This window comes from Provencibacterium massiliense, from assembly GCF_900169495.1.
Lineage (GTDB): Bacteria > Bacillota > Clostridia > Oscillospirales > Ruminococcaceae > Harryflintia > Harryflintia acetispora.
This window is the reverse complement of sequence record NZ_FWCH01000011.1, coordinates 1-57,671: the sequence shown is the minus strand read 5'-3', so window position 1 is coordinate 57,671 and position 57,671 is coordinate 1. Positions and strand designations below refer to the sequence as shown.

The 57,671-nt window shown below is 53.2% G+C and carries 43 protein-coding genes, 6 tRNA genes, 3 rRNA genes and 1 other annotated feature; of the genes, 13 read left to right on the top strand and 39 right to left on the bottom strand.

Annotated features, from left to right (window positions below):
• Positions 1 to 105 precede the first annotated feature (105 nt).
• Together spoIIID and B5477_RS03970 are read left to right on the top strand one after the other, a co-directional pair.
• Positions 106 to 360, top strand: a complete 255-nt coding sequence (spoIIID, locus tag B5477_RS03975) for a sporulation transcriptional regulator SpoIIID (protein ID WP_079698516.1) — start codon at positions 106 to 108, stop codon at positions 358 to 360.
• Between the two features lie 136 nt (positions 361 to 496).
• Positions 497 to 2,746: a vitamin B12-dependent ribonucleotide reductase gene (locus B5477_RS03970; RefSeq protein WP_079698515.1), complete on the top strand. Its 2,250-nt coding sequence runs from the start codon at positions 497 to 499 to the stop codon at positions 2,744 to 2,746.
• Between the two features lie 116 nt (positions 2,747 to 2,862).
• Here the strand turns inward: B5477_RS03970 and B5477_RS03965 are convergent, their stop codons facing one another.
• The 5 genes from B5477_RS03965 to B5477_RS03945 are packed head-to-tail and all read right to left on the bottom strand — an operon-like array spanning position 2,863 to position 8,977.
• On the bottom strand, positions 2,863 to 4,146 hold the full coding sequence (locus B5477_RS03965) for a GT99 family glycosyltransferase N-terminal domain-containing protein (RefSeq protein ID WP_143533535.1): 1,284 nt from the start codon (positions 4,144 to 4,146) through the stop codon (positions 2,863 to 2,865).
• Between the two features lie 16 nt (positions 4,147 to 4,162).
• Positions 4,163 to 6,091: a rhamnan synthesis F family protein gene (locus B5477_RS03960; RefSeq protein WP_079698513.1), complete on the bottom strand. Its 1,929-nt coding sequence runs from the start codon at positions 6,089 to 6,091 to the stop codon at positions 4,163 to 4,165.
• Between the two features lie 58 nt (positions 6,092 to 6,149).
• Positions 6,150 to 6,626 (bottom strand): KdsC family phosphatase, encoded by a 477-nt coding sequence (locus B5477_RS03955; protein WP_079698512.1) that lies wholly within the window; start codon positions 6,624 to 6,626, stop codon positions 6,150 to 6,152.
• A 14-nt stretch (positions 6,627 to 6,640) separates the two neighbouring features.
• Positions 6,641 to 8,230: an aldolase catalytic domain-containing protein gene (locus tag B5477_RS03950; protein WP_079698511.1), complete on the bottom strand. Its 1,590-nt coding sequence runs from the start codon at positions 8,228 to 8,230 to the stop codon at positions 6,641 to 6,643.
• Entirely contained in the window at positions 8,231 to 8,977 is a 747-nt protein-coding gene (locus B5477_RS03945) for a 3-deoxy-manno-octulosonate cytidylyltransferase (RefSeq protein WP_079698510.1), read from the bottom strand.
• Positions 8,978 to 9,205: 228 nt separating this feature from the next.
• Here B5477_RS03945 and B5477_RS03940 point away from each other — a divergent pair, with 228 nt between their 5' ends.
• Together B5477_RS03940 and B5477_RS03935 are read left to right on the top strand one after the other, a co-directional pair.
• Positions 9,206 to 10,060, top strand: a complete 855-nt coding sequence (locus B5477_RS03940) for a tyrosine-type recombinase/integrase (RefSeq protein WP_242942117.1) — start codon at positions 9,206 to 9,208, stop codon at positions 10,058 to 10,060.
• A 242-nt stretch (positions 10,061 to 10,302) separates the two neighbouring features.
• Positions 10,303 to 14,745, top strand: a complete 4,443-nt coding sequence (locus B5477_RS03935; RefSeq protein WP_079698509.1) for a rhamnan synthesis F family protein — start codon at positions 10,303 to 10,305, stop codon at positions 14,743 to 14,745.
• 130 nt (positions 14,746 to 14,875) lie between these two features.
• Here the strand turns inward: B5477_RS03935 and B5477_RS03930 are convergent.
• The 18 genes from B5477_RS03930 to B5477_RS03845 all read right to left on the bottom strand — a co-directional run bounded on the left by B5477_RS03930 (position 14,876) and on the right by B5477_RS03845 (position 31,026).
• A tRNA-Thr gene (locus B5477_RS03930) sits at positions 14,876 to 14,951 on the bottom strand.
• Between the two features lie 6 nt (positions 14,952 to 14,957).
• Positions 14,958 to 15,033, bottom strand: a tRNA-Trp gene (locus tag B5477_RS03925).
• A gap of 9 nt (positions 15,034 to 15,042) precedes the next feature.
• Positions 15,043 to 15,119 (bottom strand) — tRNA-Ile (locus B5477_RS03920).
• Between the two features lie 87 nt (positions 15,120 to 15,206).
• Positions 15,207 to 15,282 (bottom strand) — tRNA-Asn (locus tag B5477_RS03915).
• 57 nt (positions 15,283 to 15,339) lie between these two features.
• Positions 15,340 to 15,456, bottom strand: a 5S ribosomal RNA gene (gene rrf, locus B5477_RS03910).
• A gap of 184 nt (positions 15,457 to 15,640) precedes the next feature.
• A 23S ribosomal RNA gene (locus B5477_RS03905) occupies positions 15,641 to 18,480 on the bottom strand.
• Between the two features lie 392 nt (positions 18,481 to 18,872).
• Positions 18,873 to 18,949 (bottom strand) — tRNA-Ile (locus tag B5477_RS03900).
• Between the two features lie 129 nt (positions 18,950 to 19,078).
• Positions 19,079 to 19,154, bottom strand: a tRNA-Ala gene (locus B5477_RS03895).
• 220 nt (positions 19,155 to 19,374) lie between these two features.
• Positions 19,375 to 20,888, bottom strand: a 16S ribosomal RNA gene (locus B5477_RS03890).
• The 16S, 23S and 5S rRNA genes sit together here with 6 tRNA genes alongside, the layout of an rRNA operon.
• A 798-nt stretch (positions 20,889 to 21,686) precedes the next feature.
• Positions 21,687 to 22,514, bottom strand: a complete 828-nt coding sequence (locus B5477_RS03885) for an energy-coupling factor transporter transmembrane component T family protein (RefSeq protein ID WP_079698508.1) — start codon at positions 22,512 to 22,514, stop codon at positions 21,687 to 21,689.
• Positions 22,511 to 24,217, bottom strand: coding sequence for an ABC transporter ATP-binding protein (locus B5477_RS03880; protein WP_079698507.1), 1,707 nt, complete (start codon positions 24,215 to 24,217; stop codon positions 22,511 to 22,513). The genes B5477_RS03885 and B5477_RS03880 overlap by 4 nt, the downstream gene beginning before the upstream one ends.
• A gap of 115 nt (positions 24,218 to 24,332) precedes the next feature.
• The gene (locus B5477_RS03875) at positions 24,333 to 24,884 is read right to left on the bottom strand and encodes an ECF-type riboflavin transporter substrate-binding protein (protein WP_079698506.1); all 552 of its coding nucleotides are present in this window, start codon (positions 24,882 to 24,884) and stop codon (positions 24,333 to 24,335) included.
• 174 nt (positions 24,885 to 25,058) lie between these two features.
• Positions 25,059 to 25,916, bottom strand: a complete 858-nt coding sequence (locus B5477_RS03870; RefSeq protein ID WP_079698504.1) for an SAM hydrolase/SAM-dependent halogenase family protein — start codon at positions 25,914 to 25,916, stop codon at positions 25,059 to 25,061.
• 244 nt (positions 25,917 to 26,160) lie between these two features.
• Entirely contained in the window at positions 26,161 to 27,678 is a 1,518-nt protein-coding gene (gene gpmI / locus B5477_RS03865) for a 2,3-bisphosphoglycerate-independent phosphoglycerate mutase (protein ID WP_079698503.1), read from the bottom strand.
• A gap of 29 nt (positions 27,679 to 27,707) precedes the next feature.
• Entirely contained in the window at positions 27,708 to 28,475 is a 768-nt protein-coding gene (gene tpiA, locus B5477_RS03860; RefSeq protein WP_079698502.1) for a triose-phosphate isomerase, read from the bottom strand.
• 34 nt (positions 28,476 to 28,509) lie between these two features.
• Complete coding sequence (locus B5477_RS03855; RefSeq protein ID WP_079698501.1) at positions 28,510 to 29,049, bottom strand: hypothetical protein; 540 nt, start codon at positions 29,047 to 29,049, stop codon at positions 28,510 to 28,512.
• A 93-nt stretch (positions 29,050 to 29,142) separates the two neighbouring features.
• Positions 29,143 to 30,333, bottom strand: coding sequence for a phosphoglycerate kinase (locus B5477_RS03850; protein ID WP_079698499.1), 1,191 nt, complete (start codon positions 30,331 to 30,333; stop codon positions 29,143 to 29,145).
• A gap of 192 nt (positions 30,334 to 30,525) precedes the next feature.
• The gene (locus B5477_RS03845) at positions 30,526 to 31,026 is read right to left on the bottom strand and encodes a hypothetical protein (protein ID WP_132084759.1); all 501 of its coding nucleotides are present in this window, start codon (positions 31,024 to 31,026) and stop codon (positions 30,526 to 30,528) included.
• A 173-nt stretch (positions 31,027 to 31,199) separates the two neighbouring features.
• Between B5477_RS03845 and B5477_RS03840 the strand changes: the two genes are divergently transcribed.
• Complete coding sequence (locus B5477_RS03840) at positions 31,200 to 31,511, top strand: helix-turn-helix domain-containing protein (RefSeq protein ID WP_079698496.1); 312 nt, start codon at positions 31,200 to 31,202, stop codon at positions 31,509 to 31,511.
• A 972-nt stretch (positions 31,512 to 32,483) separates the two neighbouring features.
• Here B5477_RS03840 and carB read toward each other — a convergent pair.
• The 6 genes from carB to B5477_RS03805 form a co-directional block, all read right to left on the bottom strand.
• Complete coding sequence (carB, locus tag B5477_RS03830) at positions 32,484 to 35,678, bottom strand: carbamoyl-phosphate synthase large subunit (protein ID WP_079698494.1); 3,195 nt, start codon at positions 35,676 to 35,678, stop codon at positions 32,484 to 32,486.
• Between the two features lies 1 nt (position 35,679).
• A complete protein-coding gene (locus tag B5477_RS03825; protein ID WP_079698493.1) occupies positions 35,680 to 36,768 on the bottom strand; it encodes a carbamoyl phosphate synthase small subunit in 1,089 nt (362 codons plus the stop codon).
• 101 nt (positions 36,769 to 36,869) lie between these two features.
• Positions 36,870 to 37,799 carry an orotidine-5'-phosphate decarboxylase gene (gene pyrF / locus B5477_RS03820; protein WP_079698492.1) on the bottom strand — a complete coding sequence of 310 codons (930 nt, stop codon included), beginning with the start codon at positions 37,797 to 37,799 and terminating at the stop codon, positions 36,870 to 36,872.
• An 18-nt stretch (positions 37,800 to 37,817) separates the two neighbouring features.
• Positions 37,818 to 39,092 carry a dihydroorotase gene (locus B5477_RS03815; RefSeq protein WP_079698491.1) on the bottom strand — a complete coding sequence of 425 codons (1,275 nt, stop codon included), beginning with the start codon at positions 39,090 to 39,092 and terminating at the stop codon, positions 37,818 to 37,820.
• Between the two features lie 43 nt (positions 39,093 to 39,135).
• A complete protein-coding gene (pyrR, locus tag B5477_RS03810; RefSeq protein WP_132084754.1) occupies positions 39,136 to 39,678 on the bottom strand; it encodes a bifunctional pyr operon transcriptional regulator/uracil phosphoribosyltransferase PyrR in 543 nt (180 codons plus the stop codon).
• A gap of 273 nt (positions 39,679 to 39,951) precedes the next feature.
• Positions 39,952 to 40,899, bottom strand: a complete 948-nt coding sequence (locus B5477_RS03805) for a DMT family transporter (RefSeq protein WP_159448916.1) — start codon at positions 40,897 to 40,899, stop codon at positions 39,952 to 39,954.
• A 152-nt stretch (positions 40,900 to 41,051) separates the two neighbouring features.
• On the opposite strand from B5477_RS03805, the gene B5477_RS03800 reads away from it, so the two are divergent.
• The 6 genes from B5477_RS03800 to B5477_RS03775 all read left to right on the top strand — a co-directional run bounded on the left by B5477_RS03800 (position 41,052) and on the right by B5477_RS03775 (position 47,200).
• A complete protein-coding gene (locus B5477_RS03800; RefSeq protein ID WP_079698489.1) occupies positions 41,052 to 41,951 on the top strand; it encodes a LysR family transcriptional regulator in 900 nt (299 codons plus the stop codon).
• Between the two features lie 231 nt (positions 41,952 to 42,182).
• Complete coding sequence (locus B5477_RS03795; protein ID WP_079698696.1) at positions 42,183 to 42,428, top strand: DUF6061 family protein; 246 nt, start codon at positions 42,183 to 42,185, stop codon at positions 42,426 to 42,428.
• Complete coding sequence (locus B5477_RS03790; RefSeq protein WP_143533533.1) at positions 42,425 to 44,365, top strand: DUF262 domain-containing protein; 1,941 nt, start codon at positions 42,425 to 42,427, stop codon at positions 44,363 to 44,365. Before B5477_RS03795 ends, B5477_RS03790 begins: the two co-directional genes overlap by 4 nt.
• A 37-nt stretch (positions 44,366 to 44,402) precedes the next feature.
• Positions 44,403 to 44,759 (top strand): plasmid mobilization protein, encoded by a 357-nt coding sequence (locus tag B5477_RS03785; protein WP_020224487.1) that lies wholly within the window; start codon positions 44,403 to 44,405, stop codon positions 44,757 to 44,759.
• Positions 44,760 to 45,071: 312 nt separating this feature from the next.
• Complete coding sequence (locus tag B5477_RS03780) at positions 45,072 to 45,464, top strand: hypothetical protein (protein ID WP_079698487.1); 393 nt, start codon at positions 45,072 to 45,074, stop codon at positions 45,462 to 45,464.
• The gene (locus tag B5477_RS03775) at positions 45,461 to 47,200 is read left to right on the top strand and encodes a recombinase family protein (protein ID WP_079698486.1); all 1,740 of its coding nucleotides are present in this window, start codon (positions 45,461 to 45,463) and stop codon (positions 47,198 to 47,200) included. Before B5477_RS03780 ends, B5477_RS03775 begins: the two co-directional genes overlap by 4 nt.
• A 167-nt stretch (positions 47,201 to 47,367) precedes the next feature.
• Here B5477_RS03775 and B5477_RS03770 read toward each other — a convergent pair whose 3' ends face one another.
• Positions 47,368 to 48,489: an ABC transporter ATP-binding protein gene (locus tag B5477_RS03770; RefSeq protein ID WP_079698485.1), complete on the bottom strand. Its 1,122-nt coding sequence runs from the start codon at positions 48,487 to 48,489 to the stop codon at positions 47,368 to 47,370.
• A 201-nt stretch (positions 48,490 to 48,690) separates the two neighbouring features.
• Positions 48,691 to 49,434: a pseudouridine synthase gene (locus B5477_RS03765; protein WP_242942116.1), complete on the bottom strand. Its 744-nt coding sequence runs from the start codon at positions 49,432 to 49,434 to the stop codon at positions 48,691 to 48,693.
• Positions 49,435 to 49,705: 271 nt separating this feature from the next.
• Between B5477_RS03765 and B5477_RS03760 the strand changes: the two genes are divergently transcribed.
• Together B5477_RS03760 and B5477_RS03755 are read left to right on the top strand one after the other, a co-directional pair.
• Positions 49,706 to 51,016: an Ig-like domain-containing protein gene (locus B5477_RS03760; protein ID WP_079698484.1), complete on the top strand. Its 1,311-nt coding sequence runs from the start codon at positions 49,706 to 49,708 to the stop codon at positions 51,014 to 51,016.
• A 247-nt stretch (positions 51,017 to 51,263) separates the two neighbouring features.
• Positions 51,264 to 52,733, top strand: a complete 1,470-nt coding sequence (locus B5477_RS03755) for a hypothetical protein (RefSeq protein WP_079698483.1) — start codon at positions 51,264 to 51,266, stop codon at positions 52,731 to 52,733.
• Between the two features lie 60 nt (positions 52,734 to 52,793).
• Here B5477_RS03755 and rplL read toward each other — a convergent pair whose 3' ends face one another.
• The 8 genes from rplL to B5477_RS15000 form a co-directional block, all read right to left on the bottom strand.
• Positions 52,794 to 53,177 (bottom strand): 50S ribosomal protein L7/L12, encoded by a 384-nt coding sequence (rplL, locus tag B5477_RS03750; protein WP_079698482.1) that lies wholly within the window; start codon positions 53,175 to 53,177, stop codon positions 52,794 to 52,796.
• Positions 53,178 to 53,227: 50 nt separating this feature from the next.
• Positions 53,228 to 53,761, bottom strand: coding sequence for a 50S ribosomal protein L10 (rplJ, locus tag B5477_RS03745; protein WP_079698481.1), 534 nt, complete (start codon positions 53,759 to 53,761; stop codon positions 53,228 to 53,230).
• Between the two features lie 55 nt (positions 53,762 to 53,816).
• Positions 53,817 to 53,967, bottom strand: a sequence feature (ribosomal protein L10 leader region).
• A gap of 34 nt (positions 53,968 to 54,001) precedes the next feature.
• Entirely contained in the window at positions 54,002 to 54,697 is a 696-nt protein-coding gene (gene rplA / locus B5477_RS03740; protein ID WP_079698480.1) for a 50S ribosomal protein L1, read from the bottom strand.
• A gap of 58 nt (positions 54,698 to 54,755) precedes the next feature.
• Positions 54,756 to 55,181, bottom strand: a complete 426-nt coding sequence (gene rplK / locus B5477_RS03735; RefSeq protein WP_079698479.1) for a 50S ribosomal protein L11 — start codon at positions 55,179 to 55,181, stop codon at positions 54,756 to 54,758.
• Between the two features lie 180 nt (positions 55,182 to 55,361).
• Complete coding sequence (nusG, locus tag B5477_RS03730; protein ID WP_079698478.1) at positions 55,362 to 55,883, bottom strand: transcription termination/antitermination protein NusG; 522 nt, start codon at positions 55,881 to 55,883, stop codon at positions 55,362 to 55,364.
• Between the two features lie 18 nt (positions 55,884 to 55,901).
• The gene (gene secE / locus B5477_RS03725; protein ID WP_079698477.1) at positions 55,902 to 56,126 is read right to left on the bottom strand and encodes a preprotein translocase subunit SecE; all 225 of its coding nucleotides are present in this window, start codon (positions 56,124 to 56,126) and stop codon (positions 55,902 to 55,904) included.
• Between the two features lie 14 nt (positions 56,127 to 56,140).
• The gene (rpmG, locus tag B5477_RS03720) at positions 56,141 to 56,290 is read right to left on the bottom strand and encodes a 50S ribosomal protein L33 (protein ID WP_079698476.1); all 150 of its coding nucleotides are present in this window, start codon (positions 56,288 to 56,290) and stop codon (positions 56,141 to 56,143) included.
• Positions 56,291 to 56,604: 314 nt separating this feature from the next.
• A partial coding sequence (locus B5477_RS15000) for a hypothetical protein (RefSeq protein ID WP_159448915.1) occupies positions 56,605 to 57,671 on the bottom strand: 1,067 nt, incomplete at its 5' end.

Sequence of the window (57,671 nt, the reverse complement as noted above, 5' to 3'; positions counted from 1 at the left end):
ATTGCAAACCTTCCGTTGTTGCGTTTCTTTGTGAAAATTAGCGCCTAAACCCGCCCTCCCCCGCATATACATGTCTTAGACTACGTTGCAGGGAGGGTTTTCATCTTGAAAGGATTGCCCGAGGAAAGAGCGGTTATGCTCGCGGAATATATCATCAAAAACAACGCGACCGTACGGGATGCGGCCAGCGTATTCCACGTTTCCAAAAGTACCGTACATAAGGATGTCACCGAGCGGCTCGCACAGATCAATTCCGGACTCTATCTCAACGTCAAACGGGTGCTCGAGCAAAACAAGCTGGAGAGGCACATCCGCGGGGGCCTGGCCACCAAAAACAAATATGCGGCCATGAAAATCTAGTGAAAAGACGATTTGTATAAGTCTATTGATATTATACAAATCGTCTTTTATTCTGTCTTGCACTGCTATAGCCGCCGTGATACAATATATAGTGTTCAAAAAAGAAGGATCAACAAGATAAAGGGGTAAAGGGATAATGAAAATTTCCAAAAACGCGCTTACCGTGCTGGAAAAGCGCTATTTCATCAAGGACGAGGACGGCAAGCCCATCGAGGACCTGGAGGGGATGTTCCACCGGGTCGCCGGGGCGATCGCCAAGGCGGACAAGTCCTTTAACAGGAAGGCCGACGTCTCTAAGACCGAACAGCGCTTTTATGAGATGATGACCAACCTTGACTTTCTGCCCAACTCCCCCACCCTGATGAACGCCGGCCGGCCCCTCGGCCAGCTCTCGGCCTGCTTCGTGCTGCCGGTGGAGGACAGTATGGACGCCATCTTCGAGGCGGTCAAGCAGGCGGCGCTGATCCACAAATCCGGCGGCGGCACCGGCTTCTCCTTTTCCCGCCTGCGCCCCAAGGGGAGCACGGTGCGCACCACCGGCGGTGTGGCCAGCGGCCCGGTGAGCTTCATGCGGGTGTTCAACATGGCCACCGAGGCGGTCAAGCAGGGCGGCACCCGCCGGGGCGCCAACATGGGTATCCTGCGGATCGACCATCCCGATATCCTGGATTTCATCGACTGCAAGCAGAACAATGAGGACATCACCAACTTCAACATCTCGGTCGGGATCACCGAGGAGTTCATGATGGCCGCCGAAGAGGACCGGGACTACGAGCTGATCGACCCCAAGAGCAAGAAGGCGGTCGGAAAGCTCAGCGCACGCAAGGTGTTTGAAAAGATCGTGGACAGCGCTTGGCATAACGGCGAGCCGGGGATCATCTTCCTCGACCGTCTCAACCGGGACAACGTGGTGCCCGGCCAGGGGGAGATCGAGAGCACCAACCCTTGCGGCGAGCAGCCTCTGCTGCCCTACGAGTCCTGCAACCTCGGGTCGATCAACCTGTGCAACATGCTGTCCGAGACCGACGGCGGCGTGGTGGAGCTCGACTATGACAAGCTGGGCGCCACGGTGCGGGATGCGGTCCACTTTCTGGACAACGTCATCGAGGTCAACAAATATCCCCTTGAGCAGATCGAATTCACCACCAAGCAGACCCGCAAGATCGGGCTCGGAGTGATGGGCTGGGCGGATCTGCTGCTGCGCATGGGCCTCTCCTACGCCTCGGACGAGGCGGTGGAGCTCGCCGGGAAGGTGATGCGGTTCATCACCGATACCGGGCGGGAGGAGAGCGTGCGGCTTGGAAAGGAGCGCGGCAGCTTCCCCCTCTTCGAGGAGAGCATCTACGCCGGGAAATACGAAGCCCTGCGCAATGGCACCGTGACCACCATCGCCCCGACCGGCACCCTGTCGATCATCGCCGGGTGCTCCTCGGGCGTTGAGCCGGTCTTCGCCTACGTCTATATCCGCAACGTGATGGACAAGACCGAGATGGTGGAGGTCAATCCGGTCCTGAAAGGTGTGCTCCAGAAGCGCGGCCTCTACTCGGACGAGCTGATGAAGAAGATCGCCGGGGCCGGCTCTCTCGCCCACATTGAGGAGATCCCCGAGGACATCCGCAAAGTGTTCGTCTGCTCGCACGACATCAGTCCCACCTACCATGTCAAGATGCAGGCCGCCTTCCAAAATCATGTGGACAACGCCGTCTCCAAGACGGTAAACTTCACCCACGAGGCCAGTCACGAGGACGTGGCCGAGGTCTACCGTCTGGCCTTTAAGCTGGGCTGTAAGGGGGTCACCATCTACCGCGACGGCAGCCGGGAGAACCAGGTGCTCAACATCGGTTCGGTCAATGCCAAGCCTGCCGCAGCCCCCAACACCATTTTCCCGCGTCCGCGCCCGGAGGTCACCTGCGGGATTACCGAGCGCATGAAGATCGGCTGCGGCAACCTCTACGTCACCGTCAACTACGATGAGAACGGCATCTGTGAGGTGTTCACCTCCACCGGCAAGGCGGGCGGCTGCCCCTCCCAGTCGGAGGCCACCGCGCGGCTGGTGTCCATTGCGTTGCGCTCCGGCGTTTCGATCGACAAAATCCTGGAGCAGCTGCGCGGGATCCGCTGTCCGTCCACCATCCGGCGGGACGGGATGAGCTGCACCTCCTGCCCGGACGCAATCGCCCGGGTGGTCAAGAAGGTCAACGATATGATCGGCGCCGGCCAGATGCCCGGCGGATCGGTCATCACTCCCGAAAAAGCGCAAAAAGCTGTTGACATTCCGCCCGCGGCGCTGAAGACCGCTAAGTTCTGCCCCGAATGCGGCCAGCCGCTCGAACACGAGGGCGGCTGCGTATCCTGCCGCTCCTGTGGGTACAGTAAGTGCAACTGATTTTAATATAAATGTAAATCACCCGCTTCAACAAGTTGAAGCGGGTGATTTGCTTTATTATAATATAGTTTAACAAAAGCAAGGAGATATTTCCACATGTACAAATTATGGCATTATTATGATTTCCCCATTTTATAGTCTTGGGCCTCCAACATTCCTTGCAGTCTATTACCGGCCTCTTGTAAAATCAGCTCTTTGGGGAGTTGCTTTTTTTCGAAATAGAATTCAATATGTTTATAATAAATCTCACGTTCCGTGGGGTTAGTTAAGCGCCAGCGCATATAATCAATATTCATTAAGCATTCCCATGGTATCAGATAGCAGAAAGCAAAAAAACTAAGGAAGTCTTCCCCTGCGCACAATCCTTCTCTCTCTATCTCATGTCCTGAAACAAAGTAGGATGGGCTGGGTAATAAGGTAATGGCTTTACGATCCAACAGCATTGCCTCTATCCCGGTTCCTGAAACTAAAGATACAACCGTCTCGCAATCGGCGATAAACTCCAATGTACTTCTCCCCTTTGGTTCCATTGCAGAGGCATACCGCGGGTATTGCCCACCATAGGGGTCGCCAAAATGTCTTCGGACCAGCATGTTTTGCAGACCGTACTTCTTTCGCACCCGATAAAGAATTTCAGAATCGTTCAAATGTGTCTTACAAGCAAAGGTTTCATAATTCACATAGCCCAGCGCGACTCCCATTTTCTTTGTGGGTTTACGATCAAATAATTTTAAGTAATGCAGATTTTCTTTCCTAAGGAGTAACGCCAAACATTCCTTCTTGCTGAACACTGGGAAAGGACGTTCTTTCTGCTCTCTGCAAAAACGATTCCACCGCTTTTCAACGGTGGCTCCACCCAGTAAGTTTTCTGTATCCCAAAAAGAAGTGTTGATATATTTGGGTTTTCTCCAGCACCCCATTTCAAAATGAATGACCGGTATGTTGTTTTTTTCTGCCGCAACCGATAAGCTAGGGAGATGGAGCAATGTTATGAACGCTTCTATCGGTTCTTTGCAATCTGTTTCAATTTTTTGAATTAACTCACTAAAAAAGTCAACCAATCTCTCATCGGGTTGCATAAGAAGATAGCAAAAAGCATCGGAAATAGAACCTTTGTCCACTACAATTTTATCAAGCAATTGATCAGGAATTGAGTAAATTCGTTCTATTTGGAGATCGCGATTTTGAGGCAAATTATATCCCCAGTTTTCTACATAGGCCTTATCAAACGCTTCTTTACGTCCTTTGGCACTAAATGTAGCTGGCGGCGTCGTGCAATATATCTCTTGAGCTATGATTGCTGAATGATGCCGCTTTGCAAAATCCAACCCCATGTAGAACCACCATAAATAAGGAGCCTCATCAAAAGTTGACATATTAAATACAAAAGGAACAAACATGAATTTTCACCCTGCTTTAATTTTCCGGTATATAGGTCCAGCCTTTTATACGACATCGAATCTTACGTAAGAACTCCCATAAAAAACGCGGCAAGCATGCTTTTACGACCCTCTTCAAAACATTAGGACTTTTCTGCGGCACAGCAATAGGCATTGACTGAGCGTCCAATACTTTTGAAAATTGATTCGTAGCAATGTGTAAAAAGTGATAACAGCCTACATGCTTCATTGTAAGGTCTACATAGGTGTGCGCAATTTCTGTCATTCTTGTCACTTCCTGCTCAGCATAGGAAGAACTCATAACAACGGACGGATAGTAGCCCCGTCCCTGTGCAATTAAGCTATAAGCGCGTTCGATGGCTTGGGGTAATTCACCATCATTGGCAGACGGTTCCACCGGAAAGTCTGTATAACGCCACTCTCTTTCAAACAACGGCAATAATGCATTCGGCCGAAACCAAAATACAGTTCCATAAGGTGCCACAGGAGGCTTTTGAGGGTCTAAAGGAACGGAAATGTTCAATTGCGAAAGTAGCTTTTGTACATTGGGGTAATTAGCATCGCTTGCCCATGAACCTCCAATGATCTTATAGTAATCTGCGTTCTTTGGGGGCGGTGGGACAGCAATGCCCAGCTTGGTCTGTCGGTTGAACAAATCAACGACATTGTTTACATAGTCCGCCGTAGGAGCTATATTTTCAAAACAACAATCAGAAAAGGATTGACCTATATTTGTATATGCCGACTGACTTCCAAGCCCTTTTTTGTCGTGCATAAAACAAATTAAATCGTATTTTTTACTCAACACCACATCTCTACAGCCTATCAGAAGGGCTGAAACATCTCGTCCCCTGTTTTCCACCAAACTGTATGTAATTTGAAAACGATTCTCATAAGGCAGTAGCAATTTTTGAAGTTCTGCCTTCTTTTCTTCCGTATCGGTAGTAAAGAAAAAGTCAGTTCCTTCAGGAAACGCCGCAATATTATGAAGATAGCGTTCCATAATATCAATATAAAAAGCATGAAAAATAACCGCGATTGCCGTATGTGCCGGTTTTGCAACCGAGTAATCCATTGGCAGTATTTGGTTAAGGTTTAGCCAGTTTTTTAGATCGTATTGATTTACAGTACGGAGGAGATTTTCCCAGATCAGATCACAATCATACTCCGTATGTTCGGCAAGATATTTAAAAATTTGTTGAGGAACATCAGAAGCTAAATCCAGCGTGCCATTGGGATCATAAAACGCTTTTTTTCGGACAAATGGCACCTTCAGTCGAGATATTTGATCGTATGCACCCTGAATCGTGGGGGTCCGATAGACACCCCGTTGGCTTTCTCCATCAAAAGTATCAAATGTGTAGCCCGCATCGCACATGGTCATCGTGAAGGTAGGTTCATGATAAAGGCAGGCATCGATATAGCTGCTAATAGGGGGAATATTGGCCCAGTAGTGCCAAAATTCATAGCTGTGCAGTAGTTTTTTTCTGATAACCCAAAAATTTGACAACGTAACTTCTGGTAAATATCCGTATTTTAAAGGCTTTCCGAAATAAGTTGTTATACTGCGATTCTCGTAACGTCGATGTAATCCCCACCAGTCACATTTTTTATCCTCCATGGCTGCGAATGCCTCGGACAGAGGATACAAAGGCCCAAAGAGGGTATAGTTCGCCAAAATTAATTCATCGTATTTTTTCAGTTCATCCCAGCCAATATAATCCAGGGCATCGTGATAGGCCCATACATCATAGCCTACATTTTCACGCACAAAGAAGTCGTCAGATAATTTGGAAAACTTTTCTCGTCCCTCCGGCGTTAGCTTACCGTTTACGACAACGACCAAATATTCGGTAACCTTCCTTAACTCTTTAAGATAGTGATCGATATAGCCATCAACAATGCCATCTTTATCATAGAACAAAAAAACTCCAACTCGCTGCATCTCTAAACAGGTCCTCCTAAATCATAATTCTTCAAATAATCCTTTTTTCGCTTTGAAGTCATCCGTTCCATTGTATCATCCACTCGACAAACTCTCTGACCGCACCATTACCGCCCGTTTTAACAGAAATGAAATCACAAAGTTCTTTTACCTCTTTTACCGCGTCTGCCGGACAACCCTTAACTGCACATTGTTTCATGCATGGCAGATCCGGTAAATCATCTCCTACATAAGCAATATTGTCTAAAGTAAGATTCAGCTCCTGAAGCAGCTGATTTTCTACGAAGGCAAGTTTATCCGCTACTCCCTGATAGCAATGGGCGATGTTCAACTCTTCACATCTAATCTGTGTTATATTCGATGTCCTAGCAGTTATCACAACAGGTAGAATACCAAATTGGGGCAAAATGTTCTTTATGGCATACCCATCTTTAATATCAAAACTTTTAAAAAGCTCACCACTATCCGATATATTTACTTTGCCATCTGTCAAGGTTCCATCCACATCTAGAATCAAACAACGTATTTTACCCATTACTATACTTCCACCTAAATACAATATCCAGACTTCGTCAAAAACTCCACAGTTGCCTTATGTTCTATTGTACGAATATGAGTACTAATAGACTTATTTAATCTCTTCCACTCCTCACCAGTCATGGGATCTGGCGGCGCATCCTCTGCATGCCGCTCAAATCCAAAACCATCAAAGCCTGCCAAAACAATGCTTTTGACACCCAATTTCAGCATAAGATTCAGAGCCATCATCCCTGCATTACTCTCAATAACCGGATCATTACATGTGTAGTCGGCATAATTAATTAAATAGGCTTGTCCCATTTTAAGCGGAACATTAGAGGTGCAAATAAGAGGCACTGTATCGGTATCTTTTGCAACTTCGCAAAAAGATTTATATCTTCTTCGATTGGAAATAAAGACATAATCGCAAGGAATTTGTTTGTGTATTGCATTAATGGATAACACAATTACATCATTTGTCGATATATAATTAAGGATTTTTTCTCTTTCATCCTCAATCGAACGACCTGGAGCAAGGACAAGTACCTTCTTTTGCCCAAAAATCTCTGTTAAGTTTTGGATTGTTTCGGAATCATCGACAGGCCTAAATAAATAGTTATGATAAATCTCATCTGCATAATTCTTATCAAAAGAAATCTTTTTTGTTTCCTCAATTTTAGCCAGTAATTCAGCAATTTCGTTAATTGGAAGCATATGTTTGCAATGAAAATGACGCGCATAGCTAGGCGTACAATGGTTTATTGCTGAGAGGTAATACTCAGCAGAATATCCCCAGTAGGACGTGGCGTGAATACCATCCAACACTGTATCTATGACATTCAACAAAGGAGATATCTCATAATTTTTCTGGTAGTATAAATTAAGATGACCTAGCAATAGCTCTGAAATTAGATTCCCAGCACCTTTTCCCATTCCCATAATAGAGCTATCCAAGTAAATGTCTCTCGTTGTTGGAAATTGCAGCACTGAAATAGCGTTTGCATATGACAGCTGTAAATTGTTGTGTGAGTGAAAACCAACAGGGATATTTTTATTAAGGTTGTTATCGACTAAATTCAAAGCACGGATAACGTCGTTATAACGCATTTCTCCAAAAGAATCTACAATGTAAAAGCCGGATACATCGGGCAGTTCCTGGTTTACCAGCTCAATAAGTTCCAACAGTTCCCTATCACTGTAACGCAAGGTAAGCATAGGCTGTACAAAAAACTGGTATCCTTTGTCTATAATCGTGCGGCCAATTTCACCAATTTTTCTAAAATCTTTTTTATGGAAAGCAAAGCGGATACCATCTATTCCACTCTCGTCCTGATGCTCAAGCTTGGCCACATCAAAAGTCCCATAATCGATCATCGCCAAATATGTCGCTTTTTTTTTCTTCCCTTGCAGAAGCGAATCAACAATAACCCGTTCATTTTTAAATTGAGTTCTTCCAGACACTGTTCCTTTTGTTTCGTTTATATATCCAACCTCAATACAATCAACTTTAGAAGCATTTAGGCCGTCCAAAATAGTTTGCATATTTTTATCGCCAAAATTGAAATCGATCACACAGCCACCATCGCGCAGCGTAACGTCTACAACATGTACTTTCCCCATTTAGCTTCTCCCTTCGTCTCTCAATCTACAACTAATTTCATCTCTAATTCTTTCCAGGTCCTTGGGAGTATCCACAGACATGGACATATAATCTGCCTGAACAGTAAAGATTTTCTTGTAGTTTTCAATCAATCTCAACTGTTCGATATCTTCTGCTAGCTCAATATTTCCGCGTTTTGTTTTTACAAAAAACTCTAGAGCCTCTCTGCTCATTGCAAAACATCCAGTATTTTTGTAATACTTATATCCCAATGAAGATTTAGGTGTCGGGATCGGTGCCCTAGACAAAAAAATACAATAACCTTCATCATTAATAGCTAACTTAATTGTTGTAGTGTTGACTACATCAACAGGATTGGTCATCACCTCAACAAGCTGTATCGCATCCGCACATATACCAGATTGAATTGCACGAACAACTTTTTTTTCATCATCCGCTCTCAATATCGGTTCGTCCCCTAAAATAACTACATAATAATCTGAATCTGTGCGAGACGCTACTTCAGCTACCCGGTCTGTACCCATAGGATGTTTACTCGATGTCATCATTGCATTCATTCCAAACTGATTGCAAACATCAATTATTTTTGTACTATCGGTTGCAACAATTACATCAACATAATCTTCAACCTTTTTGGCTTCTTGATACACCCACCAAATCATCGGTTTGCCACAAATATCTGCAAGCGGTTTGCCTGGAAAACGAGTAGAGTCATATCTTGCTGGAATTACTGCTGTTATTTTCATAAAAGTTCACCTTTCAAAAGAAATTTGACATTGTTTATAGCCGTCCTTCAGGACGTTTGCGAATTATAAGCTCAGTAATTTGCTTTCGGAAACATTGCAATGACTTTATACATTTATGACCCCCTCTCGACTCTCTAAAAATCAATATTTGTATAGCACATCAAAATAGACAATTTATTGATATTAATATATTCTTAGATAAAACTTGATTATTGAGGAGGCACAAAATTGGTAAAAAAAAGATGCATCTTAACGCAGACCCTTGTGGACAAATTCATAATTTATTTAAAGCTTAATGAACGCAGTCGTGCAACAATCGAAAAGTATCAACGAGATATCAAAAAATTCATGTATTATCTTCCAAAAAACTGTTATCTAAATAAGTTAGTAGTCTTAAACTGGAAAGAATCTCTTATTCAACAAAACTATGCAGTTAGCAGTATTAATTCAATGCTGGCGGCAATTAATAGTCTTTTCCATTTTTTAAACTGGGAAGAGCTACGTGTGAAACAAATGAAAATACAGCGGCAGCCATTTCGTCAAAACGAGAAGGATTTGTCCCAAGCAGAATATAGGCTTCTGTTACAAACTGCAAAAGAAAGAAAAAATATGCGCCTTTACTTTATTCTTCAAACCATCTGCTCAACAGGTCTTCGAGTCTCAGAGCTTTCATTCGTATCCGTAGAAGCTGTAAACAGAGGAACCATGACTGTTTCTTTAAAAGGCAAAAGCCGCATCGTGTTCCTTCCACAAGTGCTATGCGTCAGGCTTCGACGGTATATTAAAGAAAATGGGATTAAAAAAGGGAGTATATTTTTAACTCATCGAGGTAAACCGATTAGCAGGCATCAAATTTGGGTCGAAATGAAAAACCTTGCTAAATTTGCAAAAGTAGAAACAAGTAAGGTTTTTCCTCATAATTTACGGCACTTATTTGCTCTTTGCTATTATTCTCAAGACAAGGATCTAGCTAAATTAGCAGATCTACTGGGTCACAGTAGCTTGGAGACTACACGACTTTATGTGGTTATGAGTGGGTCAGAACATGAAAAATTAATTAATCGCATGAAACTAATAGAGTAAGGATAAAAGGTATTAAGTCACATAATTTTAATTATGTGACCTTTTTTATTATAAAACAATTATTTCTCCAAAGCAACCTTAAAATCCTTGTAAATTTAACTGGCCAAAAGTACCGTAAATAAAAACAAATTGGCTTGAACGGAATAATATACTGTGATCGCTATTTGATTAAACGTACATAATTAAAATTATGTAATAAATCTTTGTAGTAGCTCAAAGAACTAAAAGGAAAGGTATTGTAAATGGATAGATTAGCAATTTATTTTTTTTGGGATGCTAATGGGATTGTTCGCAACTTTGTTCCATTTTATATTCAATCCCTACATGAAGTCTCTTCCAAAGTTTTTACTGTCGTAAATGGGGAATTGGATAAAGAAAATTACAATAAAATTGCTGGCGTATCCGATCATGTGTACTGCAGGGAAAATGTTGGGTTTGATGTATGGGCATATAAATCGGCAATGGAAAAAATAGGATGGGAACAAATTGTTAAATATGATGAACTGATTTTGTGTAATTACACCTGTTATGGGCCTATGTTTCCATTCTCGGAAATGTTTTTTGAAATGGAAAACCGTTCCTGTGATTTTTGGGGACCAGTGAAGCATCCCGAGCAAAACAACTATCTCTTACCAAACAATAATGGATATATACATGAGCATTTAATGTCTTATTTTATCGTCATTAGGCACAAAATGTTGACATCGAAAGATTTCCAATATTACTGGGAGAAAATTCCCCCTATTACAAGCAAAACCGAGTCAACTGCCTTGCATGAAACCGTTTTTACCAAATATTTTGAAAGTTTGGGTTATCAATCTGACTCATTTGTCGATTTAACTAAATATAAGGAACGCTGTAACAATTCTTCTATCATTTTGGCGGATGAACTATTGATTAAAAGCAGATGTCCCTTAGTTAAACGGCGGGCTTTTTTCTTTCCCCCATATATGGATCTCTTAAATAACAGCCTAGCGGATCACGCAATTAATTTAGTTCAGTGGATTAGACAATATACAAATTATAATGAAAATCTTATTTGGGATGATCTATTACATACCCAAAAAATGTCTACCCTACGAAATAATATGCATTTAAGCCATGTGATCCCTACGCAACATTTCTATGAAGCAGATAAAAAATTCTCTCTTCGTATAGTTTTTTCTATCTATATTCCAGAAATATTTTATCTTGATCTTCTTAGTCTATATCTCAAACCGTTTGTAGAGAAATATTCAATTTATCTGATTTGTCCAAAAGACGAGATCGAATTAGAGTGCCAAAAGAGATTGGGAATGTTTCCTCAGGTGACTGTGATTCGAGCTACAATCGATGCGGAAAATATAGCGATTGGCTGTTTTAACGCCTGCCGTAATTACATTTTAGAAGCCGACTACTGTTGTTGTATTTGGAATTACAATAGTATTCAGCAAGATCTCCGGCTCGCCGAAGAAGATTACTGTCGATACCTGTTTAGCAGTCTCATCCCAAGCGAAGGATATGTCTTTAACCTTTTAGCACTTTTTGAAGCAGAGCCGCGTATGGGATTAGCTATACCATTTAAGACTGATTTTTCTTCCTACTATTCCCAAGGCCAAGCATTTTTATTAACGCGGAATACTCAATACAAAAATATATTTGAACAGTTAAATTTCCAAGTTCCATTCGATGAGGGAATCTATACAAACCTGGAGACGGTATTTTGGATCAGAGCTGCAGCACTTGATAAGTTCTCCTCCTTTTTAGAAGGTCAAAACTGCACAGCTATTTTATCGCAGGAAAATCGATTGGATGTCTTTCTGCCAATGATAATACAGCAGGGTGGATTCTATACTGCTTCCATTACATCACCACAAAACGCCGCTGTTTCTCTCGATAATCTGCATTTCATGTCGAACCGTTTAACCTTAACTGCTTTTCGTAAGTTCCGAGTAAAGAGTTGGCGCTATTATGAAATAGAAAGACAATTAAACAGAATTTCTTCAGTAGCCGAGGTTGATCTCCATGAAATCTTAAACAGGCGCTATTCCTTACGTCATTTGCTTTTACTTCTCTGGCGATATCCTCGAAACAAAATGGAAAATATTAAAGAAAATTTCCAAAAGAAAAAGCAATCTAAGCCAATTCGAGCTTCCCTCTGTAATCTGTCATTGGAGGGTGAGCGCCTTGTTTTTTATTTTAATACCAATTACATACGGGCTAAAGATTTATATTTGCAAATCTTCGGAAAAAATTATTACCCACGAGAAGAGCTAACATCTGGCCAGCAAATGCTCACAAACTATCTTAAATCATATTACAATTCCGTTGGACTGTTTTTTGAAATTCCTCTTGCTGATGTGAAAAATCAAAGTGTCAGGATGTTTGACGATGAAACACCCGTTTCCTTTCGATGGGGTGCTGGAGTCTCTTACAATGCGTTGGAACTTAAAGAAAGGGGACTTTATGTCAGAATATCCAATGGGGAATTACATTTCCAAACAAAGGGGCGCTACCGCTGTTCAGTTTTAAGTTCAAATGAATATAGCCTACGCGACAAACTGATTTTTTTATTCGCTTGCCTTAATCCCTTCCATCCTCTAAGCCTGTTTGCAGAGAACCTTGGAGCTGCAGATAATGCATTTGAACTGTTCAAATATGCATTGAAGAAAAAAGAAAATGTATACTATATCGCATCTAAAAAGATTAAACTATCGCAGCAGGATTCTGAAATTCGAAATAAAATGCTTGTCCATAATGGACGTCGTCATCTTCTGGCGGTACTTTTTTCTCACAGATGGATTAGTTCTTTTTCTCTAAGACTTGAGCTTTTTCCTACTAATGGTGTATTAAAGGACATTCATTATTTTATGCTGCCAACAGAATGGGATCTCATACCACATGGCATGGCGCTTGGCGATAAAGAAGTCGCTATGCTTCACCGTTACTCTTGGGATAATCCAGCGAGAACCTTTCTTAGCGTTCCTTTGGAACAAGCAGCGTTTTCTCAAAAATATGAGTTTAAGAATACTTTTTGTCTCGGCGCACCGCGGATGGACAAATGGTATGGAGCACAGTCATGTGCGGGAAAGGTGTTTTTTTTCTTTACTTGGCGCCTCTCACTATCTCAAAGAGTAAACTCGGTACTTTTTGAGGATTTTAAAAAAACCTCTTATTTTAGCTGTATTATTTCATTGGTTAAATACATACGAAAGCAATTTCCTAATTATGAGCTGCATTATGCCTTTCATCACGAGATTGTAAAACAGGGTCATGATCAAATTGTTAAAGAAGCCCTGGATGGATTAGATGTCCATTTCATTTATCTCAACAATTCTTTGGGAACAGATGAATTTAATACATATTTTAAAAGCGCACGATATCTGATCACTGATTTTTCCTCTGTCGCCTTTGACTTTGCATATAAAGAAGGGGCTATTCCAATTTATTACCTTTCCGAGCAATTTATCAAGGGACATTACCCCTTAGAAGAATCATTTTTCAAACTTCATCTTGGTATCATTGCAAGAAATGAGGCGGAAGTAGCTAGTTGCCTGCGACTAGAAAATCCGACCGAAGAGATGCTTGCACGCCGGCAACAATTTTATCCTTATTTGGACCATAATAATTGCGGACGTGTTTACGAGGCGATATTTAAAGAAAAAGCACCGAATCATTTTCTCCCGGCACTTATTCAAAGAGAAGAGTCAAAAGATATACGGCGATTAGGGATCTACTTCTTTTTTGATTCCGAAGGTGTAGTAGACGATTATGTGATATATTATCTTCAACAGCTGCGAACTGTTTGTACTGAAATATGTGTAGTGGTTAATGGGCTTCTAAACAATATGGGGAATATTTCCTTGCAAAAATGCTGTGACAGACTTTTAGTGAGAGAAAACATCGGATTTGATTCATGGGCCTATAAAGAAGCGCTTGAAAGCTATGGCTTTGACACGATTGCTAAAAACTATGATGAAGTGCTTCTAAACAACTTTACCAACTTTGGTCCAGTGTATCCATTCTCTGAAATGTTTACCGAGATGGGACGAAAGGATTGTGATTTTTGGGGACATAATCGTTACCTAAACCAAGATCAGTTTGTTGGTGGCGAACATTTATCCGATCATTTGCAATCCTATTTTATCGTCTTTCGAAAGCCCATTCTAATATCTCCCAGTTTTGAAGAATATTGGAAGACTTTGCTTGTACCGCAAACCTACCAACAAGCCATAGCCTATCATGAATTGCGTTGTACTCGATATTTTGAGAAAAAGGGGTTTTTATCTGAGTCTTATATTCCATGGAAAAAATACAAGGACTATCGTCTAAATAATCCAGTGTACCGTGCTTATCAGCAAATGGTAGAGGATCATAGCCCTCTCCTAAAACGCAAGGTGTTCTTTATTAAGGAAAATTGTTTTGAGTTTCCATTACATGAACTTCATTCCCCTTATGATATTCTTCAATACCTCAACGAGCACTCCAATTATAATACCGGTTATATTTATCAAAATATTGAGCGTACAATGAAACTTCCAGAAAATGAAATTCCTATTAAAAATATGTGGTGGAAGAAACTTCAAGCACGATATGGCTTCTGGTTAAAAGAGAACTGCCGAATCGAGCTTGCAAAGGTCTGCAATGCTCCCTTTTCTATTACAAAGTTTAAAGAATTCTGTAAAAAAGGCTCCCCCAAAAAGTGAATTTTATCTATTCTATCCCATCTTTTCTAATCAATCGTTATTTACTCAAATCCTAACATATTTATCTAGTAATTGATCCTTTAAAGCTCCAAAGGAAAAGCCGATCACAAAATGTGATCGGCTTTTCCTTTGGAGCTGACGATGCGATTCGAACGCACGACCTCCTCCTTACCAAGGAGGTGCTCTGCCTGCTGAGCTACGTCAGCGCATGGTGGCAGGGGCAGAAGGACTTGAACCCTCGGCACGCGGTTTTGGAGACCGCTGCTCTACCAACTGAGCTATGCCCCTGTGTAAAAATGGTGGGCCATCAGGGACTCGAACCCCGGACCAACCGGTTATGAGCCGGTAGCTCTGACCAACTGAGCTAATGGCCCATTTCTCTGATTGGTCGTGCATGCGGGATATTTATATTTTATGCCGGCAAACTCAGGATTATGGCTGATTCTGCCTGCAGAAAACACTGGCTCCCCAAGTTGGACTCGAACCAACGACCCTGCGGTTAACAGCCGCATGCTCTACCAACTGAGCTATTGAGGAAAATGGGATAGCTGCTCAAAATATAATGAGCAGCTATCAACGCTCCCTAAGGAGCAGTGCCGGCATCGACCTATCTTCCCAGGCAGTCGCCCGCCAAGTATTGTCGGCGCAGATGAGCTTAACTTCTGTGTTCGGTATGGGAACAGGTGGTTCCTCATCGCCATTAACACCGGCCATTGGGTTGCCTCCCAAAGTATTGGGAGTCTCCCTTGCACTGGATCATCTTTTCTCCCGGCGCTTCGGAAGAATGAAAACACGAAGTGATTTCATTCTTTGAGAGCTTTTCCGGGAGGAAAAGCTAGTACCCAGAAAATTGAACAAAGAGCGTTGCAATAAAGCAACAAGAGAATATACACATTAGGACAAGCCCTCGACCGATTAGTACCTCCTGGCTAAATACGTCACCGCACTTACACCTGAGGCCTATCTACCTTGTAGTCTTCAAGGGGTCTTACCTGATTGACTCAGTGGGATATCTTATCTTGAGGTTGGCTTCACGCTTAGATGCCTTCAGCGTTTATCCATTCCGCACATAGCTGCCCAGCTGTGCTCCTGGCGGAACAACTGGTGCACCAGAGGTGCGTCCATCCCGGTCCTCTCGTACTAGGGACAGCTCCTCTCAAATATCCTGCGCCCACGACAGATAGGGACCGAACTGTCTCACGACGTTCTGAACCCAGCTCGCGTACCACTTTAATCGGCGAACAGCCGAACCCTTGGGACCGAATACAGCCCCAGGATGTGATGAGCCGACATCGAGGTGCCAAACCTCCCCGACGATGTGGACTCTTGGGGGAGATCAGCCTGTTATCCCCAGGGTAGCTTTTATCCGTTGAGCGATGGCATTTCCACTCACATACCACCGGATCACTAACTCCAACTTTCGTTACTGCTCGACCCGTCGGTCTCGCAGTTAGGCTGGCTTACGCGTTTACACTCAAAAGCACGGTTTCCGTCCGTGCTGAGCCAACCTTTGAGCGCCTCCGTTACTCTTTTGGAGGCGACCGCCCCAGTCAAACTGCCCACCTAACAATGTCCCCCGACCGGATTCACGGCCGCAGGTTAGAATTCCAGCACCTCAAGAGTGGTATCCCAACGTCGGCTCCACAGACACTGGCGTGCCTGCTTCTTAGCCTCCCACCTATCCTGTACATGAAATACCGAAATCCAATATTAAGCTACAGTAAAGCTCCATGGGGTCTTTCCGTCTTGTCGCGGGTAACCGGCATCTTCACCGGTACTACAATTTCGCCGGGCGGGTTGTTGAGACAGCGTCCAGATCGTTACACCATTCGTGCGGGTCGGAACTTACCCGACAAGGAATTTCGCTACCTTAGGACCGTTATAGTTACGGCCGCCGTTTACTGGGGCTTCAATTCAATGCTTGCACATCTCCTCTTAACCTTCCAGCACCGGGCAGGTGTCAGCCCCTATACGTCATCTTTCGATTTAGCAGAGACCTGTGTTTTTGCTAAACAGTCGCCTGGACCTATTCTCTGCGGCTCATATTTCTATGAGCACCCCTTCTTCCGAAGTTACGGGGTCAATATGCCGAGTTCCTTAACAACCCTTCTCCCGTTGGCCTTAGAATTCTCTTCCTACCTACCTGTGTCGGTTTGCGGTACGGGCGCCTCTGATATTCATAAAGCTTTTCTCGCCTGTCGCTATGAGCACTTCCCTACTAATCTTCAGTCCCTTTCGACCGGGTCTACCAACGCCCGGCTTGCTCACTTTGACAGTGTCCCTTTACTTAAATCTTTTGGCGGCTACGGAATTTCTACCGTATGTGCATCGGCTACGCCTTTCGGCCTCACCTTAGCTCCCGGCTAACTAGGAGCGGACGAACCTTCCTCCTAAAACCTTAGGCTTTCGGCCATTATGATTCTCACATAATTCGCGCTACTCATTCCGGCATTCTCACTCGTATACAGTCCACCGCCGCTTTCGCTACGACTTCTCTCCATATACGACGCTCCCCTACCCCTCATGCTTTCGCATGAAGCCCAAGCTTCGGTGTCAGTTTTAGCCCCGTTACATTTTCGGCGCAGAGCCACTCGACCAGTGAGCTATTACGCACTCTTTTAATGAGTGGCTGCTTCTAAGCCAACATCCTGGTTGTCTTAGCAGCTCCACATCCTTTTCCACTTAAACTGACTTTGGGACCTTAGCTGTGGGTCTGGGCTGTTTCCCTTTCGACAATGAGACTTATCTCACACTGTCTGACTGCTGTGCTAAGATTATCTGGCATTCAGAGTTTGATAGGGTTCGGTAACCTCTCGGCCCCTAGCCCATTCAGTGCTTTACCTCCAGTAATCATACACAACGCTAGCCCTAAAGCTATTTCGGGGAGAACCAGCTATATCCGGGTTCGATTGGAATTTCTCCGCTATCCACACCTCATCCGCCGCCTTTTCAACGGAGGTCGGTTCGGCCCTCCATGGAGTTTTACCTCCACTTCAGCCTGGACATGGATAGGTCACCCGGTTTCGGGCCGAATGCAACAAACTGGACGCCCTTTTCAGACTCGGTTTCCCTTCGGCTTCAGACCTTAAGTCCTTAACCTTGCTCGTTACATACGCTCGCCGGACCGTTCTACAAAAAGTACCCTATTACACATTGACGTGCTCTAGGTGCTTGTAGGCACAGGGTTTCAGGTTCTTTTTCACTCCCCTCCCGGGGTCCTTTTCACCTTTCCTTCACAGTACTATACGCTATCGGTCACCAGGGAGTATTTAGGCTTGGAGGGTGGTCCCCCCGGCTTCCCACGGGATTCCTCGTGTCCCGCGGTACTCTGGATCCTGCTCGCTGACTCGACTTTTCGCCTACGCGCCTCTCACGCCCTCCGGGCTGCCTTCCCATGCAGTTCGGCTAAGTCTCGTCAATGCTAAATGCAGTCCACAACCCCAATGGTATTTCTACCTTTGGTTTGGCCTCTTCCGCGTTCGCTCGCCACTACTAGCGGAATCTCGGTTGATTTCTCTTCCTCCCCCTACTTAGATGTTTCAGTTCAGGGGGTTCCCCTCATACAGCTATGGATTCACTGTATGATGACCGGAAATTACTCCGGCCGGATTGCTCCATTCGGACATATACGGATCAATGCCTGCTTGCGGCTCCCCGTATCTTTTCGCAGCTTGCCACGTCCTTCGTCGGCTCCTGGTGCCAAGGCATTCGCCCTGCGCCCTTTATAGCTTGACCTTATGTGTTGTTCTCTCTCAGCAAATTTGTAGTATTACCCATTTGAATCCTGGACTTTCATCCAGAATCCTTGGTTTTTCCTCAATTCGCAGTTTACTCTTTGTTCAATTTTCAAGGTACTATTGCCTCGGGCACAGCCCGACGCATTGCAAGAACGCAATGCGTTCTTGTGCTTGCTTCAGACTCCGCTCGAGTCATTTTGAAAACCCACTCTCGGAACGTAGCTCCTAGCGTGGCTTTTCTTTGGTGTGGACTTCGTCCACATTGAATTTTGGTTTTACCTTTCAGCAAAACCCGGGTGGGTACAATCGGGATAATCCCTACCGTACCTCTGGTGGGCACAATGTGGACAAGTCCACTTGTTTAACAAGCTCTTATCCTCACTATACCTCTGGTGGGCACAAGTGGACTCGAACCACCGACCTCACGCTTATCAGGCGTGCGCTCTAACCACCTGAGCTATGCGCCCATAGTCTGGCGTAGCCTGTGCATGGCGTCCCTCGTCCGTTCCTCTCGTCCCCATCCTGCTTCCAACGCCACACGTCCGCTCCCCTTTCGGTTCGCTTTCCTGCGCGTCTTGGCCGTGGCTGCTTGCCACTGGTGGAGATGAGGAGGTTCGAACTCCTGACCCCCTGCGTGCAAGGCAGGTGCTCTCCCAGCTGAGCTACACCCCCATCTTTCTGAAAGTCCTGCTCCCAACTTCTCCCCGGCTATCACGAAGAATTCACCGCTGTGCGCAAGCACAGGAGGAGCTTCGCTCCGACAGGTGAATTCTTTGAGACGCCAACGGGGACGTTGGCGTAGGACCCTCAAAATCGAACAACATGTTAAAGCTCTTTAAAATCCCTGACCTTGGAGTTCGTAAGTGTCTTACCACTTACTATCGCTCCTTAGAAAGGAGGTGATCCAGCCGCACCTTCCGATACGGCTACCTTGTTACGACTTCACCCTAATCACCAATCCCACCTTCGGCAGCGCCCTCCTTGCGGTTAGGCTACTGACTTCGGGTGTTACCGGCTCTCATGGTGTGACGGGCGGTGTGTACAAGGCCCGGGAACGTATTCACCGCGGCATGCTGATCCGCGATTACTAGCAATTCCGACTTCATACAGGCGGGTTGCAGCCTGCAATCCGAACTGAGACACTTTTTGGGGGTTTGCTCCACCTCGCGGTCTTGCTTCCCTCTGTTAAGTGCCATTGTAGTACGTGTGTAGCCCAGGTCATAAGGGGCATGATGATTTGACGTCATCCCCACCTTCCGCCGTTTTGTCAACGGCAGTCTCATTAGAGTGCTCTTGCGTAGCAACTAATAATAAGGGTTGCGCTCGTTGCGGGACTTAACCCAACATCTCACGACACGAGCTGACGACAACCATGCACCACCTGTCTATGCGTCCCGAAGGACTTCCCGTATCTCTACGGTATGCGCACGATGTCAAGACCTGGTAAGGTTCTTCGCGTTGCTTCGAATTAAACCACATACTCCACTGCTTGTGCGGGCCCCCGTCAATTCCTTTGAGTTTCAGTCTTGCGACCGTACTCCCCAGGTGGATTACTTATTGTGTTAACTCCGGCACGGAAGGGGTCAGTCCCCCCACACCTAGTAATCATCGTTTACGGCGTGGACTACCAGGGTATCTAATCCTGTTTGCTACCCACGCTTTCGAGCCTCAGCGTCAGTTAGAGCCCAGCAGGCCGCCTTCGCCACTGGTGTTCCTCCTAATATCTACGCATTTCACCGCTACACTAGGAATTCCGCCTGCCTCTACTCCACTCAAGAAATGCAGTTTTGAACGCGATTATCAGTTGAGCCGATAGTTTAAACATTCAACTTGCATTCCCGCCTACGCTCCCTTTACACCCAGTAATTCCGGACAACGCTTGCCACCTACGTATTACCGCGGCTGCTGGCACGTAGTTAGCCGTGGCTTCCTCCTCAGGTACCGTCATTGATTTCGTCCCTGAAGACAGAGGTTTACAATCCGAAAACCGTCTTCCCTCACGCGGCGTCGCTGCATCAGGGTTTCCCCCATTGTGCAATATCCCCCACTGCTGCCTCCCGTAGGAGTCTGGGCCGTGTCTCAGTCCCAATGTGGCCGATCAACCTCTCAGTCCGGCTACTGATCGTCGCCTTGGTGGGCCGTTACCCCGCCAACTAGCTAATCAGCCGCGAGCCCATCTTTTTGCGATAAAATCTTTGGTCAAAAAACCATGCGGTTCCTTGACGTTATGCGGTATTAGCGTCCGTTTCCAGACGTTATTCCCCTCACAAAGGCAGGTTGCTCACGTGTTACTCACCCGTCCGCCACTAAAAAATGCAAAGCAAGCTCAGCATTTCTCCGTTCGACTTGCATGTGTTAGGCGCGCCGCCAGCGTTCGTCCTGAGCCAGGATCAAACTCTTTAGAAATGGTATATATATCGCCCTTAGGCGCTACATATCTCTTTCAAAAGCTTAATTCGCTCTTGGTGCGTCCTTCCGGACGCTTTACGCTAGCACTGCGTGTGCCTCCCGGAACATGCGCTGGAATTCCTTGCGGAATTCCCATGTCCCAAAAGTCCCACGCACTACTTTGAATTACTCATTAGAATTTCAAAGGTTCGCTTTTTCATGTTGTTCAATTTTCAAGGTCCTATAGCGTCGGGCATTGCCCGACGCATCCTAAGAACGTTTCGCGTTCTTTTCCGCTTCAAGCAACTTCCTTCGCATTTTGAAAAGCCGTTCTCGGAGCTCTGCTCCTCCCGTCAAGCACTCCGTGCTTGCCAACACGCCTTTTCTTTGGTGTCGGGCCGCGCCCGACGCGTTTCCCGGGCTTTTTAACAAACCCTGCCTCCCGAGGGAGGTAAGCTTTATTATATCACCCTGCTGCCCTTCTTGTCAACCCTTTCCCCTCCCCCTTTCGGGCTCAAGATCACGGCCTCCCGTCGGACAGCTTATTTATATTAGCACATCCTCTCCTTTTTTGTCAATAGATTTTCCGCATGGATTTGCAGTTTCCGCCTCAAAAATGCAACTTCGTCGTTTTACACGATTTTTACCTGCATTTCCCATGCAAATCTGCTTTTAAGGGACAGGGTGATGCGGTGATAGTTTGCACAAAAAATGTTTGCTCTAATCAGCGGGAGGCCGCTTTTCTGAGAAAAGCGGCCTCCCGAGGAACGGTGAATGACTTTTGCGCTCCTTTCAATACTCCTTGCAGGGGTGGCTCTAGAGGAACGGGTTATAAAACCGGCTCCCATCATGGAAGGTGACGACAAGTGAGAGCACCATCACCACGCTCACAAAAGCAATGGCGATATAATCCCGGCGTACAAAGGGCCGCGCCGAGTACCAGGTGCGCCCCTTCCCCTTGCCGAAACCCCGCAGCTCCATGGCGTTCGAGATCACCTCGATCCTCGAGAGGCTCTGCATGATCAGCGGCAGCACGATGGCCGCGGCGTTTTTCACCCGCTTCCAGAACTTTTCCTTGCGGGAGATGTCGATCCCGCGCGCCTGCTGGGCGAGCGCAATGTTGTGGTAATCCCGCTGGATATCCGGGATGTACCGCAGGGCGATCGCCACCGCATAAGAGATCTTATAGCTCACCCCGATCCGGTTTAGGGATGCGGCGAACTCGCTGGGATTGGTGGTCACCACGAAGAGCAGCGCCATCGGGATGACGGCAAAGTACTTCATGCTGATGTTCAGCATATAAAACAGCTGCTCCTGGGTCACGTTATATCTCCCCACGATGTGAAACAGCTCGTGCCGCGTGCCATAGATGCGCACCCCCTCCTCGGGTGAAAAGAGGAAGATGGCGAGGTTATTGAGCAGCAGGAAGATCAAAATGAAGGTCAGCACAAAGGAGATATCCGACACCTTGATCTTGGAAACTGCGAAAATCACGAGGCTCATCGCGATCAGGCAGACAAGCACCCGGGTGTCGTAGGTGGTCATGGCCGCCACCGACCAGAGCATGACCCCCAACAGCTTGGTCGCGCCGGTCAGCTGATGGACCACCGACGGGCGGTCGATATAGCCGAGCAGTACCTTCATATCCCTCTCACCTGCCGATCGTAGTCAATAAAGCGCTGCACAAAGCCGTTCGGCTCCACATCCAGCGAGCGCCGGCACAGCTCGTAAAGCGAGGTCTCCTTGAGGTTCGCCCGCTCGATGATCTCCCGGTTACACAGGATGTTCGCCGGGGTGTCGTCCGCGACGACCCGCCCGTCGCAAAAGACGATCGAGCGGTTGGTGTATTCCAGCATGAGGTGCATGTCGTGGGTGATCATGATGACGGTGACCCCCGCGCGGTTGAGCTCGCGCAAAAATTCCATGATCTCGGTGTAGTGCTTAAAATCCTGCCCGGCGGTCGGTTCGTCGAGGAAGATCACCTTCGGGTCGAGCGCCAGGATGGTGGCGATGGTCACCCGCTTCTTCTGCCCGAAGCTGAGCGCCGAAATCGGCCACTTGCGGAAGGGATAAAGCCCGCAAATTTTGAGGGCATGCTCGACGCGCCGCTCAATTTCCTCGGGCGGCATGCCGCGCACCTGCAGCCCCAGCGCCAGTTCCTCGTAGATCATCGTCTTGGAGATCATCTGGTTGGGATTTTGCATCACCATCCCGATGATCCGCGCGCGCTCCTTGATGGTGTCGGCGGCGATGTCCCTCCCCTCGAAGAGGATGGTGCCGCTGGTATTCTTTTCAAACCCGCAGATCAGCTTGCTCATGGTGGATTTTCCCGCACCGTTCTTGCCCACGATGCTGAGCATCTCCCCCTCGTGCACCGTGAAGGAGACGTCGTGCAGAACCTCGCCGCCGCTGGCGTAGGCGAAGCTGACGTTTTTCACCTCCAGCACCGGCGGGGTGTCGGGCGCGCTGACGTGCACCGGCACACTGCGGTACCACTCGCCCAGCCTCTCACGGCACCCCTCCAGCCGGATGGTATTGATACTCTCCGGCAGCATGTCCGGGGTGATCTCGCACCCGGCGTAGCGCAGCGCGGTCAGGTAGAGCGGTTCACGGATCCCGCACTCGCGCAGCTGCCCAGAGGCGAGCAGCTCGTTCGGGGTGGTGTCCGCGACAATGCGCCCGTCGTAGACCAGCACGATCCGGTCCACATGCCGCCAGAGCGCGTCCTCCAGCCGGTGCTCGATGATCAACACGGTGGAGCCTAGCTCCCTTTGGATGTCGTCGATCAGCTCGATGGCCTGCTTGCCGGTGGCCGGGTCGAGGTTGGCCAGCGGCTCGTCGAAGAGCAGGATCCTGACGTCGTCCACCATCACGCCCGCCAGAGATACCCGCTGCTTCTGCCCGCCGCTGAGCTCGTGGGGCGCTGCGTGCAGATGGCTCTCAATATCCACGAGCGAGGCGACCTTCTCCACCCGTTCCTTCATCACATCCTGGTCCACGCTGTCGTTTTCCAGCGCGAAGGCGATGTCCTCCCCGACGGTCAGGCCGATAAACTGCCCGTCCGGGTCCTGCAGCACGGTGCCCACCATCTTGGAGAGGGAAAAGATGCTCTCTTCGCTCGCCTCCTTCCCCATCACCTTGAGGCTGCCGGTATGGCTGCCTTCCCACGCGAAGGGGATCAACCCGTTGATACAGTGCGCCAGGGTGCTCTTTCCCGAGCCGGACGGCCCGACGATCAGCACCTTCTCCCCCTCGTGGATGGTCAGGTCAATGTTATAAAGGGTGGGCTTCTTCTGGGCGTTGTATTGAAATGTGAAGTCCCGAAATTCAATAAGCGGTTGCTTCATCCTGTGTTACCAGCCTTTCCGGCCAGGCGAGCGCCCGGGGCCGTTCTCTAATCCTTCCACACATGGCGATGGAGGGGCTTTCCAGTCCCTCCATCCGCCGTAACGCTTTGTGCGCTTATTCCTTATCCAGGCTGCCCTTCTTGGTGCGGGTCTTGGCATAGGCGACCGCCAGGATGGTGCCGATCACACCGGTGGTGATCACGTTGGCGATGAAGGCGACGATGCCCTGAGTGAAGACCTTGCTGGCCACCTCGGCATAGATCACCACGTCCAGCGCCGGGGCGACCAGGATCCAGGCGACGGCGTGCGCAATGACCTGCGCCACGTTGAAGGTGATGATCTCCTTCTTGCCGAACTCGCCGTTAGAAACGTCGATCTTCTTCATAAACAGGCCCATCAGCAGGCCGGCCACGCCGGAGGCGAAGATCCAGCTCATCCAGGGCGAGCCGTAGGCGGTCAGGTCGATCAGCAGGTGGCCGATGAAGGCGATGAGCGCCCCGGCAAGCGGGCCGAAGAGCATGGCCATCACCGCCAGGAAGGCGTACTGGGTGTTGATGGTGGTGTTCGGAATCGGGGTCGGAATCGCCGCGAAACGGCCCAGGACCACGAACACCGCCGCGCCGATGCCGATGGCGACGACCGTCTTGATGGAAAATTTCTTGTTCATGTTGTTTCCCTCCCAAACTGTTAAAAGCGTTATGTCAAACGGGGATGTCCCGTCTTCCACCTCTGTGGTTATTCGTATATGATTTTCGTGCGCTCAAAGCGCCGAACCGCACAATCAGTTATTATTCGTAAATAATTTTCGTGCGCTCAAAGCGCCGAACCGCACAATCAGTTATTATTCGTAAATAATTTTCGGCGCTTTACGAATCTGGATCTTCCAGGAGTTCCCGGTCCCGATGTTGTAGGCCTTGGCAAACGACCCCTGGTTGATGGCCACCGCGATATTGTCCAGGCTGTTGACGTAAACCAGCGGCTCGCCGACGTAGACGTCCGCGAAGGACTTGGCGTAAACCAGGATATTCTTATAGATATGCCGCGTGTCGTTGGTGATGGTCACCTCGACCCGGCTGCCGTGCCCGAGCCCCAGCGCAAGGAACATCTCGCGCGGGATGTTGGTCCACAGGCTGCCGAAGCGCACGTCCAACACGTCGATGGTGCCGGCGACCAGGTCGCCCTCCCGCCTGGCCTCGACGACCGGCAGCTCGACCACACTGTCGACGGGCACCTCGGGCCCGACCTGCTCAAAGGTGATCACCCCGGAAGCCAGCCGCGCGCCGGTATAGGCGTAGATATCCCGCCCGTGGAAGGTATAGCTCTCGCCGGAATTCGGCAGGCGGTTGACGCTCTCGTCGATCACCCGCGCGGCGACGACCCCGCACATGCGCTTGACATGGGTCAGGGTGCCGTTGTCCGGGGAGACCACATACTGCCCGCTGCTGGTCTCGACCACGATCGAGCGCCGCGTCGAGCCCACGCCGGGGTCCACCACCGAGACGAAGACCGTCCCGGCGGGCCAGTACTGCACCGTCTGGATCAGGCGGTAGCTGGCCTCCCAGATGTCATAGGGGGTAATCTCATGGGTAAGGTTGCTTATCTTGAGATCCTCGCTCACCGAATAGGCGACGCCGTACATGGCGCTGACCGCCCCGTCCGCGAGGCCGAAATCGGTTTGAAACAACAGGGGATGTCCCATGTTATGCTCTCCTTTCCCAAAAGCCGACGGCTTTATGTCTCAAGTTTCGCTTGAGACTATAGGTTTATTATAGTCTTTTCGGATCAGGCTTGTCAACCGAAGCGGACCAACCAGTCCGTCTATCTTTATTATATCAAACCCCCGCGCCATATCCAAGCATTCCACCTGAGTTTTCTGCCAATTTCGATCCTGAAAAGAAAAAACCCGCAGAAGCTCTGCGGGTTTTGTGCTTTTTAAAGCCCCGTCAATCCAGGATGATCGACTTGCCGTCCATCTCGGCCGGCTGCGGCAGTCCGAGGATTTTCAGCATGGTGGGCGCGAGGTCGGCAAGCCTTCCCCCCTCGCGCAGCTTGCACGGGTACCCCGCCACCACCAGCGGAACCTGGTTGGTGGTGTGCGCGGTGAAGGGGGAACCGTCCGGCTCGTACATCTTGTCGGCGTTGCCGTGGTCGGCCGTGATCAGCGCGGCGCCGCCCTTTGCGAGGATGGCGTCCACCACCTTGCCCAGGCACTCGTCCACCGCCTCGACCGCCTTCTCGGCCGCCTCGAACACGCCGGTATGCCCGACCATGTCGCAGTTGGCGAAGTTGAGAACGATGACGTCGTACTTGTCGCTGGCAATCCGGCGGAGCAGCTCGTCGGTCACCTCATAGGCGCTCATCTCGGGCTTGAGGTCGTAGGTGGCCACCTTCGGGGAGGCGATCAGCGCGCGGTCCTCTCCGGGATAGGTCGCCTCGACGCCGCCATTGAAGAAGAAGGTGACGTGGGCGTACTTCTCGGTCTCGGCGATGCGCAGCTGATGGAGGCCCTTCTGGGAGATGTATTCGCCGAAGGTGTTCTTGAGCGACTGGGGCTTAAAGGCGACGTGCACGTTCGGCATGGTCGCGTCGTACTGGGTCATGCAGACAAAATAGAGGTCCAGCGCGCCGTCACGCCGCGCAAATCCGTCGAAGTCCGGATCGACGAAGGTGCGGGTGATCTCGCGCGCACGGTCGGGGCGGAAATTAAAGAACACCACCGAGTCGCCGTTTTTGATCGGCTCCATCCCCTCCACCACGAAGGGGATCACGAACTCGTCGGTCACGCCCTCTTCATAGGACTTCTTGACCGCCTCATACGGGCAGGCGGCATGGCCGCCCTGACCCAGCACCATCGCATCATAGGCCTTCTGCACCCGCTCCCAGCGGTTATCGCGGTCCATGGCGTAGTAGCGGCCCATCACGCTGGCGATCCTGCCGACGCCGAGCTCCTCCATCTTGTCGTGGAGCTCCTTGACATAGTCTGCGCCTGAGGAGGGGGGAACGTCCCGCCCGTCGAGGAAACAGTGCACATAGACCTTATCGAGGCCCTTTTTCTTGGCCATCTCGAGCAGCCCGTAGAGGTGCTTGTTGTGGCTGTGCACCCCGCCGTCCGAGAGCAGGCCCATCAGGTGCAAAGCGCCCCCGTTCTGCTTGCAGTTGTCCATCGCGCCGCAGAGCGCCTCGTTCTCGAAGAAGGTCCCCTCGCTGATCGCCTTGGTGATCCTGGTCAGCTCCTGGTAGACGATCCGCCCGGCGCCGATGTTGGTATGCCCGACCTCGGAGTTGCCCATCTGCCCATCGGGAAGGCCCACGTCCATCCCGGACGCGCCGATCAGGGTGTGCGGACAGGAGGCCATCAGCTTGTCCATGGTGGGGGTGTTGGCCGCGGCAATCGCGTTGCCGTAGCTGTCGGGATTATAGCCGTACCCATCCATGATGATGAGTGCAACAGGTTTTTTCATAGTATGAACCTTGCCTTTCTCAGCGAATTTTACTTGGAGGCCGCCTTGACGATCGCCGCGAAATCGGGCGCCTTTAAGGAGGCGCCGCCGATCAGCCCGCCGTCGACATTCTTCTTCGAGAGCAGCTCGTCGGCGTTGGCCGCGTTCATCGAGCCGCCGTACTGGATGGTGAGCGCGTCGGCCGCCTTCTTATTATAAAGTTTCTCCACCACCGAGCGGATAAATGCGCAGACCTCCTCGGCCTGGTCGGCGGTCGCGGTTTTGCCGGTGCCGATCGCCCAGACCGGCTCATAGGCGATGATGATCCTTTCGAGCTCGGCCTCGCTCACCCCCTGGAGCGCCACCTTGGTCTGCATGGCGCAGATCTCCTCGGTGATCCCCTGCTCGCGCTGCTCGAGCAGCTCGCCCACGCAGAGGATGACCCGAAGGCCCGCATCCAGCGCGGCGCGCACCCGCTGATTGACGGTCACGTCGGTCTCGCCGAAGTACTGGCGGCGCTCGCTGTGGCCGATGATGACGTACTCCACACCCATCTCAGCGAGCATGTCGGCCGAGATCTCGCCGGTGAAGGCGCCCGACTTGGCCCAGTGGCAGTTTTCCGCCCCGACGCCGACGTTCGAGCCCTTGCAGAGCTCGAGCGCGGTCTCCAGGTTGGTGTAGGGCACGCAGACGATCACGCCGCAGCCGGCGTCCTTGACCAGGGGCTTGATTTCCTCGATGAGGGCTTTCGCCTCGGCGCGGTTCTTGTTCATTTTCCAGTTTCCGGCGATGACCGCCTTGCGAAGGGACTTCTCCATAGCGTTTTAACTCCTTTGTCTTCTTATCTTATATTTAATATTTCGGCTGCTTGGGGATACACACGCCCGCCACCCCGACCGGCACGTTGCCGCGAATCAGGAACTTGGCGATCCCGTCCAGGCGCAGCACCGACAGGATGGTGTAGAGCGCCGCCATCGACGGCTCAAAATCGGTGTAGAGCCAGTAGTCGGCCAGCACGCTTGCCACCAGCCAGCAAAGCCCCACCAGCGAATAGGCGAGCCTGAAAATCCAGCCCACCAAAAAGATGTGCCAGAAGATCGGGCGCAGCACGAAGCCCGCCACCGCGATGACCCCCACCGCGATGGTAAGGCTGCATAAAAACTCGGTCTTGCCCTGCGCCTTGCGCGCGCGGTCCCCCATCCTGGCGCACTGGTACTCGTGCAGGAAGGGGACCCAGGCAAACCACGCGCGGCCCAGCCCGGTGTTCTTCGACATCCGGTACAGCCCCAGCGCGCGCAGCACATAGAGCGCCACCCCGGCCAACGAGGCCAGCGCGCCCAGCAGCTCCCAAGTGACGTGGTAGTCGTAATAAAAGGGGTAAAAAAAGTGCATCGTTTCCTCCCGCTCCTCACCAGCCCGACGGGCGGGAGAAGGCTATATTGCGAAAGACGTGGCGTTTCCCCCACGTCTTTCGCTTTCAAATCATTACTTATCGTTCAGGCAGGCGATTCCGGGGAGCTCTTTGCCCTCGAGGAACTCGAGGGACGCGCCGCCGCCGGTCGAGATGTGGGACATCTTATCCGCGAAGCCCAGCTTGGTCACCGCCGCGACCGAGTCGCCGCCGCCGATGATCGAGATGGCGCCGCTGTCCGCGACCGCCTTGGCGATCTCCAGGGTACCCTCGGCAAAGGGTTTAAACTCGAACACGCCCATCGGCCCGTTCCAGATCACGGTGCCGGCGCCCTTGATCGCCTCGCAGAAGAGGGCGATCGACTTCGGGCCGATGTCCATCCCCATCCAGCCGTCCGGGATGTCGTCGGACTCGACCAGCTTGCGCTCGCAGTCCTCCTTGAACTCGTTGCCGACCATGTTGTCCACCGGCAACAGGAACTTGACGCCCTTCTCTTCGGCCTTCTTCATCATCTCGCGGGCCAGCTCCACCTTGTCGTCCTCACAGATCGAGGTGCCGATGGTGTGCCCCTGCGCCTTGAAGAAGGTGTAGGCCATGCCGCCGCCGACAATCAGGGTGTCTACCTTATTAATAAGGTTCTCGATCACGCCGATCTTGTCGGACACCTTCGCGCCGCCCAGGATGGCGACCAGCGGGCGCTTCGGGTCCTCGAGCGCGCCGCCCATGAAGTTGATCTCCTTCTGGATCAGATAGCCGCAGGCGGCGGGCAGGTAATCGGCCACGCCGGCGGTGGAGGCGTGGGCGCGGTGCGCCGCGCCGAACGCGTCGTTGACATAGAGTTCGGCCAAGGAGGCGAGCTCCTTGGCGAACGCCGGGTCGTTCTTCTTCTCTTCCTTATGATACCGCACGTTCTCCAGCAGCATCACGTCGCCGTCCTTTAAAGCCGTAGCCTTCGCCTTGGCGTCCTCGCCGATGACGTCCTTCGACATGGCGACCTCCTTGCCCAGCAGCTCGCTGAGCCTCTTGGCGACCGGAGCCAGGGAAAACTCGGGCTCGAAGCCCTCCTTCGGGCGGCCGAGGTGGGAGCACAGGATCACCCGGGCCCCCTTGTCGATCAGATATTTGATGGTCGGCAGGGCGGCCACAATGCGCTTGTCGTTGGTGATCACGCCGTCCTTGAGCGGGACGTTGAAATCACAGCGCACCAGTACGCGCTTGCCCGATACCGGCAGGTCTTCCACGGATTTTTTGTTCAATGAAGTCATTTTCAAAACACCCTTTCTTTTCTATTGAAACGCCACTTGTTAAACATACTACAATCAAACCTATTGTAAAACAATCGGCTGTATTTTGCAAGGGGAAACCGGGATGGTCACAAACTTTTTACACATTTTTCCCACCCGCCGAAACGGAGAAAAAAAGAAAGCCCCTCCCCCGGAGAAGCCCTTCATAATCCCCTATTCCTTTGCCGGCCTTGTCGCCGGCCGCCCGGCCTGGTAGCCGAGCTTGTAAAACGCCTCGATCTCCCGGTGTACCGTCCCGTTGAGCTCCCGGTACATTTCGGTGAACTCCCGCAGCTCGCCGCTCTCCCAGCCCAGCCCGTGGCGCAGCCGCTCGTAGCTCTCCTGGAGCTGCTCGTAAAGATAGATTGCCTGTGGACGCAGATGCTCATAGCGCAGATAGTGCAGGAAGCCCTCCTTCTGCGGAAGCTGCGACCAGGCGCACAGCCGCCCATAGCGGAAGGCGCGCCCGGGGTCGTATAGCTGCTGCTCCTGTTCGAGCAGCCCCATATAGCGGGTCATCTCGCTCGGGTCGCTCTGCAAGCGCGCGGCAAGGCGCGACTGCAAATAAGCCAGCTCCAGCGGAAGTTTGGTCTGCCGCATGGACGCCGCCTGCTCTTCCAGCAGATGTTCCTGTAGGGTGGCGACCACCCCGTAATCATGTTCGTTCAGCCGCACCGTTCTCATCTCCCTCGAAATTTTTACCCCTGTATAGGGTACCCCTTTTTAAGGTAGATGTCAATATGGATAGCCTTGTGCTATGCTGAAACCACTTTTATTAAAGAAAGGGGGCTCAGGTCAGGTTCGGACGATATTCGACATTTGGGACAACAAAAAAGGAGGAAAACAACATGAGAAGGATGTATCAAGGGCAAGACCACGGAAGAATCTTAGTGAGGATCGACGAGAAAATGGCGGAGCTAAACGTCAGCAAAAGCACATTGTGCAGGTATACCGACAGCAAATACGATGTGATCAATCGTTACTGGCACGGTGCCACGCTGCGCAGGGCCGATCTTGATATTCTCGCAAGGATTTGTTATGTCCTGGAATGCCCGCTGCACGAGCTGATGTACTACGCCGAGCCCGAGCAGGAAGACGAGCAGCCCGACGAGAAAGACGAGCAGCCGGAAGAGGCAGCCGCCCCTTCGGCGCAGGAGTAACGGCGCCGGGGGCAACCGGCAACACTCCATAGGATGAAGAAAAGGAAGAGGGGCGGGACAAGGGTCCCGCCCCTCTTTCTCCCCCTTTCGGGGAAGGCGGGGGTAAGCCCCATATTTGAGGTGTGGCGTTGCCACAAGTATATTATACTGCTTTTCTAATAGAAAAGCAATTGTTTTCAAATATATAATTATTAGTCTTTCTAATGTACAATAATACTTAGAAAGGGGGTATCCGTGTGCCATTCAAGCTAAAAAGTGGAGACGATTCAGAAACAAAGTCTGTTTACATGCCAAAAACTTTGATTAACAAGCTAGATGAGCTGGCTGGCAAACGGAAACTCAGTTTCAGTCAAGTCGTTGTACAGTGTTGCGAATTCGCATTAGAAAGTATGGAAGAAGAAATTGTAGACAACTAATTTGGCGGCCGGAGGCCGCCCTTACCCCTTTCGCGGGAAAGGGCACAATCGTTGTTGCCATCAGTTGCCTGCGCGGGCAAAAAGCCCTGCTCCGGTTTCCCGGAGCGGGGCTTCGCATTTCGCGGCGGGCTAGACATGTATAGTCCGCGCGTGGTCGCGCGAGGGGTGGTCAAGGAGGGGCGTCCCCTCCTTTGTTTGCTTTCTTTCCCCCTTTCTTTTCAAACAAAAGAAAGGGGTCGGGGTGCGGGGCGGACAGCCCCGAAGCAACACCCCCGGGGTGCCGGGGCAAGGATGCATTGATCCTGAAAAACCCGTCATCAGTCCGCGACTGGCGGACAGCTTGGAGCTTCCGCGTTGGGAGAAGATGGCGGCAAAACCGCCATGGGGAAACCCCTTGATAGGGTTTCCCCACGCAAAAACCTCCCACTGGGAGCTTTTTGCTCCCCTTCCTGATCCGAGGAAGGATTCCGTCAAGGCGAGTGCCAGCAAACCCGGCTAAGGTCGCGGGCCCTGCCCGCACCTGCCAAAGGGGCGCCGCCCCCTTGGAACCCTTTTCTTAAATTGAGCAGATGTCAACCAGCTCGATGTCGCCCAGCGAATGGCGCTTCTTGAGCGAGTTGGCCATCGCGTTGGCCGTATCCAGCGAGGTGAAGCACGCAACCGAACGCTCCACCGCCTTGCGGCGCATCTGCACCGAGTGGCGCGCGGGCTTGCGCCCCTTCGCCGAGGTCGAAATCACATAGTCGATCTTCCCCTCGTCGAACAGGGTCATGATGTTCGGCTCGCCTTCCTCGATCTTGCGCACCACCGAGGCGGCCACCATGTGCCGGTTGAGCTCGTGCGCCGTGCCCTCGGTCGCGTAGATGTCAAAGCCCATGCCGTCGAACTTGGCGGCGATCGGGATGACCTCCTGCTTGTCCGTGTCCCGCACCGTGATCAGTACCCCGCCGGTGCGCTTCATGTTGTACCCCGCGGCGGCAAGCCCCTTGTAGAGCGCCTCCTCCAGCGAGTGGGCGATCCCCAGTACCTCGCCGGTGGACTTCATCTCGGGGCCCAGGTGGGTGTCCAGGTCGTGCAGCTTCTCAAAGCTGAAGACCGGCACCTTGACCGCGACGTATTCGGCCTCCTTGTAAAGCCCCTTGCCGTAGCCCTGCTCCAGCAGGGATTGCCCCAGCATGATCCGGGTGGCGATGTCCACCATCGGCACGCCGGTCACCTTGCTGATATAGGGCACGGTGCGGCTCGAGCGGGGGTTGACCTCGATGACGTAGACCTCGTCCTGGTAGACGACGTACTGCACGTTGACCAGGCCCCGAACGTTCAGCGCGAGCGCCAGCTTCCCGGTGTAGTCGATGATGGTCTGCCGGGTTTTTTCGCTGAGGTTCTGCGCCGGGTAGACCGAGATCGAGTCGCCCGAGTGCACGCCCGCGCGCTCAATGTGCTCCATGATCCCGGGGATCAGGAAATCCTTGCCGTCGCAGATGGCGTCCACCTCGACCTCGGTGCCCATCAGGTATTTGTCAATCAGCACCGGGTTTTCCAGCGAGTTGTGCGCGGTGATGACCGCCATGTACTCGACGATGTCCTTGTCGTTGTGGGCGATGATCATGTTCTGTCCGCCCAGCACGTACGACGGGCGCATGAGCACCGGGTATCCGAGGTCCTGCGCAGCGGTCAGCGCCTCCCCTTCGGTGAAGACGGTGTGCCCGGCGGGGCGGGGGATGCCGCAGGCGGCGAGCAGCTCGTCGAACCGCTCGCGGTCCTCGGCGGCGTCAATGCTGTCGTATCCGGTGCCGATGATGTTGACGCCCTTCTGGTCCAGGTACTTGGCCAGCTTGATGGCGGTCTGCCCGCCGAACTGGACCACCACGCCGTCCGGGCGCTCGACCTCGAGGATCGAGTCCACGTCCTCGGGGGTCAGCGGGTCGAAGTAGAGCCGGTCGGCGGTATCGAAGTCGGTCGAGACGGTCTCGGGGTTGTTGTTGATGATGACCGCCTCGCACCCCTGCTCCTTGAGCGCCCAGACGCAGTGCACCGAGCAGTAGTCGAACTCGATCCCCTGCCCGATCCGGATCGGGCCCGAGCCGAAGACCAGGATTTTCTTTTTCCCGGTTTTGTGGTTTTCGATGAACTCGGCCGCCTCGTTCTGCTCATCGAAGGTGGAGTAGAAGTAAGGGGTCTGGGCCTTGAATTCGGCCGCGCAGGTGTCCACCATCTTGTAGACGGCGCGGCGCGGATGCGCGACCTTCTGCGAGCTTAAGCGCTCGATGGTGCTGTCGAGGAAGCCCAAGCGCTTGGCGTCGAGGTAGAGCGCGTCGGTGAGCGGCTCGCTTTGCAGCGCCTTTTCCATGTCGCTGAGGTTTTTGAGCTTTCCTAAGAAGAGGCGGTCGATCTTGGTGATGTCGAAGATGGTGTCGAAGCTGATCCCGCGTCCCAGCGCCTCATAGACCACGAAAATCCGCTCATCGTCGCACTCGTGCAGCTGCTGCACGATCTCGTCGTCGCTCTTTTCCCGGAGCTTCTTCAGCTTCAGGGTATCCAGCCCCAGCTCGATCGAGCGCACCGCCTTCATGATGGCCTGCTCGAAGCTGGAGCCTATACTCATCACCTCGCCGGTGGCCTTCATCTGGGTGCCCAGGCGGCGCTTGGCGTAGACGAACTTGTCGAACGGCCACTTCGGGAACTTAAGCACCACGTAGTCGATCGCCGGCTCGAAGCAGGCGTAGGTGGTGCCGGTCACGGCGTTGACGATCTCGTCGAGGGTGTAGCCGATGGCGATCTTGGCCGCGACCTTGGCGATCGGGTAGCCGGTCGCCTTGGAGGCCAGGGCCGACGAGCGCGAGACGCGGGGATTGACCTCGATGACCGCGTATTCCATCGAATCGGGGTGCAGCGCGAACTGGCAGTTGCACCCGCCCTCCACATCGAGCTCCTCCACAATCTCCAGCGCCGCGGTGCGCAGCATGCCAAATTCCCTGGGCGAGAGCGAGAGGGCCGGGGCGACCACGATGCTGTCGCCGGTGTGCACCCCGACCGGGTCGATGTTCTCCATCGAGCAGACGGTGATCGCGTTGCCCTTGCGGTCGCGGATGACCTCGAACTCGATCTCCTTCCAGCCCGAGATGCACTTTTCCACCAGCACCTGGGTGATCGGCGAGAGGCGCAGGCCGTTTAGGGCGATTTCGTGCAGCTCGTCTACATTTTCGGCGATCCCGCCGCCGCTGCCGCCCATGGTGAACGCCGGGCGGATGATCACCGGGTAGCCGATCTCTTCGGCGAAGGCGAGCGCATCCTCCACGGTGTTGACCACCTTGGAGGGGATGCACGGCTGGCCGATCTTTTCCATGGTGTCCTTGAAGATCTGCCGGTCCTCCGCCTTGTCGATGGTTTCGGGCTTGGAGCCGAGCAGCTTCATCCCGTGCTTGGCGAGGAAGCCCTCCTTGGCCAGCTGCATCGAGAGGGTCAGCCCGGTCTGCCCGCCGAGGTTTGAGAGCACGCTGTCCGGTTTCTCGATCTCGATGATCCGTTTGATCACCTCGAGGTTGAGCGGCTCGATGTAGATTTTGTCCGCCATCGCCTTGTCGGTCATGATGGTGGCGGGGTTGGAGTTGCAGAGCACCACCTGCAGCCCTTCGCTTTTCAGCGCCCGGCAGGCCTGGGTGCCCGCATAGTCGAATTCGGCCGCCTGGCCGATCACGATCGGCCCCGAGCCGATCACCAGCACTTTTTTGATATCGTCCCTGAGCGGCATACTATTTCTCCTCCTTCTTCACCATCGTCCTATATGCGCGGAAGATATCCCCGGTGTTCATATGCCCCCGCTCATAGGCCGGGATGAACGCCACCGACATCGCGTTGGGATAGCGCACCCCTTCGCAGCTCCCGTCGCTGAGGTTGCGGTGGGATACCTCCCCCGCCCCCACGCTCTCCAGGATCAGGCCGTGGTTTTGGGAGGTGATCACCGTGCGCCCGCTGCGCAGGTCGGTCACCGGGATGTTCGCCCCGCGGTGGCCGTGGGTCAATACGCCCACCTTGCCGCCGAGCGCCGCCCCCAGCAGGACATGCCCGAGCCCCACCGCCAGGATGGGGAGCCCCAGCTTGTAGATTTCTTCCAGCTGCTTTGCGTACGCCCCTGGCTCCACCCCAAATTCCGGGCCGCTGGACAGCACGATCCCCTCCGCGCCAAGCCCGGCGAGCGCCTGGGCCTTGGTGCCAGCCGGACAGACGGTCAGCGCAAACCCCGCCGCCTGGAGCGAATCGAGGAAGGAGCGCTTGCATCCGAGGTCGAGCACCGCCAGCCTCGGGCCGTCGTTTTCCGTCGCAATGCTTTCCATTTTGTCACAAGTGGTCTTTGTTATACCATCCGTAATATTCTCACCCTTGATTTTGGCGACCGCCGCCGCAAGATCGGCCGGACGCTCGGTGGTGAGAAGGCAGCGCTGCTCCCCGCCGTCGCGGATCGCGCGCACCAGCGCGCGGGTGTCGATCCCGCACATCCCAACGATTCCCTGCTCTTTCATGAAACCGCCGATGTCCCCGCTCATGCGGAAATTCGAGGGCGCCTCGCACCACTCGCGCACCAGGAGCCCGTGCACCGTCGCGCCCGGCGACTCGAAGTCCTCGCCGTTGACCCCATAGTTTCCGATGCAGGGAAACGCCTGCACCACGATCTGCCCCAGGCTGTCCGGGTCGGTGAGCATCTGCTGATAGCCGACGCAGGCGGTGTTAAACACCAGCCGGCCGATCTGCTCCCCCTTCGCCCCGAAGGAAACCCCTTCGATCACCCTTCCGTCCTCCAGCACCAGCCAGGCGGGCGACCTCTGTGCACCATACGCCACCATGATTCCTCCTTTATACCACTTGTTGCTTTTCTCTCCAAAGCGCTTCGGTTTCGTCCCCGCCGAAGGTCCATCCTTCGAGCGCCTACCTATTTATATATACTTTAGATGTGTATCGCTTTGTTCACCGCGGCGAGGTCCTCTTTCATGCGCAGCGCCTCGCGGCGCGCGGCGCCCGCGAAGTCGCGCTCGTCGCACCCTTCCTTCTTCCAGGCGGTGAGCACCGCGCGGGAGGAATTGACGATTGCCCCGAGGCCCCGCTCATCGAACGCGCCCGCGATTCCCGCGGCGCTTCCGCCCTGCGCGCCGTAGCCCGGCACCAGGAAGAAGGTGTGCGGCAGCCGCAGGCGCAGCTCCTGCAGCTGCTCGGGATAGGTGGCGCCCACCACCGCGCCCACCGCGCTGTAGCCGTATTTGCCCAGGTGCTCCCCGCCCCACGTCTCGCACAGGTCGCCCATCATCTGATAGACCGTGCGCTCCCCGCAGAGCTTGTCCTGCACCTCTCCCGAGGAGGGGTTCGAGGTCTTGACCAGCACGAAGATCCCGCGGTCCCGCCCGTCGCACACCTCGAGCAGCGGCGCGATCCCGTCGGTGCCGAGATACCCGTTGACGGTCAGCGCATCGCCGCCGAAGGGCTCGGCCTGCTTCCCCGCCGCCTCGAAGGTGCCCAGATGGGCGCTCGCATAGGCCTTCATGGTGCTGCCGATGTCGTTGCGCTTGCCGTCGGTGATGACGAACATCCCCTTCCCTTTGGCATAGCGGATGGTCTCGCAGAGGGCGCGCACCCCCTGCCAGCCCAGCGCCTCGTAGTAGGCCGCCTGGGGTTTGACCGCGGGGACAATGTCATAAATGGCGTCGATGATCCTTTTGTTGTACTCCAAAAATGCCGCGGCCGCGCCCTCCATCGGGTCGTCGAATTCGGCCAGGAACGGCTCCTTAAGGAAGCCGGGGATGTAGTCGAGCGTCGGGTCCAGCCCCACCACGGCCGGGTTCTGGGTCCTCACGATGCCTTCGATCAAACGGTCCAGTGACATGTCTTCTCCTCCAAACTTTTATCTCTGTCTTTGATATACGATCCGTCCGCCACACACCGTCAGCACACAGGGGCCAAAGAGGGCCGTCCCGGCAAACGGGGTGTTGCGCGCCTTGGAGCGAAACCGCTCCGGGTCCACCGTGACCTCCCGCTCGAGGTCGAAGACCGCCAGGTCGGCGTTTGCGCCGACCGCCAGCGTTCCGGCGGGCAATCCCAGCAGCCGCGCGGGCGAGAGGGACATCAGCTCGACGAGCCGCCGCAGCGGCAACAGTCCGGTTTTCACCAGGTTGGTGTATCCCAGCAGGAAGGAGGTTTCCAGCCCCACGATTCCGTTGGGAGCGCTCAGGAAATCCGCCTTCTCCGCCGGCGTGTGCGGGGCGTGGTCGGTCGCGATCGCCTCCAGCGTCCCATCGCGCAGCCCCTCGATGACAGCCAGCCGGTCGGCCTCCTCCCGCAGCGGGGGGTTCATGCGCCAGTTCGCGTCCCGGCGTAGCAGCTCGCGCTCGGTCAGGGTAAAGTAGTGCGGCCCCGTTTCCCCGCTGACCGGTACCCCCCGCGCCTTGGCGCGGCGCAGCAGCTCGACCGAGCCGCGCGTACTCACATGGGCGATGTGCACATGCCGCCCGGTGCGCTCGGCCACCGAGATTTCCCGCGCGGTAATGCTGTCCTCGCTCTCGCGGTCCATCCCCCGAACACCGAGCTGCTCGCTGATGGCCCCCTTGTTGATGATCCCGCCGTCGATGATTTTAAGGTCCTCACAGTGGCTGATGGTCAGCAGCCCCGCCTCTGCCGCCTGCTCGACCGCCCGCTCGAACATCCCTTCGTCTTCGACCGGACGGCCGTCGTCGCTGACCGCGACCGCTCCGGCCGCACGCAGGGACTTGTAGTCGCAGAGCTCCTCGCCGCGCAGGCCCTTGGTGATCGCCCCGCAGGGATAGACCCGGGCACTCCCCCACCGGGCGCGCTCCAGGATATAGGAGACGGTTTCGGCGCTGTCGATCGCGGGGGAGGTGTTGGGCATGCAGACGAGGGAGGTCACCCCGCCTGCGGCCGCGGCCGCGGTGCCGGTGATGATGTCCTCCTTGTGGGCCTGGCCGGGGTCGCGCAGATGGACGTGCATGTCCACCAGTCCCGGGGTCACCAGCTTGCCGCCCGCGTCATAGCAAAGGTCCGCCCGCTCGTCGCAGTGCTCCGAGAGGGCGGCGATCTTCCCGTCCTCAATGAGCAGGTCCATGCGCCCGTCGATCCCCTGTGCGGGGTCGAGCACCCGTCCGTTTTTAATCAGAAGCCTCATGTAAGACCATTCCTTTCCTGGGGATTTGCAGGGGATCATTCTTTTAATTCTTCTCTTCCTCGGCATAGATAGCGACGTAGTCCTCCCCGTCGCATTCGCGCAGCTTGACGCGCACCATCTCGGACTTGGAGGTGGGCAGGTTCTTCCCGATGAAGTCCGCCCGGATCGGCAGCTCGCGGTGGCCCCGGTCGATCAGAGCGGCGAGCTGGATGTTCTGCGGGCGCCCGCGGGCCATCAGCGCATCGATGGCCGCGCGCACCGTGCGCCCGGTGTGGATCACGTCGTCCACCAGCACCACCCGCCGCCCCTCGATGGGGAAGCCGATCTCGGTGGTGTCCTCGCCCGCCTCTCCGCGGCGGTCATCCCGGTAGGGGGTGATGTCCAAGAATCCCACCGGCACCTGTTCGCCCTCGACCTGCCCGATCTTCTGGGCCACCCGCTGCGCGAGGTAGATCCCCCGCGTACGTATCCCGACCAGGCAGAGCGCCTCGGTCCCCCGGTTGCGCTCGATGATCTCGTAGCCGATCCGCGCGACAGCCCGTGCCATCGCCTTTTCATCCATGATCCTGGTTTTTTCCAGGTGCATTTTCTTCTCCCCCGTTTTTGTATAACAAAAGCCGCCTTTCCCGCAATCGGAAAAGACAGCCCGCCATCCGGCCCCCAAATTCAGCAGTCGCCCGCCGCCTGGTGCCTTGCTTATATACTGCCTTGTCAGCCTCACGGGACCAACTTAAAGGAACAACATCTTTGTTTCAGCTTTTTACTAAGTATAGCGCAAAACCCCATCCAAGTAAAGAGGCAAATTGACCGTATCCACCGTTTTTTTCAGCCAATGTTTGCCCAGGGCTACAAAAGCGCGTTATATCCTGGTCACCTGCCAGATCCCGACAACGATCAGGAAGGACCCGGCAAACAGGGCGGCGCTCAACGGCTCGCCCAAGAACAGCACCCCGGCAAAGGTGGAGCAGACCGTGCTGATCGCCCCGAAGGTGGTCAGCTTGACGACCGGCATTTTACCTGCGGCATAATTGACCATGATCCCCGCCACGATGGAACAAAATACCCCGAGAACCAAAGCGGGCCCCAGCACCCTCGGCTGCAGCGCCAGATCAAAGTATTTGCCGAAGTCCCCGCCGACCGACCGGAAGGCCGACAGGGTGAAGACCACGCTCCCGGCCAGCAGCCCCATATAGGTGCGCTCGAAGGGCGAATAATCTCTGGACACCCTGCGGTTGAGCGTTTTCGATGCCGCCGAAATCAGGCAGGTGCAAAAGAGGAGCACCAGCCCGAGCGCGCTGGCGATCCCCATCGAGCTGCCGCAAACCGTGATGACGATCACGCCCGCAACCGGGAACAGGCAGAAGAGCACCTGCCGCCTCAGGGGATATTCCTTGAGGAAAACGGCGGCCAGTACAATGGAAACCACCGGCGTTGCCGCCAGGATCACGCCGGCCAGGGTGGCGTTGGTATAGAGGATGCCATAGCTTTCAAAGAAGAAGTAAACCGGCTCCAGCAGCCCCAGGACGATCAGGGGCTTGAGATTCTTGCCCCTCAGCGAGACCCTCCCTTTTCCCAGAAGAATCAGCAGGTTCATGAAGAGGAAGGCCGTGACGAACCGGACCGAAAGGAGGATTTCCGGGCTGGCGGCCTGAAGCGCCATCCGGGTGAACAAAAAGCTGAAGCCCCAGAGCACATTGCCCGCGCAGGCGGGGATGAACGGCGGCAGATTGAGCAGCTTTGACGCGGCGGGCCCAAAAGCGTTCCGGCCCACGGGCGCGGCTATGGCAGCCGTATCTACTTTTTCCATGGTAGTACCCCCATTCGGTTTCTCGCCAAGCGAAGCAAGCATAAGCTCCGCGGCTGTTTTTATTATAGGGGCTGTCCGCGGCCTTGTAAAATACCATGTTTTTGTATATAATATTGAATCAAATCAATATATGAAATGAGCGGGTGAAAACGATGACCAATGCGCAGATCGAGGCTTTTCTGGCCGTCTGTGAATACAAAAGCATCTCCCGGGCCGCCGAGCGGCTTTTTATCAGCCAATCCTCTCTGAGCACCAAGATGCGCACCCTTGAAAATGAAACCGGCTGCCTGCTCATCGAGCGCCGCAAGGGGGGCCGCACGGTCGCCCTGACCGAAGCCGGCGAAACCTTCTATCGGCTTTCGCTGCAATACCGGGAGATCACAAGGCAGATGCTCGCTCTGGGCAGGGCCAACCTGCCCGACAAGCTGCGCGTCGCCACCATCAACAGCCTCGGCACCTATCTGTTCCCAAGTGTCTACGAGCGGTTCCTGCAGAAATCGCCCGACACGGTGCTGGAGGTCCAGGAAATGGCTTCCAATACCGCCTGCCTCAATCTGGAAAACGGCCTGACCGATCTCGCCTTCACCCCGATCAGCTACTCCTCTCAAAAGGTGCTGTCCTTCCCCGTCTTTTCAGAGGCCATGGTTTTTGTCTGCTCTTTGAGCTCCGATTACCCGGAGGTGGTGGAGGCCGGGATGCTCGACGTGAAAAAAGAGGTCTATATCAGCTGGTCCGATCCGTTCCAGCTTTGGCATGAAACGGCCCTGGGCGATCCGCTGCATTCCCAGATCAAGCTGGAGATCATGGGCCAGCTTCAGTACTTTGTCATGAAGGGGCGCAACTGGGCCATCGTGCCCGCCAGCGTGGCGCACGGCCTTTGCCAAAACGGCGGGATCAAGCGCTGCCGCATGGCGTTCGCGGTACCCAACCGCATCGTGAATTGCTTCTATCTGTCCGACCGGGCCAAGGATGGGCTGACCGACTGCTTCAACGGCTGCCTGCGGGAAGTCCTGCTCGGTATGAATGACAGCGAAATCAAACTTTACATATGACCGTAGAATGGGACCTTTCCGTAAGCACGCAAAGGGCGGAGCGCCAGACCCGGCCCTGAAAAAAAGCGCGCCCTTAGACGGGTGCTCGTAAGACAGTAATTCTAAAAAATTACTATTTTACGGCATCTGTCTGACAGGGTTGGAAACAACAACGAAAAGGACGATGTCGAGTCGCATGACCGGCATCGTTCTTTTTTGCAACAAAATATTAGAATTACGGAGGTATTTACCATGAAACACCTGTTATCTTGTGAATTTAACCTTGATACTGCTTGTGTAGAGCTTTGCTTTTCAGACGGCAGCATGGTTTCTATCGACACTATTGCTGTGGAAAATGAGGTGGTAAACAATATGTATCAACAGTCGGAACTCGACTATCTGATCTATAATGACCCTGCTGCATATGCTGATTTAATCCTTAACGGCGATCCTGCTGTCTACCTCAAGACAGTTACGGAATACCAAAACCTTGATTGATTTTTGGTGACGAACAAGAGCTGCCCTGCCATTCAGCGGGGCAGCGCTTGTTTTGGCAAAAATGTGTTCATGAAAAGTTATGCTTTACTTTGGTGAATTGGGAAACTAATCTTGAAAAATATGGTGCCTTCTTGTATAATGATGTGTGTACACAAACCGACTTACCGGAAAGGATGAAACCGATGGCCGATACGCATATTAAATATAACGATCACTCGATCAACTCCGCATTTAAGAATCACTACATTGTTCCCGACTATCAACGAGAGTATGTTTGGAAAGACGAACAGGTAGAGCAGCTGTTGGCAGACTTACTGGATGCCTACAATACCGATAGTCAAAAGGCTTATTTCCTTGGCACTATTGTAACTTATGACTCTGGCAGCCAGTTTGAGTTGATTGACGGACAGCAGCGCCTTACCACATTTTTTATTCTGTTGTGTGCGATCAAAAAAATCTACATAGATCATGGTGAACAAACCAGTGTTATTGAAAATTTAATTTATAGCCCAACTATGAATAGTGAGGGTGATGTGATTAACTTGTATCATCTCCAGCTTCAATATGAAGATGCAGGAAATTGTTTGGAGCTGATTGAAAAAGGACAGGAACGGCCGAACTATATCACGCAATCGGGAGAAAGACTGTTCGACGCATTCAAGACGATCCAGGACTTTTTGCAGGAGCAATTCCCCCAAATCGCTGATTTGAAAAAATTTGTTGTGTTTCTGCTAAACAAAACAAGCTTTATTCGTATTGAAACTTATGACATTTCCGATGCACTGAAAATTTTTGAAACAATCAACCAGCGAGGCAAAGGGCTTGACCCGATGGATTTGCTTAAGAATATGGTTTTCCGTCAGGTTGACAGAAGCAAATTCAAAGAACTAAATATGAACTGGAAGTCTATTACCCGTTCACTGGAAAAAATTGATGAGAAGCCGCTCCGTTTTCTTCGCTATTTTATCATGGCCAATTATGATACCTCCAGCGAAAAAGATGGGATTCTCCGTGAAGATCAGATCTATACCTGGCTCAGTAATAACAACGCACAGTGCCATTATGAAGAAGCTCCATTTCAATTTGTTCAAAAAATGGCACGAAATGTTGAGTTATATGTTAAATGCAGGATGCCTGATGATGCATCGGAAGGAAATGTACATTTGAAGAACATTCCTTTGCTGGCAGGTAAATCCTATAAGCTGCACTTGATGCTTCTTCTTGCGGCTTCTAACATGAACTCAGAAGCATTTGCTAAATTTAAAAGCATTCTTGAATCTGTAGTTTATTACACGGTAATTGATAAAATAGCGACCAACATCACAGAGCGAACTTTTGCATTGTGGTGCAGAGATATTCGCAATATTATTACGGTAGAGGACTTGGATTGTTTTGTAAAGAACACTATTATTCCCACGGTGAATGACTGGAAACTCGATAATAAATCCAACTTCCTTCGCTTGGGGTTGAACAGTATGCAGCAATATCGAATCAAGTTTATTCTCGGTAAAATCACTGCGTATGTAGATGCGTTGAAATTAGGGAAAACCACGGTGGAGGATTTAACTACCTATACGGAAACCGCAGTTGAGATTGAACACATTATGCCGCAGACTTGTACAGATAAAGGATTGTACGGCATGAATGAAGAAGAATTTTCTGTATATATTAACCGCCTTGGAAATCTTACCTTGCTTGAAAACACCATCAACAGATCAATCCAGAATGATGTTTACGCAAACAAGGCAACTTACTATAAACAGTCTAAATTCTACATCACTTCTTCTATCTCGGAACTGGTGAATTTAGGACAGGATACTGCTATCAACAGAACGAACTCACTGCTGTCCTCTTGGTCTGATTGGAACAAACAAGCCATTGAAGAACGACAAGAAATGTTCTATCGCTTAAGCGAAATGATATGGGAGCTGCGATAACCTACCAGATAAAAGGAGTGCTTTAGAGGTATTTACAATGGCAGATAAGCGAAAACCACCAATCCGTCAACGCCCAATACAGGTCAAGTTTTTTGTAGACGAAAAAGAGCTTGACCTGATAAAACAGAAAATGGCACAGATGGGAACAGAGAACATGAGTGCCTATCTCCGCAAAATGGCAATCGACGGGTATGTTGTAAATTTGGATATGCCCGAACTCCGTCAGTTGACTTCCAAAATGAAACGAATATCCAACAGCGAAAACCAGATTGCCAAACAACTTAACACAACGGGTAACATCTACGAAGCGGACATTGAAGAAATCAAAAAGAATCAGGAAGAAATTTACGAAGGCATTAAAAAAATTCTGCTTTCTCTTTCCCATCTGAAATGATGTCAGCTCCGCAGGAGCGTAGCCGATTTTGAAAAAATCGTCAAAGGGTTTGGGATGCTTCCCAACAAGCTTTTGCAAAAATCAGCTTCGCTGAAATTTGCAAAACGCACGATGTGTGTACACACGTGCACTGCTTGCAAAGTTTGTTTTGACCTTTTGTAGGCAGATGGAAGATTTTCATTTTCCGCAAAATCGGCAACGCTGTATTTTGTAAAAATCGCAGTGTGCAGCTACACCTGCTGTGCTTGTTATTCCAACAATATTTTGAACAGAACGAATCGAAGTGAATGAAAGAAAAGGAGGTTCGACCGGATGGATGAGAAACGAAAAGAGGAAGAAACTCGTGAGCTTACTCCCGAAGAAATAGATGATATGATTTTTGAGGAACAGATTGCGAGTGGAGAGCATAACGAGAAAGTTCCAGAATACTACTTCTCCAATCCCGACCCGTATGCCATGGTCGAGCCTCGCCCCGATGATGCACCAAAGCGTGACATCAAGTTTGATGAAAACGGCAACATCGTTGTAAAAAATCCGTCTGCCTTTTGGCTGCCCGAAGTGACAATCGTGGATGAAATCGGCGGCGCAGAATACACCGTTACAGGCAGCTACGAGGGCACGGAAACTCTTGATAAAAAGCTCAAACGCATTATGGAGCAGAACGCTGCCGATGATGAATCTGATATCACGGAGGATGGCGAATGAATAGCGACACCTCTCTTGATATAAATAACCATTCCAATCCTGTACAGACAGTTGCCCAACAGAAGGAGGATAACGAAATGTTAAGGGCAACCGACAAAATCACAGCACTTTATTGCAGATTATCCGTAGAGGACACCAAGGATGAGAAGAAAAACGGCAAAGAGGATTTGTCAAATTCCATCCAAAATCAAAAGGTCATGTTGCTTCAATATGCACGAGATCACCGCTTCCCCCACCCGACATTTTTTATTGACGACGGCTACAGCGGTGTGACCTATGATCGTCCTGGTTTTCAGAAAATGCTTGATGAAATTGAAGCCGGTCATGTGGGTGCGGTCATTACGAAAGACCTGTCAAGGCTTGGGCGAAATTCCGCTTTGACGGGACTCTATATCAACTATACTTTCCCTCAGAACGATGTCCGCTATATCGCCATCAACGACCACTTTGACAGTATCAACCCCAACAGCACCGACAGCGACATTGCCGGTATCAAAAACTGGTTCAACGAGTTTTTCGCCAAAGATACAAGCCGAAAGATTCGTGCGGTGCAAAAAGCAAAGGGTGAGCGTGGCGAAAGATTGACCGTCCATGTACCGTATGGCTACATGAAAAATCCAGAAAATCCAAAGGAATGGATTATTGACGAGGAAGCTGCACAGGTGGTCAAGAAGATTTTCACGCTCTGCATGAACGGACGAGGACCGAGCCAAATTGCAGACCAGCTTGAAAAGGACAAGATACTCACACCTACCGCATACAAAAACAAGCAAGGTGTGAAAACACCGCACACCGAGCCGGAAAATCCTTACCGCTGGCACGAAAGCACCATTGTCAATATTCTTGAACGAAAAGAGTACATTGGCGCAACGGTCAATTTCAAGACCTACACCAATTCCATTTGGGACAAGAAGCAGAGGGAGAATCCCGAAGAAAATCGAGTGATTTTCTACAACACCCATCCCGCCATTATTGAGCAGGAAGTCTTTGACAAGGTGCAGGAAATTCGTCAGCAGCGACACAGAAGAACGGCAACTGGCAAGAGCAGCCCGTTTTCGGGATTGGTGTTCTGTGCCGATTGCAAGCAGAAGCTCTACTATTCCACCACCAAATACTTTGAAAAACGGCAGGACTTTTTCATCTGTTCCACTCATCGAGCTAACAAGGACAAGTGCAGTGGACACTACATTCGTGCCGTAGTTCTGGAGGATTTAGTCTGGAATCACATGAAAGAGGTTATCTCGTATGTGACCCGATATGAAGCACATTTCAGGGTGGAAATGGAGCAAAAATTCCGTCTGCAAAGCGAGGAAACCATAAGGGTATATAAGAAGCGTCTGGCACAGGCAGAAAAGCGTATAGGGGAACTTGACCGCCTGTTTATCAAAATCTACGAGGACAACGCCAAGGGCAAGCTGAACGATGACCGCTTTGCCATGATGAGCAAGACCTATGAGGACGAGCAGGCGCAGCTCAAAGTTGAAATCATAAATCTGCAAAAAGAAGTCGAAGTACAGGAACGACAGATAGAAGATCTTGAACAGTTTATTCAGCGGGCACATAGATACACCGACCTCACGGAACTTACGCCATATGCTCTCAGAGAGCTTGTAAAAGCGGTTTATGTGGAGGCACCGGACAAGTCCAGCGGCAAGCGCAAACAGAGGGTACATATCGAATATGACCTTGTTGGCTATATTCCCGTGGATGAACTGATAAAAGCGGAACAGGCATGACCGAAATCATGCCTGTTCCAAGAAATTCACATATTACTGTTTTACGACCACCGAGCGTTCCGGGCGCGTTTTTCGCTGCAGCCGACCGCTGTATCAGGGTCGCGTTATATTGGCACAAAAAGAGCGGGCCCATGTGGGCCCGCTCTTGGAAGAAACTGATGGTTAAATCAGTTGCAGATGCATTTTTCGGTCTCTTTGTCGAAGAGGTGGAGCTTGTTGACATCGATCGCCATCTTGATGGTGTCGCCGGTCTTCGCAGTGGAGCGCGGATCAACACGGGCGGTCATGCTCACGCCAACGCAGGTCAGGTACAGATAGGTCTCGGCACCCATCATCTCGGTGACCTCGACGTCCGCGTCCACGATACCGGTGGTGGCGCTGGAGAGGAACATCTCCTCGTCATGCAGGTCTTCCGGACGAACGCCCAGAACAACGTCCTTGCCCACATAGTCGCGCAGGCCCGGGGTGTTGGCCTTGCTCTCCGGCATAACGACGGTGTACTTCTTGTCGTTGCCGAACTCGACGACCATCTTGCCGCCCTCTTCCTTGAGCTTGGCGTCCACAAAGTTCATTTGCGGGGAGCCGATGAACCCGGCGACGAACATGTTGACCGGGGTGTTGTAGAGGTTCTCAGGAGAATCGACCTGCTGGATGAGACCGTCCTTCATGACGACGATCCGGTCGCCCATGGTCATAGCCTCGATCTGGTCGTGGGTAACGTAGATGAAGGTGGTGCCCAAGCGGATGTGCAGCTTGGTCAGCTCGGTACGCATCTGAGCACGGAGCTTCGCGTCCAGGTTGGACAGCGGCTCGTCGAGGAGGAAGACCTTCGGCTCACGCACGATAGCACGGCCCAGCGCAACACGCTGACGCTGACCACCGGAGAGCGCCTTCGGCTTTCTGTCGAGCAGGTGGGCGATGTCGAGGATTCTGGCAGCCTCTTCCACGCGGCGCTTGATCTCATCCTTCGGGGTCTTGCGCAGCTTCAGGCCGAACGCCATGTTCTCGAACACAGTCATATGCGGGTACAGCGCGTAGTTCTGGAACACCATCGCGATGTCTCTGTCCTTCGGGGCCACATCGTTGACCAGCTTGTCGCCGATGTACAGCTCGCCCTCGGAGATTTCCTCCAGACCGGCGATCATACGCAGGGTGGTGGACTTACCGCAGCCGGAAGGTCCGACCAGGATGACGAACTCCTTATCCGGAATCTCGAGGCAGAAGTCGGTTACGGCGGTGACGCCGCCTGCATATCTCTTATAAATGTGCTTTAACGAAAGACTTGCCATGTTACAATCTCCTCCTATTTGCTGGATGACCCCGAGGGGCCAAATTATGTACTTCACGTAAGTTTTAGCTTGTATCCATATCATAACAAAACGGCGCCAAATGTGCAATTTGCCGATTATCCAAACTTATATTTTGCCGTTCGGTCACTTTGACAACAAAAACAGCATTATCACCAAAAAGGCGAATGGAATTATCAGGTTTTATACATTTTTTAATGACTTTGGCTTGATAAAGCCATTTGAGGCGATCTTTTCCAGCTCCCCGGCGTCCAGCGGGCGGCACCCGCCGAGCGGAAGGGACCCGTCAAGCGGCAGCTCCCCGATGGCCTCCCTCTTTAAATAAACGACCTGCGCGCCGCAGGCGAGGAACATCCTTTTCACCTGGTGGTACATCCCCTCGTGGAGCACCACCCGGTACTCCCCATTTTGGGGTGAGAGGGCCTCCAGCTTTGCCGGACGGCAGAGGGCGCCGTCCTCCAGCGTCACCCCCGCGCCGAAGCGGGCGGCGGCATCCGCGCACAGCTCCCCTTCCACCCGCGCGAAGTAGGTCTTGGCGACATGGTTTTTCGGCGAGAGGATGCGATGCGCAAAGTCCCCGTCGTCGGTCAGCAGCAAAAAACCCTCGGTGTCCTTGTCCAGCCTCCCCGCCGGAAAGAGGCTCTTGCGCTTCAGTTCGGGCGGCACCAGCTCGAGCACCGTCTTCTGCCGGGGGTCGTCGGTCGCGCTGACAAAGCCCGCGGGCTTGTTCATCATCAGATAGCTGTGCCCGCAGGCGATTGGGCGGCCGAGCAGGGCGATCTCCTGCCTGTCGGGGTCCACCTTCTGCTCGGGGCGCCGCGCCGCTTCGCCGTCGACCGTGATTTCACCGCGCAGAATCATCCTTTTGAGCTCGCTGCGGGTATAGGTCGTGCATTCGCTCAGTATCCGGTCCAAACGCTGCGGCAAGGCGCAATCCCCCCTTCCAGATTCTCCTGCGTCATTATAACACAATATCGAAAAATAAAAAGACCCATAGTATAAGAATCTACCGGTCTCTTTGTCCTTTTATTTGCGCAGGGGATTCGAGCGCGCTGCCGTTTATCCCCGCCATTTCCCTAATTATATCCTTTTTTGAAAAAATATGCAAGCCAAAGGCCCCTTTCCTCCCGCCTTCTCCCCTTCCAATGACCGATGGATTCTTATACTAACGGTCATTTAAAGGAGGATGGCAATTCAGATGAAACGCTTGGGCAGACGGTGCAGGCTTCTCTGCACAGCAGGGCTTATCATCGCACTCTCGTTCACGGCGCACGCGGCGCAGTCCGAGGCCTTCGCCGGACTTTTAGGGATCACGGTGCCGGTCACGCGCGGCGCGCAGGGAGTGCAAACCATAGAGGGCTTCCGCGTCTGGGCGGTCGGGGTCGGGGCGGGCTCGGCACAGGAAGGGCAGGTTTTCCAGGCGCAGGATACGCCGGCCGCGTCGGGAGACGCATTCCGGTATTTTATCCCCATCTCCTTCCCCGATGCTGTCCAGGAGTATGAAATCCATGTCGTTTCGAAACCACCCGAGAGCCTGCAGGGGCTGCGCCGCGAGGCGGAAAAGACCGTCCGCTGGACCTTCTATCCCATATCCATCGAAGAATCCGTAACCCTCACCTTTGCCAAGGCTTTAAACCGCGCGACGATTGCGGCCGACAATCCGCAAGACATTCCCCTCTCGTGGAGCAGCAGCGACCCGAACATCGCCACGGTGGACGCCAACGGGCAGCTTACGGGAACCGGAATCGGCTCCTGCACCGTCACCGCCGCGATCCCGGGCACCACCTTTTTTGACAGCTGCACGGTGCGCGTAAACCCGCTTTCCGAGGAGCAGATCCGCACCGGGTCGAGCGGCAGCCCGCACATCTGGGGAGAAGACCTGGGCGGGTATGAATGGTACGCGATGGACCGGGACGGCGCGGGCGTATACACCCTGCTCTGCACGGGCAACCTGTCCACCGCCCAGCTTTGGGACAACCGCGCGACGGAGGACGACAGCCGCAGCGTTGGCAAGAACGACTGGTCGGGCAGCCTGATCCAGGGGTATCTTGTCGGCCATCCGCTCAACCAGACCCTGCGAAACGACGCCCGGGTACTAAGCGCCGCAGACTGCCTCAAGCCGGTCGCACGGTATTACTACGGCTCCAACCTTTCCCCCAGCGCGGGATACCTGTCGAGCGAGAAGCTGTTCCTGCCCGCGGTCTCGCAGCTGTGCGGCGCGACCAATCCTTCCGGATTGGGCAACCCTCTCATGCCGGATCTGACGGCGCGCAGCTGGGACGGCCTCGTCGATGGGCGGGGCGGAGCGCAGTGGGACTGGTTCTCCGCGCATAACCGGAAGAGCGCCCTCGCCGCCGTCTTTGGCGGGAGCAACTGCTCCTGGACCTCGTCCCCACAGCCGCAAAGCTCCAGGAGCGTCGTCTTTGTACGCACCGACGGGGACCTGCATGCCAACTACGGCGGCTGGTATTCCTACAACGTGCGCCCTGCCATCAAGCTGAAGCCCTAACCGTCTCTGGACAATTCCCGTGATATAAAATAAAAAGGCCGCAAGCAAGGGTTGCTTGCGGTCTGCTCTTCCTGCCAACGGCGCGCCGGGCGCGCCCATTTCGGTCTTTTCCTGCTTTATTTTACCATATCCTTGTAATATTTTCAAGTAACCGCCCGGTACTCCCCAAACGACCCGGGAATCCCTCCTCCCCCCTGACCGCAAGCAACCCTTTCTGTCGGTCAAAGGCTTTTAGGAGGGATTCCGGATGAAACCAAACCGTCTGTTCGGGCTCGCCGCGGTGGGCCTCTGCCTGCTCTCTGGCGCCGCCGCGCACGCGCAGGAGCCGCTCGCCGCTTCCTATGCGGCGGTGCAGGGGATCAAGATCGACTTCACCCCCTCCCCGCGCACCCCGCATTACCGGTTCGAGCTGCGGGAAAAGGGGGGCGAAACGCTGCTGTGTGCGAAAGAATTCGACTCCCTCCCCGGGCGGACCGACGTCTTCCTCCCCTTTGACGCCGCGCTGCCGGGGGCCCAATATACCCTGTCGGTGACCGCCCTGCCCCAGACGGAGAGGGCGGGGCTGGACACCGCCGCCACCAAGGAGCGGGACTTCTCCCTCCCCACCGTCTGCGGGCATACCTTGGCGCAGGGCGGCTTCCTCTATGGCGACGGGAGCGAGGAGAACCCCTATCTCGTCGCCTCCCCAGCCCAGCTGCAGCACATCTCCCACGCCGACCACCGGGGCAAGGGGCAGTATTTCAGGCAGACGCGGGACATCGACCTGCTCGATCCCGCCTTTTATCAAGACGGCGCGCCCTACGATGCGGACGCCGACCCCTCCAACGGCAACTGGCTGCCCATCGCCCCGGCCCACAACTGGAACAATACCTTTATCGGCCACTACGGCGGGGGCGGGCACGCGGTGCGCAACATCTCCTACATCAACTCCCTGACCAGCAACCAGGACGCCGGGATTTTCGGCATCGTCAGCCGGAACAGCTCGATCCACGACCTGGGGGTGGAAAACTTCCACTTCGAGGGGCTCGGCGCCGGCGGCATCGTCGGCGCCGCCAGCGGCTGGACCACGGGGATGACCACCCGCTTCTACCGCTGCTATGCCCTGAATGGTTACGCCAAGGGCGCGAACGCCGGCGGGTGCTTCGGCTATCTGCACAGCGACACGGGAAACCTGCAAATCGAGGACTGCTACTGCGCCGGGTTCACGGGCGAGGCCGTCTACAGCAATGGGTATAACGACGCCGGCGGGATCGCCAGCGAAATTTCTTCCAACCACACGGGGCAAAATTGGGTGCGCGGCTGCTACGCTATCCCGCTCTCCCTGAGCACCAACAACACTTCTGCGCGCCACGGCCTGGGCGGGGTCGTCGGCACCGTCGTCCACCCCTCCTATGTCTCTTACCCCAGCTATGCCGATTTTGTGGACGTGCAGGGCAACTACTACCTCGCGGGCTTGGCGCCCTACGGCGTGGGCTATCCGGCCTCCGACAGCGGGGCCGTGCCCATTTCTTCAAGCAGCTTCGGCGAGCAGTCCACCTTCTCCGGCTGGGATTTCGAGGGCACCTGGACGATGGGTTCCATTACCTATACCGACGCCTCGGGCGCGGAGCGGACCATCGCCGCCCCGGTGCTGCGCGCCTTCCAGGGCGGCCGGGACTATGCCGCCGCGCAGGGCGCAGGGGAGCGCGCCGCCCTCACGCTGGGGTTCTCCAAATAGAGGGAATAACAAAAACACCCGCGCCGGTTGGCGCGGGTGTTTTTATCTGTGATAAGAAACTTATTTGACTTCGACTTCGGCGCCGGCATCTTTGAGCTTCTTCTCGATCTCGTCGGCATCGGCCTTGGAGACGCCCTCTTTGATCGGCTTCGGAGCGCCGTCGACCAGCTCCTTGGCCTCCTTGAGGCCCAGACCGGTGATCTCCTTGACGACCTTGATGACGTTCATCTTGCTCTCGCCAGCGGACTTGAGCACAACGTCGAACTCGCTCTTCTCTTCGCCAGCCGGGGCAGCGCCGCCAGCAGCCGGAGCAGCGGCAACGGCAACCGGAGCAGCGGCGGAAACGCCGAACTCCTCCTCGAGGGCCTTGACGAGCTCGGAGAGCTCCAGAACAGTAAGGGACTTAACATCTTCGATCAGCTTTAAAACTTTCTCAGAAGCCATGGTAATTTACCTCCATAAATTTCATTTTAATGTTGTTTGGATGCGGGGCTTTAGGCGCCCTGCTTTTCGGCGATGGCGTTAAGCGCCACCACCAGCCCGCGGATGTTGCCGTTAAGCACATTGACAAATCCGGTGATCGGCGCGTTGAAGCCCGCGAGGGCCTTGGCAACGAGCTCTTCCCGGCTGGGCAGCTTGGCAAGGCTCTGCACTTCGTCAGCGTCGAGGACTCCGCCATCGACGTAGCCCGCCTTGACGTTAAAGACGGTCTTGGACTTCTCCGCATACTTGCAGATGATCTTGGCGGCGGCGACCGGGTCGCTCTCGCTGATCGCGACGGCGGTGGTCCCTTCGAGCACCTTGGTCAGATCCTCGAGGCCCGCATCCTTCGCAGCGAAGCGGACCATCGAGTTCTTGTAGACGGCGTAGTGCACGCCCGCCTGACGCAGCTCGCGGCGCAGCGCGGTGTCGTCGGCCACGTTGATCCCCTTGTAGTCCACCAGGACGCCGGCCACGGAGCCTTTCATCTTTTCGGTGAGGGCTGCGACCGCTTCCTTCTTGCTTTGCAGTATCTTTTCACTCGGCAATTTCTGTTCACCTCCCGAACGATTGGTTCGATTTTTCATGCTTGCAAATGCGCAAATGTTCATGAAAAAAGCTCTTTCCGCATACCGCGAAAAGAGCTTTGAAGACAAAACATCTTACATAAAAGCGTCTTTCCTCGGCGGGCAGGGAATGCTCCCTTTACGGCAAAACTGCCGCCAGCTGTCTGCGGAATCTGACAACTATATTAGTATAACCGCTTCCACGGTGCTTGTCAAGCCTTTTTACACCCCGAAGCGGGACGGGTTGATCCGCACGCCGGGGCCCATGGTGGTGGCAAGGACGCAGCTCTTGATGTACTGGCCCTTGGCCGCGGCCGGCTTCGCCTTGACGATGGCGCCCATCAGGGTGTCGAAGTTCTCCTGCAGCTTCTCGGTGCCGAAGGAGGCCTTGCCGATCGGGCAGTGGATGATGTTGGTCTTGTCCAGGCGGTACTCGATCTTACCGGCCTTCGCCTCGGTGACCGCCTTGGCGACGTCCGGGGTGACGGTGCCGGCCTTCGGGTTCGGCATGAGGCCGCGGGGTCCGAGGATTTTACCGAGGCGCCCGACGATCCCCATCATGTCCGGGGTCGCGATCACCACGTCGAAATCCATGAAGCCCTCGCCCTGGATCTTCTGCATGAGATCCTCGGCGCCGACGATCTCCGCACCCGCATCCTCGGCGGCCTTGGCGTTGTCGCCCTTGGCGAAGACGCAGACGCGCACCTTCTTGCCGGTGCCGTTGGGCAGCACGACCGCGCCGCGCACCTGCTGGTCGGCGTGGCGGCTGTCGACGCCCAGGCGCACATGCAGCTCGACGGTCTCGTCGAACTTGGCCTTGGCGCACTTGGCGCACAGCTCGATGGCTTCCTTTACATCATACAGGTTCCCGCGCTCAATGGTCTTGGCGCTGTCCTGATACTTTTTACCGTGTTTCATACTGAAAATCTCCTCCTATAGAGTGGTATATACGGAATTTTCCTCCCACCCGGGGAGCCTAGTCTTCTACTTCAACGCCCATGGAACGCGCGGTGCCGCAGATCATGCTGGTCGCGGTCTCGACGTTCGCGGCGTTCAGGTCGGGCATCTTCTGCTCGGCGATCTTGCGGGCCTGCTCGCGGGTGATCTTGGCGACCTTCGTCTTGTTCGGGGCACCGGAGGCCTTGTCGATCCCGGCGGCCTTCTTGATGAGCACCGCGGCGGGCGGAGTCTTGGTGACGAAGCTGAAGGAGCGGTCCGCGTAAACGGTGATGACGACCGGGATGATCATCCCCGCGTCGTTCTTGGTACGCTCATTGAATTCCTTGGTGAACGCCATGATGTTGACGCCATGCTGTCCGAGAGCAGGACCAACAGGGGGCGCCGGAGTAGCCTTTCCGGCCGGGATCTGCAGCTTGATAAAGCCGACAACTTTCTGAGCCATTGTTTGCACCTCCAAAATATTGTGGTAATTGGCGGAGGCCGCTTGGCCTCCTCCCACTTCTAAGACCCGTGGCGCACGGGCTCACAGCGCCATACGGGTCCGGCGGTGTTAGTTCACCACGGGCGAAAACCATCGTTTCCCCGTTTATCCGGCAGTGTGACCGGATAGTCCTACAAAGGGTTAATCCAGCGCGGCGACCTGACCGAGCTCCAGCTCGACCGGTGTCTCGCGGCCGAACATCGAAACCGTGACCTTGAGCGTGCCGCGGTCGGTGTCGATCTCGTCCACCACGCCGATGAAGCCGTCGAGGTATCCGTCGATAATGCGCACGGAATCGCCCACCCCGTAGTTGACCTCGATCTCCTTGCGGTCCACGCCCAGGGCGTTTACCTCTTCCTCGGTCAGCGGCACGGGCTTCGAACCGGGGCCGACGAAACCGGTCACGCCCCGGATATTGCGGACAACGTACCAGCTGTCGTCGGTCATGATCATCTTGACCAGCACATAGCCGGGAAAGAGCTTGCGTTCCACTTCACGCGTCTTGTTGTCCTTGACCTCCTTGACCATCTCGGTGGGTACCATGACCTCCGGGATCAGGTCGTGGAGCTTGCGGTTCTCCACCGCCTTTTCAATGTCGGTGGCAACCTTGTTTTCATACCCCGAATAGGTATGCACGACATACCATCTTGCAGCTTCAGCCATTTAGCAATCCTCCATCCTTTAAGCGGCGCGCAGGAACAGGTCCACAGCCACTTTCAGGAGCGCATCGAACCCGCCGATGAACGCCGCCGAAATGACGACCACGACGATGACGATACCGGTGTTGTTCAGGATCTGCTTTTTGGTAGGCCATACGACTTTTTTGATCTCACCCAGCATGTCCCGGAAGGACTTCTGCATGCGTTTGAAAAAGCCGGGCTTTTTCGCCTTTTTTTCTTCCGCCATACCTCAAACCACCTTTACTTCGTTTCTTTATGAACGGTATGCTTGCGGCAGAAGCGGCAATACTTGTTCATTTCCAGCCTGTCCGGATCATTCTTCTTGTTCTTGTTGGTCTGGTAATTGCGCTGCTTGCACTCAGTGCAGGCGAGAACCACCTTGACTCTCATAAATCGGCACCTCCTGATTGTAACGAAATCGTGTCCCGCCCAGCGCGGGGCACCTCGATTGATTGCCTCCCTCGACCAAAGGATTATCCTTTGCCAGGTCAAGTGCGCGGCAAGTGGACCGCGCCCAAGAACGGCTCCCAAAAAAGAGGGTGTTACGCCCGTTTTTTGGGCATAAAAAAATAACCCTTTTTAGAGGTGATACTATATTACCACAAGCCCCCGCCCAAAGTCAAGGGCTTCCCGACGGTTTGTCCAGAGTTTTCACCGTTTTTGTGAAAAATATGCCGCGGCCGGGTATCCGGCCGCGGCGTTTTTCAGGAATCCTTCGGATTGTCGAACACGCGAAGCACCGGACGCCCCGCCCCCGCATCCATCCGCCAGACGTTCGCAAAGTCCCAGCCAGAGAAATTTGCAGCATTGGAAAAAGAGGCGAGCGGAAGGCCGGTCGATCCGGCAACATTGCCCTTATAGGTGGCGGTGGTGGCACCGCAGGAGATGTTGGTGGGAAAATAGCAATTGACCATCTCCCCGTAATTCCATTTCCCGGCCAAAATTCCTTTCATCGGGCCGGTCAGCCTGGTAGGAATGGCGTAACAGCGGCGGATGGCATTTTCAGCCTGGTTGCCATCGAAGTTTCCGGCAATTCCTCCCGGCCCCTCGCCCTGGCAGGTGTAGCTGCCGCCGACTTCATAACAATCCTCGATAATGGCGGTTAAGTCGTCCCCCAGAATGCCTCCAGCGCCCCCCTGCGCGCTGACGGTGCAGTTTTTGGCGTAGCAGCACTGTATGACGACGTTCTGCCCGCTGCCAACCAGGGCGCCGGCAAAGGCACTCGTGGTGGTGATGTTTGCATTTTCGACCCCCAAGTTCATCAACGTGCCGACAAATGAAGCAAACAGCCCTCCCGAACCACTGTAGGAACCCTTGAGGTTTCGCACCACATGCCCGCCCCCATCATAGGTCCCGATAAAGGCAAAATTTTGCCAGGCGTTTCCTGCCAGGTCGATATCGACGGTCTGAAGGAAAGTGCTTCCGTCGCGCGCATGGGCCGAGACATGCGCGAGCTGCTGCTGCGAGCCGACGTAGAAGGGATCCGCCGCACTCCCGCTCCCCCGGTAGAACGCGCCCGCAGTCCCTGAAGCGCACCCGCAGGTCGGCTTGGTGGTGAAGGAGAATTCCCGCACCGCCGCCGTGTCCGTCCCGAGCCGGCCCGGCAGCGGGCGCGCTTCAATTTTCAGGGTGTAGCTCTGCGGCCCGGTGATGTCATAGGCCAGCGGCAGGTAAACATCCCCCTGCGCCGCCGTCATCTCCACCTTCGCGCTGACCGCCGGGGTCCCGGCGGCGCTGCCGCCCTCGTAGAGCGAGAAGGTGTAGTCGGTGG

Coding starts and splice junctions, on each gene's coding strand:
- B5477_RS03785 (WP_020224487.1), top strand. CDS start 44,403: ATGGCAGATAAGCGAAAACCACCAATCCGTCAACGCCCAATACAGGTC.
- rplL (WP_079698482.1), bottom strand. CDS start 53,177: ATGGCTTCTGAGAAAGTTTTAAAGCTGATCGAAGATGTTAAGTCCCTT.
- nusG (WP_079698478.1), bottom strand. CDS start 55,883: ATGGCTGAAGCTGCAAGATGGTATGTCGTGCATACCTATTCGGGGTAT.
- B5477_RS03850 (WP_079698499.1), bottom strand. CDS start 30,333: ATGACTTCATTGAACAAAAAATCCGTGGAAGACCTGCCGGTATCGGGC.
- B5477_RS03825 (WP_079698493.1), bottom strand. CDS start 36,768: ATGGTGGCGTATGGTGCACAGAGGTCGCCCGCCTGGCTGGTGCTGGAG.
- B5477_RS03815 (WP_079698491.1), bottom strand. CDS start 39,092: ATGAGGCTTCTGATTAAAAACGGACGGGTGCTCGACCCCGCACAGGGG.
- B5477_RS03780 (WP_079698487.1), top strand. CDS start 45,072: ATGGATGAGAAACGAAAAGAGGAAGAAACTCGTGAGCTTACTCCCGAA.
- rpmG (WP_079698476.1), bottom strand. CDS start 56,290: ATGAGAGTCAAGGTGGTTCTCGCCTGCACTGAGTGCAAGCAGCGCAAT.
- B5477_RS03805 (WP_159448916.1), bottom strand. CDS start 40,899: ATGGAAAAAGTAGATACGGCTGCCATAGCCGCGCCCGTGGGCCGGAAC.
- B5477_RS03955 (WP_079698512.1), bottom strand. CDS start 6,626: ATGGGTAAAATACGTTGTTTGATTCTAGATGTGGATGGAACCTTGACA.
- B5477_RS03885 (WP_079698508.1), bottom strand. CDS start 22,514: ATGAAGGTACTGCTCGGCTATATCGACCGCCCGTCGGTGGTCCATCAG.
- tpiA (WP_079698502.1), bottom strand. CDS start 28,475: ATGGAGAAGTCCCTTCGCAAGGCGGTCATCGCCGGAAACTGGAAAATG.
- pyrF (WP_079698492.1), bottom strand. CDS start 37,799: ATGTCACTGGACCGTTTGATCGAAGGCATCGTGAGGACCCAGAACCCG.
- rplK (WP_079698479.1), bottom strand. CDS start 55,181: ATGGCTCAGAAAGTTGTCGGCTTTATCAAGCTGCAGATCCCGGCCGGA.
- B5477_RS03775 (WP_079698486.1), top strand. CDS start 45,461: ATGAATAGCGACACCTCTCTTGATATAAATAACCATTCCAATCCTGTA.
- B5477_RS03760 (WP_079698484.1), top strand. CDS start 49,706: ATGAAACGCTTGGGCAGACGGTGCAGGCTTCTCTGCACAGCAGGGCTT.
- B5477_RS03855 (WP_079698501.1), bottom strand. CDS start 29,049: ATGCACTTTTTTTACCCCTTTTATTACGACTACCACGTCACTTGGGAG.
- B5477_RS03840 (WP_079698496.1), top strand. CDS start 31,200: ATGAGAAGGATGTATCAAGGGCAAGACCACGGAAGAATCTTAGTGAGG.
- B5477_RS03795 (WP_079698696.1), top strand. CDS start 42,183: ATGAAACACCTGTTATCTTGTGAATTTAACCTTGATACTGCTTGTGTA.
- B5477_RS03870 (WP_079698504.1), bottom strand. CDS start 25,916: ATGGGACATCCCCTGTTGTTTCAAACCGATTTCGGCCTCGCGGACGGG.
- B5477_RS03770 (WP_079698485.1), bottom strand. CDS start 48,489: ATGGCAAGTCTTTCGTTAAAGCACATTTATAAGAGATATGCAGGCGGC.
- B5477_RS03880 (WP_079698507.1), bottom strand. CDS start 24,217: ATGAAGCAACCGCTTATTGAATTTCGGGACTTCACATTTCAATACAAC.
- B5477_RS03965 (WP_143533535.1), bottom strand. CDS start 4,146: ATGTTTGTTCCTTTTGTATTTAATATGTCAACTTTTGATGAGGCTCCT.
- gpmI (WP_079698503.1), bottom strand. CDS start 27,678: ATGAAAAAACCTGTTGCACTCATCATCATGGATGGGTACGGCTATAAT.
- B5477_RS03755 (WP_079698483.1), top strand. CDS start 51,264: ATGAAACCAAACCGTCTGTTCGGGCTCGCCGCGGTGGGCCTCTGCCTG.
- B5477_RS03945 (WP_079698510.1), bottom strand. CDS start 8,977: ATGAAAATAACAGCAGTAATTCCAGCAAGATATGACTCTACTCGTTTT.
- B5477_RS03800 (WP_079698489.1), top strand. CDS start 41,052: ATGACCAATGCGCAGATCGAGGCTTTTCTGGCCGTCTGTGAATACAAA.
- carB (WP_079698494.1), bottom strand. CDS start 35,678: ATGCCGCTCAGGGACGATATCAAAAAAGTGCTGGTGATCGGCTCGGGG.
- secE (WP_079698477.1), bottom strand. CDS start 56,126: ATGGCGGAAGAAAAAAAGGCGAAAAAGCCCGGCTTTTTCAAACGCATG.
- B5477_RS03960 (WP_079698513.1), bottom strand. CDS start 6,091: ATGCAGCGAGTTGGAGTTTTTTTGTTCTATGATAAAGATGGCATTGTT.
- B5477_RS03875 (WP_079698506.1), bottom strand. CDS start 24,884: ATGAACAAGAAATTTTCCATCAAGACGGTCGTCGCCATCGGCATCGGC.
- B5477_RS03935 (WP_079698509.1), top strand. CDS start 10,303: ATGGATAGATTAGCAATTTATTTTTTTTGGGATGCTAATGGGATTGTT.
- rplA (WP_079698480.1), bottom strand. CDS start 54,697: ATGAAACACGGTAAAAAGTATCAGGACAGCGCCAAGACCATTGAGCGC.
- B5477_RS03950 (WP_079698511.1), bottom strand. CDS start 8,230: ATGGGGAAAGTACATGTTGTAGACGTTACGCTGCGCGATGGTGGCTGT.
- B5477_RS03970 (WP_079698515.1), top strand. CDS start 497: ATGAAAATTTCCAAAAACGCGCTTACCGTGCTGGAAAAGCGCTATTTC.
- pyrR (WP_132084754.1), bottom strand. CDS start 39,678: ATGCACCTGGAAAAAACCAGGATCATGGATGAAAAGGCGATGGCACGG.